This is a genomic window from Aeromonas sp. FDAARGOS 1403 (assembly GCF_019047325.1).
Lineage (GTDB): Bacteria > Pseudomonadota > Gammaproteobacteria > Enterobacterales > Aeromonadaceae > Aeromonas > Aeromonas dhakensis.
Window position 1 is genome coordinate 805,001 of record NZ_CP077249.1, and the last position, 56,852, is coordinate 861,852.

Annotated in this window: 48 protein-coding genes, 4 tRNA genes and 1 riboswitch (1 of these 53 cut by a window edge); of the genes, 30 read left to right on the top strand and 22 right to left on the bottom strand. The window is 63.2% G+C overall.

The window, feature by feature from the left end; all coding sequences use genetic code 11:
• Nucleotides 1-4: 4 nt before the first annotated feature.
• Nucleotides 5-1,882, bottom strand: coding sequence for a TonB-dependent receptor (locus I6L33_RS03900; RefSeq protein ID WP_216973592.1), 1,878 nt, complete (start codon nt 1,880-1,882; stop codon nt 5-7).
• Between the two features lie 51 nt (nt 1,883-1,933).
• Nucleotides 1,934-2,112: riboswitch (cobalamin riboswitch) on the bottom strand.
• 35 nt (nt 2,113-2,147) lie between these two features.
• On the bottom strand, nt 2,148-3,050 hold the full coding sequence (locus I6L33_RS03905; protein ID WP_010635666.1) for a LysR family transcriptional regulator: 903 nt from the start codon (nt 3,048-3,050) through the stop codon (nt 2,148-2,150).
• A 111-nt stretch (nt 3,051-3,161) separates the two neighbouring features.
• Here I6L33_RS03905 and I6L33_RS03910 point away from each other — a divergent pair, with 111 nt between their 5' ends.
• The 4 genes from I6L33_RS03910 (at nt 3,162) to I6L33_RS03925 (ending at nt 6,088) form a co-directional block, all read left to right on the top strand.
• Entirely contained in the window at nt 3,162-4,088 is a 927-nt protein-coding gene (locus I6L33_RS03910) for a sodium-dependent bicarbonate transport family permease (protein ID WP_216973593.1), read from the top strand.
• 4 nt (nt 4,089-4,092) lie between these two features.
• Nucleotides 4,093-4,395 (top strand): hypothetical protein, encoded by a 303-nt coding sequence (locus tag I6L33_RS03915; RefSeq protein ID WP_005306985.1) that lies wholly within the window; start codon nt 4,093-4,095, stop codon nt 4,393-4,395.
• A 62-nt stretch (nt 4,396-4,457) separates the two neighbouring features.
• Nucleotides 4,458-4,967: a 5-(carboxyamino)imidazole ribonucleotide mutase gene (gene purE, locus I6L33_RS03920; protein ID WP_005306988.1), complete on the top strand. Its 510-nt coding sequence runs from the start codon at nt 4,458-4,460 to the stop codon at nt 4,965-4,967.
• Nucleotides 4,964-6,088, top strand: coding sequence for a 5-(carboxyamino)imidazole ribonucleotide synthase (locus tag I6L33_RS03925; RefSeq protein WP_216973594.1), 1,125 nt, complete (start codon nt 4,964-4,966; stop codon nt 6,086-6,088). The genes purE and I6L33_RS03925 overlap by 4 nt, the downstream gene beginning before the upstream one ends.
• A 74-nt stretch (nt 6,089-6,162) precedes the next feature.
• Here I6L33_RS03925 and I6L33_RS03930 read toward each other — a convergent pair whose 3' ends face one another.
• The 4 genes from I6L33_RS03930 to leuE all read right to left on the bottom strand — a co-directional run bounded on the left by I6L33_RS03930 (nt 6,163) and on the right by leuE (nt 10,674).
• Entirely contained in the window at nt 6,163-7,353 is a 1,191-nt protein-coding gene (locus tag I6L33_RS03930) for an MFS transporter (protein WP_005306992.1), read from the bottom strand.
• Nucleotides 7,354-7,462: 109 nt separating this feature from the next.
• Nucleotides 7,463-8,194 (bottom strand): LytTR family DNA-binding domain-containing protein, encoded by a 732-nt coding sequence (locus I6L33_RS03935; RefSeq protein WP_017785110.1) that lies wholly within the window; start codon nt 8,192-8,194, stop codon nt 7,463-7,465.
• Nucleotides 8,188-9,861, bottom strand: a complete 1,674-nt coding sequence (locus I6L33_RS03940; protein ID WP_010635661.1) for a sensor histidine kinase — start codon at nt 9,859-9,861, stop codon at nt 8,188-8,190. Before I6L33_RS03940 ends, I6L33_RS03935 begins: the two co-directional genes overlap by 7 nt.
• 174 nt (nt 9,862-10,035) lie before the next feature.
• Entirely contained in the window at nt 10,036-10,674 is a 639-nt protein-coding gene (leuE, locus tag I6L33_RS03945) for a leucine efflux protein LeuE (RefSeq protein WP_010635653.1), read from the bottom strand.
• A gap of 275 nt (nt 10,675-10,949) precedes the next feature.
• On the opposite strand from leuE, the gene I6L33_RS03950 reads away from it, so the two are divergent.
• Nucleotides 10,950-12,170 carry an MFS transporter gene (locus I6L33_RS03950; RefSeq protein WP_216973595.1) on the top strand — a complete coding sequence of 407 codons (1,221 nt, stop codon included), beginning with the start codon at nt 10,950-10,952 and terminating at the stop codon, nt 12,168-12,170.
• A gap of 187 nt (nt 12,171-12,357) precedes the next feature.
• Here I6L33_RS03950 and I6L33_RS03955 read toward each other — a convergent pair whose 3' ends face one another.
• Complete coding sequence (locus tag I6L33_RS03955) at nt 12,358-13,542, bottom strand: NAD(P)/FAD-dependent oxidoreductase (protein WP_025202473.1); 1,185 nt, start codon at nt 13,540-13,542, stop codon at nt 12,358-12,360.
• Nucleotides 13,543-13,705: 163 nt separating this feature from the next.
• Entirely contained in the window at nt 13,706-14,230 is a 525-nt protein-coding gene (gene ftnA, locus I6L33_RS03960; RefSeq protein ID WP_025202472.1) for a non-heme ferritin, read from the bottom strand.
• A 209-nt stretch (nt 14,231-14,439) separates the two neighbouring features.
• Between ftnA and I6L33_RS03965 the strand changes: the two genes are divergently transcribed.
• Entirely contained in the window at nt 14,440-16,230 is a 1,791-nt protein-coding gene (locus tag I6L33_RS03965; RefSeq protein ID WP_216974096.1) for a GGDEF domain-containing protein, read from the top strand.
• A gap of 18 nt (nt 16,231-16,248) precedes the next feature.
• Here the strand turns inward: I6L33_RS03965 and fabV are convergent, their stop codons facing one another.
• The gene (fabV, locus tag I6L33_RS03970) at nt 16,249-17,436 is read right to left on the bottom strand and encodes an enoyl-ACP reductase FabV (RefSeq protein ID WP_216973596.1); all 1,188 of its coding nucleotides are present in this window, start codon (nt 17,434-17,436) and stop codon (nt 16,249-16,251) included.
• 436 nt (nt 17,437-17,872) lie between these two features.
• On the opposite strand from fabV, the gene I6L33_RS03975 reads away from it, so the two are divergent.
• Nucleotides 17,873-18,307 (top strand): universal stress protein, encoded by a 435-nt coding sequence (locus I6L33_RS03975; protein WP_010635648.1) that lies wholly within the window; start codon nt 17,873-17,875, stop codon nt 18,305-18,307.
• Nucleotides 18,308-18,498: 191 nt separating this feature from the next.
• Nucleotides 18,499-19,512: a tryptophan--tRNA ligase gene (gene trpS, locus I6L33_RS03980; protein ID WP_216973597.1), complete on the top strand. Its 1,014-nt coding sequence runs from the start codon at nt 18,499-18,501 to the stop codon at nt 19,510-19,512.
• On the opposite strand, the gene I6L33_RS03985 is transcribed toward trpS, so the two are convergent.
• Nucleotides 19,491-20,465, bottom strand: coding sequence for a LysR family transcriptional regulator (locus I6L33_RS03985; RefSeq protein WP_017783507.1), 975 nt, complete (start codon nt 20,463-20,465; stop codon nt 19,491-19,493). The genes trpS and I6L33_RS03985 overlap by 22 nt on opposite strands.
• A 91-nt stretch (nt 20,466-20,556) precedes the next feature.
• On the opposite strand from I6L33_RS03985, the gene I6L33_RS03990 reads away from it, so the two are divergent.
• On the top strand, nt 20,557-21,456 hold the full coding sequence (locus I6L33_RS03990) for a DMT family transporter (protein WP_216973598.1): 900 nt from the start codon (nt 20,557-20,559) through the stop codon (nt 21,454-21,456).
• Nucleotides 21,441-21,602 carry a hypothetical protein gene (locus I6L33_RS03995; RefSeq protein ID WP_005307030.1) on the top strand — a complete coding sequence of 54 codons (162 nt, stop codon included), beginning with the start codon at nt 21,441-21,443 and terminating at the stop codon, nt 21,600-21,602. The genes I6L33_RS03990 and I6L33_RS03995 overlap by 16 nt, the downstream gene beginning before the upstream one ends.
• A gap of 135 nt (nt 21,603-21,737) precedes the next feature.
• Here the strand turns inward: I6L33_RS03995 and I6L33_RS04000 are convergent, their stop codons facing one another.
• Nucleotides 21,738-22,196, bottom strand: a complete 459-nt coding sequence (locus I6L33_RS04000; RefSeq protein WP_017766480.1) for a DUF6314 family protein — start codon at nt 22,194-22,196, stop codon at nt 21,738-21,740.
• Between the two features lie 43 nt (nt 22,197-22,239).
• Between I6L33_RS04000 and I6L33_RS04005 the strand changes: the two genes are divergently transcribed.
• Nucleotides 22,240-23,094 carry a DMT family transporter gene (locus I6L33_RS04005; protein ID WP_025202468.1) on the top strand — a complete coding sequence of 285 codons (855 nt, stop codon included), beginning with the start codon at nt 22,240-22,242 and terminating at the stop codon, nt 23,092-23,094.
• Nucleotides 23,095-23,101: 7 nt separating this feature from the next.
• On the opposite strand, the gene I6L33_RS04010 is transcribed toward I6L33_RS04005, so the two are convergent.
• The gene (locus I6L33_RS04010) at nt 23,102-23,965 is read right to left on the bottom strand and encodes a sensor domain-containing diguanylate cyclase (protein WP_216973599.1); all 864 of its coding nucleotides are present in this window, start codon (nt 23,963-23,965) and stop codon (nt 23,102-23,104) included.
• Between the two features lie 70 nt (nt 23,966-24,035).
• On the bottom strand, nt 24,036-24,749 hold the full coding sequence (locus I6L33_RS04015) for a 3-deoxy-D-manno-octulosonic acid kinase (protein WP_139753506.1): 714 nt from the start codon (nt 24,747-24,749) through the stop codon (nt 24,036-24,038).
• A gap of 155 nt (nt 24,750-24,904) precedes the next feature.
• Between I6L33_RS04015 and I6L33_RS04020 the strand changes: the two genes are divergently transcribed.
• The 8 genes from I6L33_RS04020 to I6L33_RS04055 all read left to right on the top strand — a co-directional run bounded on the left by I6L33_RS04020 (nt 24,905) and on the right by I6L33_RS04055 (nt 32,956).
• A complete protein-coding gene (locus I6L33_RS04020) occupies nt 24,905-25,960 on the top strand; it encodes a glycosyltransferase family 9 protein (RefSeq protein ID WP_216973600.1) in 1,056 nt (351 codons plus the stop codon).
• Nucleotides 25,961-26,264: 304 nt separating this feature from the next.
• Nucleotides 26,265-26,891, top strand: a complete 627-nt coding sequence (gene gmk / locus I6L33_RS04025) for a guanylate kinase (protein WP_017766485.1) — start codon at nt 26,265-26,267, stop codon at nt 26,889-26,891.
• A 79-nt stretch (nt 26,892-26,970) separates the two neighbouring features.
• Nucleotides 26,971-27,246 carry a DNA-directed RNA polymerase subunit omega gene (gene rpoZ / locus I6L33_RS04030; protein WP_005307060.1) on the top strand — a complete coding sequence of 92 codons (276 nt, stop codon included), beginning with the start codon at nt 26,971-26,973 and terminating at the stop codon, nt 27,244-27,246.
• A 137-nt stretch (nt 27,247-27,383) separates the two neighbouring features.
• On the top strand, nt 27,384-29,501 hold the full coding sequence (spoT, locus tag I6L33_RS04035; RefSeq protein WP_005307064.1) for a bifunctional GTP diphosphokinase/guanosine-3',5'-bis pyrophosphate 3'-pyrophosphohydrolase: 2,118 nt from the start codon (nt 27,384-27,386) through the stop codon (nt 29,499-29,501).
• A gap of 118 nt (nt 29,502-29,619) precedes the next feature.
• The gene (trmH, locus tag I6L33_RS04040; protein ID WP_017780340.1) at nt 29,620-30,348 is read left to right on the top strand and encodes a tRNA (guanosine(18)-2'-O)-methyltransferase TrmH; all 729 of its coding nucleotides are present in this window, start codon (nt 29,620-29,622) and stop codon (nt 30,346-30,348) included.
• 2 nt (nt 30,349-30,350) lie between these two features.
• Nucleotides 30,351-31,013 carry a CatB-related O-acetyltransferase gene (locus I6L33_RS04045; protein ID WP_216973601.1) on the top strand — a complete coding sequence of 221 codons (663 nt, stop codon included), beginning with the start codon at nt 30,351-30,353 and terminating at the stop codon, nt 31,011-31,013.
• Nucleotides 31,010-32,050, top strand: a complete 1,041-nt coding sequence (locus I6L33_RS04050) for an alpha/beta fold hydrolase (RefSeq protein WP_216973602.1) — start codon at nt 31,010-31,012, stop codon at nt 32,048-32,050. Before I6L33_RS04045 ends, I6L33_RS04050 begins: the two co-directional genes overlap by 4 nt.
• 93 nt (nt 32,051-32,143) lie before the next feature.
• Nucleotides 32,144-32,956: a Cof-type HAD-IIB family hydrolase gene (locus tag I6L33_RS04055; RefSeq protein ID WP_010635634.1), complete on the top strand. Its 813-nt coding sequence runs from the start codon at nt 32,144-32,146 to the stop codon at nt 32,954-32,956.
• Nucleotides 32,957-33,037: 81 nt separating this feature from the next.
• Here I6L33_RS04055 and I6L33_RS04060 read toward each other — a convergent pair whose 3' ends face one another.
• The 3 genes from I6L33_RS04060 to I6L33_RS04070 are packed head-to-tail and all read right to left on the bottom strand — an operon-like array spanning nt 33,038 to nt 37,990.
• On the bottom strand, nt 33,038-34,315 hold the full coding sequence (locus I6L33_RS04060; protein ID WP_216973603.1) for a sigma-54 dependent transcriptional regulator: 1,278 nt from the start codon (nt 34,313-34,315) through the stop codon (nt 33,038-33,040).
• Nucleotides 34,299-36,734 (bottom strand): ATP-binding protein, encoded by a 2,436-nt coding sequence (locus tag I6L33_RS04065; protein ID WP_216973604.1) that lies wholly within the window; start codon nt 36,732-36,734, stop codon nt 34,299-34,301. The genes I6L33_RS04060 and I6L33_RS04065 overlap by 17 nt, the downstream gene beginning before the upstream one ends.
• On the bottom strand, nt 36,731-37,990 hold the full coding sequence (locus I6L33_RS04070; protein WP_216973605.1) for an ABC transporter substrate-binding protein: 1,260 nt from the start codon (nt 37,988-37,990) through the stop codon (nt 36,731-36,733). The genes I6L33_RS04065 and I6L33_RS04070 overlap by 4 nt, the downstream gene beginning before the upstream one ends.
• Nucleotides 37,991-38,304: 314 nt before the next feature.
• Here I6L33_RS04070 and I6L33_RS04075 point away from each other — a divergent pair, with 314 nt between their 5' ends.
• Complete coding sequence (locus I6L33_RS04075; RefSeq protein WP_005307086.1) at nt 38,305-39,642, top strand: MFS transporter; 1,338 nt, start codon at nt 38,305-38,307, stop codon at nt 39,640-39,642.
• Between the two features lie 71 nt (nt 39,643-39,713).
• Here I6L33_RS04075 and I6L33_RS04080 read toward each other — a convergent pair whose 3' ends face one another.
• The 6 genes from I6L33_RS04080 to I6L33_RS04105 form a co-directional block, all read right to left on the bottom strand.
• Entirely contained in the window at nt 39,714-40,253 is a 540-nt protein-coding gene (locus I6L33_RS04080; RefSeq protein WP_005307089.1) for a lectin, read from the bottom strand.
• Nucleotides 40,253-40,729, bottom strand: a complete 477-nt coding sequence (locus tag I6L33_RS04085) for a ricin-type beta-trefoil lectin domain protein (protein WP_302054591.1) — start codon at nt 40,727-40,729, stop codon at nt 40,253-40,255. Before I6L33_RS04085 ends, I6L33_RS04080 begins: the two co-directional genes overlap by 1 nt.
• A gap of 181 nt (nt 40,730-40,910) precedes the next feature.
• Nucleotides 40,911-40,987, bottom strand: a tRNA-Pro gene (locus tag I6L33_RS04090).
• Between the two features lie 64 nt (nt 40,988-41,051).
• Nucleotides 41,052-41,137, bottom strand: a tRNA-Leu gene (locus I6L33_RS04095).
• A gap of 20 nt (nt 41,138-41,157) precedes the next feature.
• Nucleotides 41,158-41,233 (bottom strand) — tRNA-His (locus I6L33_RS04100).
• Nucleotides 41,234-41,283: 50 nt separating this feature from the next.
• Nucleotides 41,284-41,360: transfer RNA gene (locus I6L33_RS04105), tRNA-Arg, on the bottom strand.
• Nucleotides 41,361-41,620: 260 nt separating this feature from the next.
• On the opposite strand from I6L33_RS04105, the gene I6L33_RS04110 reads away from it, so the two are divergent.
• The 10 genes from I6L33_RS04110 to I6L33_RS04155 all read left to right on the top strand — a co-directional run.
• Nucleotides 41,621-42,184 carry a TetR/AcrR family transcriptional regulator gene (locus I6L33_RS04110; protein WP_019839352.1) on the top strand — a complete coding sequence of 188 codons (564 nt, stop codon included), beginning with the start codon at nt 41,621-41,623 and terminating at the stop codon, nt 42,182-42,184.
• A gap of 32 nt (nt 42,185-42,216) precedes the next feature.
• Nucleotides 42,217-43,323, top strand: a complete 1,107-nt coding sequence (locus tag I6L33_RS04115; RefSeq protein ID WP_042051603.1) for an efflux RND transporter periplasmic adaptor subunit — start codon at nt 42,217-42,219, stop codon at nt 43,321-43,323.
• Between the two features lie 15 nt (nt 43,324-43,338).
• Nucleotides 43,339-46,419: a multidrug efflux RND transporter permease subunit gene (locus tag I6L33_RS04120; protein ID WP_010635626.1), complete on the top strand. Its 3,081-nt coding sequence runs from the start codon at nt 43,339-43,341 to the stop codon at nt 46,417-46,419.
• A gap of 122 nt (nt 46,420-46,541) precedes the next feature.
• Entirely contained in the window at nt 46,542-48,509 is a 1,968-nt protein-coding gene (locus tag I6L33_RS04125) for an ATP-binding protein (protein ID WP_185450505.1), read from the top strand.
• 76 nt (nt 48,510-48,585) lie between these two features.
• Nucleotides 48,586-49,935, top strand: coding sequence for a glutathione-disulfide reductase (gene gorA / locus I6L33_RS04130; RefSeq protein ID WP_042051604.1), 1,350 nt, complete (start codon nt 48,586-48,588; stop codon nt 49,933-49,935).
• Between the two features lie 6 nt (nt 49,936-49,941).
• On the top strand, nt 49,942-50,226 hold the full coding sequence (locus I6L33_RS21995; protein ID WP_231570680.1) for a hypothetical protein: 285 nt from the start codon (nt 49,942-49,944) through the stop codon (nt 50,224-50,226).
• Nucleotides 50,227-50,236: 10 nt separating this feature from the next.
• Nucleotides 50,237-51,931 carry a potassium-transporting ATPase subunit KdpA gene (gene kdpA / locus I6L33_RS04140; protein WP_201971893.1) on the top strand — a complete coding sequence of 565 codons (1,695 nt, stop codon included), beginning with the start codon at nt 50,237-50,239 and terminating at the stop codon, nt 51,929-51,931.
• Between the two features lie 55 nt (nt 51,932-51,986).
• Nucleotides 51,987-54,044: a potassium-transporting ATPase subunit KdpB gene (gene kdpB, locus I6L33_RS04145; protein WP_201971892.1), complete on the top strand. Its 2,058-nt coding sequence runs from the start codon at nt 51,987-51,989 to the stop codon at nt 54,042-54,044.
• 158 nt (nt 54,045-54,202) lie between these two features.
• Complete coding sequence (locus tag I6L33_RS04150) at nt 54,203-54,730, top strand: potassium-transporting ATPase subunit C (protein WP_005307109.1); 528 nt, start codon at nt 54,203-54,205, stop codon at nt 54,728-54,730.
• Nucleotides 54,731-54,832: 102 nt separating this feature from the next.
• A protein-coding gene (locus I6L33_RS04155) for a sensor histidine kinase KdpD (protein ID WP_201971891.1) crosses the window boundary here: on the top strand, nt 54,833-56,852 show its 5' portion. Its footprint extends 569 nt past the window's final position; 2,020 of the gene's 2,589 nt are visible here — the first part of the coding sequence; the start codon lies at nt 54,833-54,835; its stop codon lies off the right edge, out of view.

A 56,852-nucleotide genomic window follows, 5' to 3' on the forward strand; every position in this document is an offset into this window, starting at 1 on the left:
GGGATCAGAGTGAGTAGTCGACCGTCACGTAATAGGCACGCTCGTCGGCCGGGTAGCCCACCGCAGTCTGGTACTCCTTGTCCAGCAGGTTGTTGATCTTGCCGGAGACCTTCCAGGAAGGCGCGACCTGATAACCTACTGCCAGGTTCCAGACACTGTAGCCCCCCAGCTGGGTCGTGTTGGCCGCATCGCCATAGCGCTCGCCCTGATAGATCCAGCTCAGGGAGCCATCGAACTGCTGCCACTGTGCCTGGGTCACCCACTTGGCCCCCTTGCGGGAGATCAGCTGCAGCTGTTTGTCGGTCACCTTGTCCTTGGGATCCTTGTACTCGGCAGAGACCCGGTGGCTCAGCCAGCCGGTGCCAAATTCCCCTTCCAGCTCGACACCCTCGATCCGCGCCTTGCCAACGTTCTGAGGACTCCAGAGGCTGTTGGAATCACTCGGATTAGTGGGTGCCCACTGGATCATCTGCTCGAAGTCGTTGCGATAACCGGTTACACGCCACTCGACGCCGGCAGTCTGGCCATCGAGCATCAGCTCGCGGCTCTTCGACTCTTCCGGCTTCAAGTCAGGGTTGCCTGAGCTCGGGTAGTAAAGGTCATTAAAGGAGGGTGCGCGAAAGCCAGTGCCGTAACGGGCACTGAGGCGATAATCCTCCACGAAGCGCCAACCAGCCCCGGTCTGCCAAGTGTTGTGACGCCCAAACTGCTTGTTGTCGTCACTGCGACCGCTCAGCTCGGCCTGCCACGTCTGGTTGTCAAACTGGGCCAGAGCATAGAGCCCGGTGTTGTCGCGCTCGTCGGCATCGCTCGGGAAGGCGGTGCCGGAGGAGCGGGAACTGGCATCCAGCATGTCGCGCTGCCAGTCGGCGCCGCCACCCAGGGTCCAGTTCTCGTCCAGCTTGACGTTGTTGACCCAGTTCAAGGTGTACTGACGGGTATAGAGCCGGTCAGTGGCCTGATCGCGGCCGCTGCTGTCCGGGTAGTCGTAGGCATCCTGTTTGGAGAAGGCACCGCGCAGTTCGCTCAGGTAACGCTCGTCGTGATAACGGGCCCCCAGCTGGTAGCTCTGGTTCTCGGTCCAGGTTTCGTTGCGCTGATGGTAGGCCGGGCCCCAGGCAGAAGCGGCGGACGATCGGTCGTACTGGGCAATGTTGCGGAACCAGCGAGTCGTGCCGAACAGATCCCAGTTGCCGGTCAGCGCATGCTGATAGTCCAGCATAGCGTTATAGCCCCGGTGACCGTGCTTGTCGCCATCGTTCACCCCTGCGATGGGGTGGACGTTGTAGCCGGTCTCGTCATCGAAGCCCCCGGCAACCTTGAGCTGGCCAGCTTCACCGATCTGGCTGGCGCTGCTGAAGGCGGCCTGGCGCTGTTTGTGAGAGCCGGCACCGACATTGAATTTGTGCTTGTTGGTCGCGGGATCGGGACGGGTGATGATGTTGATCACCCCGCCGATGGCATCCGAACCATAGATAGTGGCACGCGCGCCGCGGATATATTCGATGCGCTCCACCTGATTGAGCGGCAGGTTGTTGAGCTCCGTCATCCCGGCGGTCAGGGAGGCGCTACGCACCCCGTCCACCAGCACCAGGGTCTGGGAAGAGGTGCCGCCACGCACCCGCAGCGAGCTCAGCTGGCCACGGCCGCCATTGCTCACCACTTCCACGCCGGGCAGGGTCTTGACCACATCGGTCACGGTCTGGGCTTGCAGACGGTCAATCTCGTCACGGGTCACCACGTTGACGGGAGCCAGCACACTGGAGGCAGGTTGGGCAACACGGGTGGCGGTCACCACCATGGTGGGGTTGACGGGGATGGTCAGTGGCTGGGCTAAGGCCGCCGTTGGCAACAGGGCAGCCGCCAATAATTTCTTGGACATGAGAGATCCTTAAGTTCGCGTAAGCATCTACTTCGTGGCCGGTTTCTCTCGGCCCGAAATACGAACTTTGGCAGGTCTTCGGGCTGGGGGGCTGATGGCCTACGGCGACGGCTTCCCACCCGATGGCAGTGCCCTGATGTCGCTTCGTTCCCCCTTACCGCTGCGCGCCAGCTCCGGATTTTCACCGGATTCCCTATTAAGCATGATGCGCCAAAGCGCAGGGATTATAGGCAGAGCAGAGGTGGATGTATAGCCATCCAGATTTCTATTTCTTGCCACCCAATGCCGCCAATCTCTGCTTCGCCCCTGCCATCACCGCCTGCACACCGGGATGGGAGAGGTGGCGACCGGCCGACACCAGATAGTAGGAAAGCGTCACTTCGGTCAGGGTTGCAATCCGTTCGACACCATAGAGCCGCGCTATCTCCTCGGCCATGGCCAGCGGCGCCGGGAAGATCCCCATCCCCGCCTTGCCAAACGACTTCATCAGAGTCGAATCATCGAACTGGCCGACCAGATGAGGATGAATGCCCTGCTGACGATACCAGGCCAGCAGGCTGTCATGGGTCGCCGACTTCTCCCCCGGAATCAGCAAGGGCAAGCCTTCGAGGGAAGCAGGAAAACCCTGCCGTGCCCGAGCAGCCAGCTCGGGGCTGGCAAACAGCGCCAGCGGGCTGCGTCCCAGCTCGTGGTTGTAGCCGCGCACCCCGCTGTCGGGGGGAAGCGGGCGATCGATCAGCACCATGTCGAGCTTGTGGCTGGCCAGCTCACTGAACAGCTGTTCCGCCCGCTCTTCATGGCACACAAGGCGCAGCGGGGTGGCCAGCGCCATGGCAGGCGCCAGCAGCTCGAACGCCAGGGTGCGGGGGACTGAGTCGGCGATCCCCACCTGCATGGTCAGCTCCTGGCTGGCGTGGCGCAGGGTATGCTCGAGATCGGCGCCGAGCGAGAAGATGGCGCCGGCCTGTTCGAGCGCCTGGCGACCGGCGGCGGTCAGGGCAAGCCGCCGCCCCACCCGGTTGAACAGCGCCACCCCGAGGGAGAGCTCAAGCTCGGCCACCTGACCACTGACGGTCTGCGGCGTGAGGTGCAACTGTTCGGCGGCCCGCGTCACACTACCGCTGCGCGCCACGTGCCAGAAGTAATAGAGCTGTTTATAGTTGAGCATCGGGTCCCTTATCAGTTTCTACCGAACAATCATCAATCAAAATCTGATTTTATCGAAACATCTTGCACTCTAGCATGCAACCACCCTGTGAATTGCCTCCTGCGAACTCCCATGCTGGATGTTGTTGTACTCTTTTTCCTGTTTGGCCTGCTGGCCGGTCTGGTGCGCTCCGAGCTCAAGCTGCCGCCCGCGCTCTACGATACTCTCTCCCTCTTTCTGTTGCTGGCCATCGGCCTCAAGGGCGGCGTCGGTCTGGCGCAGCAATCCCTGCAACCGTTATTACCCCAGCTGGCGCTGGTGATCCTGCTCGGCATGCTGCAGACCCTGGCCGGGTTCGCCGTGCTGCGCCTCAAGATGAGCCGGGTCGATGCCGCCGCCACCGCCGCCCACTATGGCTCGGTCAGCGTGGCGACCTTTGCGGTCGGGGTGAACTGGCTCACCGAGCGCGGCATCAGCTTCGAATCCCAGCTCTCCATCTTCCTGGCGGTGATGGAGATCCCCGCCATCCTGGTCGGCATCGTACTGGCCCAGGGAGTGAGCCGGCAGACCCGCTGGCGCCGGCTGGCCCATGAAACCTTTCTCGGCAAGGGGGTCACCCTGCTGCTGGGCGGCATGGCCATCGGCTATCTCGCCGGTCCCGATGGGATTGCTCCGCTCAAGCCCCTGTTCGTCGACCTGTTCAAGGGAGCGCTGGCGCTGTTTCTGCTGGAAATGGGCCTCATCGTCGCCCGCCAGTGCCAGGACTTGCGCCGTCACGGCCTGTTCTTGCTCGGCTTCGCCCTGCTGATGCCGCTCGCCTCGGCTGGCCTCGGCCTGGTGATTGGCCAGCTGATAGGGCTCTCCCTGGGTGGCCTGACCCTGCTGGCCACCCTGGCAGCCAGCGCCTCCTATATCGCCGTGCCGGCCACCATGCGCATCGCCGTGCCTCAGGCTAATCCGGGCCTGTCGCTCAGCGCCGTACTGGGGGTCACCTTCCCGTTCAACATCATGCTGGGGATCCCGCTTTACCACAGCTGGGCCCACCACTTCACGGAGTAGCCACATGCAGACCGAGATCCGCACCCTGCTCACCGTCATCACGGAAGCGAACCTGGAACCCACCCTGCTGCGCACCCTCACCCGCGAGGGGCTACGCGGCTACACCATCACAGATGCCAGAGGGCGCGGCGACCACGGTGAGCGCAATGCCAGCTGGAGCGAGAGCGGCAACATCCGGCTGGAGGCGATCTGCAGCCGCGAACAGGCGGAACGCCTGCTCGCCCACCTGCAGAGTCGCTACTACCCCGACTATGCCATGGTCGCCTTTTTGCAACCGGTCGAAATCGTGCGACCCGAAAAATTCTGAGCCGGCTTGCCGGCTCTTTTTGCCACCCAGAGACAAACGTTTGACTGCAAGGAGTCATAGCCATGAACACCCCTCCCCTGATCGGCCTGGTAATGGGATCCGACTCCGACTGGCCCGTGATGCAGGCCGCCGCCCGCATCCTCAAGGAGCATGGCGTCCCCTATGAGGCGCGCGTGGTCTCGGCCCACCGCACCCCGGATCTGCTGTTTGAATATGCCGCCAGCGCCCGTGAGCGTGGCCTGCGCGCCATCATCGCCGGGGCTGGCGGCGCCGCCCACCTGCCGGGCATGGTGGCCGCCAAGACCACCCTTCCGGTACTGGGTGTGCCCATCCCGACCCGCCAGCTCAAGGGGATGGACTCCCTGCTCTCCATCGTGCAGATGCCCAAGGGGGTGCCGGTCGCCACCTTCGCCATCGGCGAAGCGGGGGCCGCCAACGCCGGCCTGTTTGCGGTCTCCCTGCTCTCCGTCGCGCAAGACGGCGATGCCCCTCGCTACCAGCAGCAGCTCGACGGTTTTCGCGCCAACGAACGCGACCGGGTGCTGGCCCTCACCCTGGAGGACCCGGCATGATACTGCCACCCGCCACCCTCGGCATGCTGGGGGGCGGCCAGCTCGGCCGCTACTTCGTGATGGCCGCCCACCGCCTCGGCTACAAGGTGGTGGTGCTGGATCCCGACCCTGCCAGCATCGCCGGCGCCGCTGCCGATCACCATATTGTCGCCGCCTATGACGACCCGACGGCGCTGCATGATCTGGCCAGCCGCTGCGCCGCCGTCACCTGCGAGTTCGAGAACGTGCCGGCCACCGCCCTGGCCCTGCTGGAGCAGTACAAGCCGGTACGACCGGCCGCCGGTGCCGTGCGCATCTGTCAGGATCGCCGCGAAGAGAAGGCCTTCCTGAGCAGAGCCGGCATCCCGGTCGCCTCCAACCAGACCCTGCAGCCGGGTGAGCCGCTGCCCGAGCAGCCGGATCACCTCTTCCCCGCCATCCTCAAGACTGCCCGCGAGGGGTACGACGGCAAAGGCCAGTGGACCATTCAGGCCGCCGACCAACTGCCAGCAGCGCTGGCCGCCAGCGGCGTCCCCTGCGTGCTGGAGAAGCGCCTGCCGCTGGAAGGGGAATTTTCCCTGACCCTGGCCCGCAGCCCGAGCGGTGCCATCGGTGCCCTGCCGCTGGTGCAGAACTGGCACAGCGGCGGCATTCTGGATCAGACCCGCTCCCCGGCCAACGTGCCGGCGCTGGAGGCCGATGCCAGACGCATCGCCGAGCAGCTGATCGCCGCCCTCGACTACGTCGGCGTGCTGACGGTGGAGTTCTTCCTGGTGGCAGGCAAACTGCTGGTCAACGAGCTGGCGCCCCGCCCCCACAACTCGGGCCACCCCAGCCTCGACAACGCCGAGTGCAGCCAGTTCGAGCTGCAGGTGCGCGCCCTGTGCGATCTGCCGCTGCCCGCCAGGATCGCCGTGCGTCCCGCCATGCTGCTCAACCTGCTGGGAGATCTCTGGCAAAACGGCACGCCCGACTGGGCCGCCCTGCTGGCACTGCCCGGCGTACATCTGCACCTCTACGGCAAGGGGGAACCCCGCCCCGGCCGCAAGATGGGCCATGTCACCATCACCGCCACCGACTGGCCAACGGTGGAAGAGACCAGCCAGCGGGTGCGCCAGCTGTTGGGGCTGCCGCCACGCTGAGCCCTGAGCCGCGCACAAAAAAAGACCCGGGCCAGGCCCGGGTCTTTTCATTGCTTGCTGCGGTAAGAAGGTGATCAGGCCCGCTCGACCGATACCGGCGCCGGCAGGCGGATGGTGAGGGAGAGCACCAGCGCCACCACCAGCAACACCAGGATCAGGTTGAAGGTCGCCATGAAGCCGCCGAACAGGGAGGCCACGATGGAGCCAATGATGCTGCCCAGGCCAAAGCCCAGATAGATGACGCCGTAGTTCTTGGTCAGGTTGTTGAGACCGAAGAAGTCGCTCACCAGCGAGGGGTAGACGGTGATGGTGCCACCGAAGCTGAACGCCACGCAGGCCACCGCCACGAAGAAGAGGTTGGCGTTGAGCGGCACGAACAGCAGCAGCGCCATGCCCGCCAGGGTAATCAGCTGGGCGATGGTGATGACCCGGATGCGGGACATCTTGTCGGAGAGGATGCCCAGCACCAGCCGGCCACCCAGGTTGGCCATGGCGATGATGGCGACGGCGTTGGCGGCGACCACGGCCGGCAGGCCCACCATGTTCTCGCCGATGTCCTTGGCCACGCCGATGACGTAGAGACCGCTCATGCAGGCGGTGAGGAACATCAGCGCCAGCATCCAGTACTGCGGCTTGCGCATCGCCTCGGCCAGGGTGAAGTCGCGGCTCTCGCTCTGCTGCACGGCGGCGGCCTGCTTGGGCGCATCCTTCATCAGCATGCCGCCCACCAGCACCATGGACATGGCGATCAGCCCCCACAGCTGGAAGGTGGTCTCAAGGCCGTTGCTGGAGAGCAGCAGCAGGTTGATGTACTTGAAACCCAGGCTGCCGAGGCCGTAGGCGCCGATGGAGCAGGCGGAGATCAGCCCCTTGCGCTCCGGGAACCACTTCACGCAGTTGGAGAGGGTCATCAGGTAGCCGGTACCGTCGGCGAAACCGACCAGGATGCCGGCGCAGAGGTAGAGCATCGCCAGGTTGCTGGCGTGGGCGGTGAGGAAGAAACCGATGCCGAGCAGCACGCCGGCACCCAGGGTGACGTTGCGCACCCCGAACCGCTCCTGCAGCTTGCCCGCCAGGGAGGAGGCCACCGCCAGGGAGAGGCTGAGCAGGCCGAAGGCGAAGGCGACCTGGCTGACCGGCTCGTCCAGCTTGTCGGAGAGCTGGGCGTTGAACAGGCTCCAGGTGTAAACGGATCCCAGCGCGAACTGGGTGATGATGGTCCCCAACAGGGTGAGGTAGCGGGTGCGATTCAGATCGATGGTCATGATGCGTCTCGGTCAATGGCCTTAAGGAAACTGGGGCCACTATAGGCAAGACGCCACTCCCGCCGACCGATTAAGGCATGAAATGCAGATCGGCGGGAATGAATGACAATCAGAGCCGCATCAGCTGACGGAACGCCTTGATGTTGCTGCGGCTGACCGGCACCTCGAACGGCAGATCATGGAGCCGGATGAGATAGGTGCTGTTGAACCAGGGCACTATCTCGCGGATCTTGTTGATGTTGACGCAGTAGGAGCGATGGCAGCGGAAGAACCCCTCCGCCGGCAATCGGCTGACGAACTCGCTGAGGGTCATGGTCATCACGTAACGGTCATCGCGGGTGTAGACATAGGTGAGCTTCTCGTCGGCTTCCGCGTAGTAGATCTGCTCGCAGGGGGTGACGATGATGCGCTCCCCCTTCACCAGATTGACGGTGCGATTGTGTGGCGTGCCCGGCTCGCTCCCCTGCCCCGTCTGCGACTTGCCCGCCAGCTCGAGCTTTTGCAGCAGGCTGATGAGGCGCGGCTCGTTGTAAGGTTTGAGGATGTAGTCGAACGCCTCCAGCTCGAACGCCTCCACCGCAAACTCCTTGTAGGCGGTAACGAAGACGATGTGGGGCGGATGGCTCGACTTGTGCAGATTCTTGGCCAGCAGCAGGCCGTCGATGGAGGGGATCTGGATGTCGAGGAAGACCACGTCCACCTCGTGATCCTGCAGGTATTTGAACGCCTCCAGCCCGTCCTCAAAGCTCGCCACTATCTCGATCTGGCTGTGCTGATTCACCAGATAGATGAGCTCCTCGCGGGCCAAGTATTCATCTTCCACTATGATGGCTTTCAGCATGGCATCGACTCCTGATCCGGCAGATAGAAACTCACTTCGGTACCCGGCTCCAGCCGCTTGAGGTGCAGGCCGTCGCCATAGAGCAGCTTTACCCGCTGATGCACGTTCATCAGGCCGATGCTGCGGCTCTCCACCCGCCCGGCGGCGACCCCGTCGATCACCTCCTGGCTGATACCGTAACCGGTATCGCGCACCGCGACCCGAATGCCGCCCGCCAGCTGTTTCACCTCGATGGTGACCCTGCCCGGCGCACTGCGGGGCTGGATGCCGTGCAGGATGGCGTTTTCCACCAGCGGCTGCAACAGCAGGCTCGGCACCTGAATGTGCACGTCATCCACCTCGAACACCACCTCCAGCTTGTCGCCGAAGCGGGCCTGCTCGATGGCCACGTAGTCGCGCACCTGCTGCAACTCCTCCTGGATATCGATGAGGGTGTCCCCCTTGTTGAGGTTGTAGCGCAGGTAGTCCGCCAGATTGGCGATGAGCTGGCGCGCCTGCTGGGGCCGAATGCGGATCAGCGACGAGATGGCATTGAGGGCGTTGAACAGGAAGTGCGGGTTGATCTTGCTCTGCAGCGCGGTGAACTCCGCCTTGCGGGTCATCTCTTTCAGTTGCTCGATGCGCGACACCTCCATCTGGGTGGAGATGAGCTGGGAGAGGCCCACCGCCATCTCCTTGAGGGAACTGGTGATGCTGTGGGTGCGGCGGTAGTAGATCTTGAGGGTGCCGCTGACGGCGCCGTTCTCCCGCAGCGGAATAATGATGACCGAGTGGAAATCGGAGAGGTGGTACTGGCGCAGATCGTTGTTGATGATGATCTGATCCAGCAGCACCGCCCGCTGGGTCATGGCGCTGATGGCGTGGTGCTCGTCCAGCTCGTAGTAATCCTTGCCCACCCCCACATAGGCCAGCACGTCGCGAGTGTCGGTGATGGCCACCGCATCGGCGCTGATCTCGCTGCGAATGATGCCGCACACCTGGCTCAGGGAGTGACGATCGATGTTCTGGAAAAACGGCAGCGTCTTGTTGGCGATGTCCAGCGCCAGCTTGGCCTGCTTGGCGGCGATCAGCTCCTTCTCGTCATCCAGGTCCTGCACCAGCTTGATGATGAGACCGATGCAGAGCGCCCCGGCGATCATCGGATAGGCGATGTGGCTGACGATCTCCACCCCCACTGCATGGGGCTCGGTCAGCTGCCAGATAAGCAGCATGGTCAACCCCTCGCAGGCCATCCCCGCCAAGATGCCGTACAGCCAGAGCCGCGACTTGCGGCAGCGCAGGTGCAGCCAGGTCGCCAGCAGGCCGGCGATGATGCTGGCGATGAGACACGGGATCGAGGTGTGGCCATCCATGTCGATGAGGTAGCGGTGCAGGCCGGAGATAACCCCGGCCGGAATGCCGACCCAGGGGCCGAACAGGATGCCGCCCGAGATGATGGCGATGATCCGCACGTTGATGAGGGCCCCCTCCACCGGAATGCCGGTATAGGTGCTGAACACCGCGAACAGGCAGAAGATGGCGGCCACCAGCACCAGTTCGGCCGGGGTGTGGTCCCGCTTCTGGAACAACCGCTGGAACGGCCGGGTACGGGTCAGGAAGAACAGGGTCATCAGCATCAGCGCCGCCCGTTCGAACACCGCCAACAACATCATCTGATTTTCGAGCATGAGACCATCCGACCGATTGCAACCAGGGAACACAACTGAATTATCTCTCGCCATGACACGTGGAAGGCAAGCATGAGGGACTGATCCCCTCATGATAAAGCGCAGTAGTTTACCCCAGCCGACCGGATAGGGAAGGCCGCGACTCCCCCGGACGGGTGTGGCCCCCTGTCGGGGTCAGGATGACAATGTGGCCAGCCGGGCGGCGAAACCCATGAAGAATAGACCGATGAGGCCGTTGCCGAGTCTGGCGAGGCGTACCTTGCGCGCAAAGAAGCGGGCCATCAGGGTGCCGCCGAAGATCAGCAGGGTCAGATAGACGAAGCTCATGGCCTCCAGCATGCTCGCCAGCACCAGGTAGGAGAGCCAGGTGTGGGCATAGTTGAAGTCGACGAACTGCACGAAGAAGGAGACGTAGAACAGGATCGCCTTGGGGTTGGTGAGGCTTAAAGTAAGCGCCTTGGAGAAGTAGCGCTCGCCGTGCTCGACCACGGACGCCTGCCCTTCCCTCCTGGCGATGAAGTTGGCGTACAAGATCTTCACCCCGAGATAGAGCAGATAGAGGGCGCCGAGATAGCGCACCAGGGTGAACAGTAGCGGGGTAGTGCGAATGAGGGAGGCGATGCCCAGATAGGCGCAAAAGATCAGGATGGCGTCGCCGACGAAGACCCCGAGGGCCGCCTGGTAGCCCGGGCCGACGCCACGGCTCGCCCCGGTGCGCAGCACATAAATCGAGTTGGGTCCCGGCGCTATGATGATGAAGAAGAGCCCGACCAGGTAGGTCCAGACGTTGATAACCCCCAGACTCTCAAACATGGCGCGCCCCTCTGGACTTGGAAAACAGCCCGCTCAGGCAGGTCCAGACGTTGATGACTCCCAGGCTCTCAAACATGATCCCTCCATGGCGGGTAGCGACCCACATAATGCGACGACGAGGTTTCTATACTAATCCTCCGCCCGCCGAGCACAAGCGCCGGGCAATGATCCGTTCATATCTGGGCTTCACATCCCCGCACTCACCACTTTGTGGTGTCCAGACGCGTCGGGATCAGGCATGTTAAGCCATATCCAGATTCACAGAACCCGCCCTCATGGAAAAGAGCCTCAGTACCGATCAACCACTCGCCGCTGCTGCCGCGCACGATGCCCTGAATCGCACCAGCTATCCGGTGATCGCTGCCATCAGCTTCTCGCACCTGTTGAACGACATGATGCAGTCGGTGTTGCTGGCCATCTATCCGCTGCTCAAGCTCGGCCTCAACCTGTCATTCGCCCAGATCGGCCTCATCACCCTCACCTACCAGTTCACAGGTTCGCTGTTGCAGCCGCTGATCGGCCTCTACACCGACCGCCGGCCCATGCCCTATTCATTGCCGTTCGGCATGGGCTTTACGATGATCGGCTTGCTGTCGTTGTCGCAGGCAGCCAGCTTCGGTGCCGTGCTGCTGTCGGCCATGCTGATCGGTATCGGTTCGTCGGTGTTCCACCCGGAATCGTCCCGGGTCGCTCGCATGGCGGCCGGCAGTCAGCCCGGGCTGGCCCAGTCGCTGTTCCAGATCGGCGGCAACCTGGGATCGGCCATAGGCCCGCTGCTCGCCGCGCTGATCATAGTGCCACGGGGCCAGGGCAGCGCGGCCTGGTTCTCGCTGTTCGCCCTGGTCGGCGTCATCGTGCTCAGCCTGGTCGGGCGCTGGTCCAGCCACCACGCCGCCAACTTCCATAAACGGATGAAGGCGCACCTCGGCCACGGTCTGAGCCGCCGTCAGATAGGCTGGTCGCTGACCATCCTCGGCCTGCTGATGTTCTCCAAATTCTTCTACATGGCCAGCCTCAGCAGCTATTACACCTTCTACCTGATGGACAAGTTCAGCCTGTCGCTGGACAGCGCCCAGCTCTATCTGTTCGCCTTCCTGTTTGCGGTCGCGGCGGGTACCGTGCTCGGCGGGCCGATTGGCGATCGCATCGGCCGCAAGCGGGTGATCTGGATCTCCATCCTCGGCGTCGCCCCCTTCACCCTGCTGCTGCCCCATGTCGACCTGTTCTGGACCTCGGTGCTCTCGGTCATCATCGGCCTGATTCTGGCCTCGGCCTTCTCTGCCATCCTGGTCTACGCCCAGGAGCTGGTGCCCGGCAAGGTCGGCACCATCTCCGGCCTGTTCTTCGGTATCGCCTTCGGCATGGGGGGCATAGGGGCGGCTCTGCTCGGCCAGCTGGCGGATGCCACCAGCATCGAAACCGTCTACCAGGTCTGCGCCTATCTGCCGCTCATCGGCCTGCTGACCGTGTTCTTGCCAACCCTTAGAAAGGGATAGCGGGCCACCCCGCGAGGAATGCAACCCATAAAAAACGCGGCCTGAGAGGCCGCGTTTGACGTGGATGAGAGCAAGGGGTGGTCAGCAGTACTGCCCGGCTACCCAGCCGCCGGGGCTACAGCCCCACTGGAAGTTGCCATCGCGAAGGCCGCTATCGCGCTCATCGACGATACAGAAGCAGCCTCTATCAGCAGTACTGGCCGGCTACCCAACCGGAGGACCAGGCCCACTGGAAGTTGTAGCCACCGAGCCAGCCGGTCACGTCCACCACCTCGCCGATGAAGTAGAGGCCGGCCACCTTGCGCGCCTCCATGGTCTTGGAGGAGAGTTCGTTGGTATCCACCCCCCCCAGGGTCACCTCGGCGGTGCGATAGCCCTCGGTGCCGTTCGGCAGGATCTGCCAATCCCCCAGCAGGGTGGCCACCGCCTCCAGCTCCCGCTCGTTGTACTGGCGCATCGGCTTGCTGACCAGCTGGCCCAACTCCACCAGCTTGTCGACGAAGCGCTTGGGCAGCTCGCGCCCCAGCACGGTTTTCAGCTCCTGCGCCGGATGGGCCTGGGCCCACTCCCTGAGGGTGGCGGCGATGTCGAGCTCCGGCAGCAGGTTGATGTGGATCTTCTCCCCCGCCAGCCAGAAGGAGGAGATCTGCAGGATGGCGGGACCGGAGAGGCCGCGATGGGTGAACAACATGGCCTCCTTGAAACAGGTGCCATCCTCGGCGGTCACCGCCACCGGCAGGCTGACCCCGGCCAGATCGGCGAAGGCCTCTTTATCTGCCTGATGCAGGGTGAAGGGCACCAGCCCGGCACGGGTCGGCAGCACCTTGAGGCCGAACTGCTCCGCCAGCTTGAAGCCGTAGGGGGTGGCACCGAGCTTCGGCATGGAGAGGCCGCCGGTGGCCACCACCAGCGAGTGGCAGGTTATCTCACCCTGACTGGTGGTCAGCACGAAAACCTCGTCGTTCTTGCTGACGGTGAGGATCTCGGTCTGGAACTGCAGGGCCACGCCGGCCCAGTCGCACTCGGTCAGCAGGATGTCGACGATCTCCTTGGCACTCTCGTCACAAAAGAGCTGGCCCAGGGTCTTCTCGTGATAGTTCAGGCCGTGCCGGTCCACCAGCTCGATGAAATCCTGCTGGGTGTAGCGCGCCAGCGCCGACTTGCAGAAGTGGGGGTTGGCCGAGAGAAAGGCGTGGGGGCCGGCCTGATGGTTGGTGAAGTTGCAGCGGCCGCCGCCACTGATGAGGATCTTGCGGCCCGGCTTCTTGGCATTGTCGAGCACCAGCACGGAGCGGCCCCGATAACCGGCCTGGGCCGCACACATCAAACCGGCCGCCCCGGCGCCGATCACCACCACATCAAACTGCTTCATCATCACTCACTCATCCAAAGAAAAACGGCCCCTGTTCAAACGAGAGACCGTCATTGTACCCGGCAGACACCAGCCCAGCGGTTGCAGGAGATTTGCAACAGAAAACGGCCCCAGTTAAGAGGGGCCGTCATTGTACTGGCTGAACACTAAGTGTCCACGACTATCAGGCGTTGCCATCCATGATGCTGGCCGGGGCGCCCTTGGCCAGCTCGGCCAGCTCCTTGTCGATGAAGTAGAGGCCCTTGCCGTCCTCGCCCACCAGGCTCAGACGATCGACGATGCTCTTGAACAGCTTCTCCTCTTCGTGCTGCTCGGCCACGTACCACTGCAGGAAGTTGAAGGTGGAGTAGTCCTGGGTGGTGAACGCCACGTGAGCCAGGCCGTTGATGCACTTGGTGATGTGGTATTCATGCTCGAGGGTGGTGCGGAAGATGTCGCCCAGCGACTTGAACTCGTGGGGAGGGGCATCGATGGCGCCCAGCATCGGCATGGCACCGGTCTCGCTCACATAGGTGAACAGGCGCTCCATGTGCTGACGCTCCTCGACGGCGTGCTGGCGCAGGAAGGTGGCCGCCCCCTCGAAGCCCTTGTCCTCGCACCAGGCGCTCATCTGCAGGTAGAGGTTGGAGGAATAGAATTCAAGATTAATCTGCTCGTTCAACTTCTCGATCATGGCTTTGGCCAACATGATGATTCTCCACTGTGATTTGGTCACGATTGTCGCCACAGTTTCGTTATGAAGCAACCAGATACCGCTGCCCGAGCTCTCAGTTGTGACAGCTTTTCGCCTCATCCTATCCCCCATACGGTTATAGAGAAGCAAAGAAACATGGTGTAGGTGGATTCAGCCATTATGATGGCGCCAGTGGTCGGGGAAAGGATTCAATGAGATTCATAATGGCACTGGCGCTGCTCTGGATGACCCAGTTGCAGGCAGCTCCCTCCTTGCTGAAAGAGGCTGAATTGCAGGCGGCGCGCGATCCCGTCGGCTATCTGCAGCGCCTCGACGCCAGTCCCCAGCAGGATATGGAACTGTTCTACGCCAGGTCCCTGGCCCAGGCCGCGCTGGGCCGCTATCCACAGGCCCTGCTCGACAACGCCCGGGCCCGCGGGCTGGCCAGCGCCCAGCAGGAGACCCTGCGCCTGCTCGACTTCCGGTTGCAGCAGATCGCCCTCACCCTGGATACCGAGGCGCCGGATCAGGCGCTCACCCTGCTGGAGCAGCTCAGACCCGCCGTCGCTGGCCATCCGCAACAGACCTCGGAGTGGCACGCCCTGAACGGGCTCGCCCTCTACCGCACCCAGCAACTGAGCCCGGCCATCGCCGAACTCAAGACCGCCTTTCGCCTCAAACAATCGGTACCGGACTCCCCCATCGCCAGCTTGCAGTGTGCCCGCCTGCTGATGACCCTCGGCAACCTCTATGCCGATCTGAACCTGGCGCGGGAAGCCGAAGGCTACTATCTGGAGGCGCTGCAACGCATGGTGCAGCTGGGCGAGCCCAACAGCCAGATCATCATTCGCGCCAACATGGCGCGGCTCTACATCGATACCGATCGACCCACCCAGGCCAGGCGGCTGCTGGACAACCTGCTCAGCAACCCGGCGCTGGCGCCGGATTACCGAGCCATCATCCTCGGCTATCAGGCCATGGCGCTCAACGCCCAGCACGACTGGGCCGGCGCCCTGCGCACCCTGGACGAGGCACAGGCATTGTATCGGCAGCTGGGCTACCCGGAAGCCGGCACGCGCCTGCAGGAGACCCGGGCCCGGGCGCTGCAAGGTAGCGGCGAGAAACAGCTGGCGCTGCAGGTGCTGACCAGCCAAGGGAGTGCGGGGGCCGCCAGCAAGGCGCTGCAGGCCAGTCTGCTGGCGGACCAGGGGCGCTACCCGGAGGCCTACCAGGCACTCAGCGAATACGTGAGCGACTACAAGCAGCACTTCAACCAGACCCTGAGCCAGCATTCCGCCGCCTTCCAGGCCGAGATGGATCTGGCCCGCAGCGAGGCCAGCAACCGGGTGCTGCAGCAGGAGAACGAGAACAAGCGCCAGCAGCTGCTGCATCAGCAGAGTGCCCGCCACTACCAGTTGATGCTGGTCGGCCTGCTGGCAGGAGCCCTGCTGCTGCTCGGGCTCACCACCCATCGGCTGCACCGCAGCTCACGCCACCTCTACAAGCTGGCCACCTTCGATCAGCTGACCGAGCTGCCCAATCGCCGTGCCCTGCTGGAGCGGCTGGCCAGCCGCTGGCAGCAGGAGGGGCCGCTCACCCTGATCATCATCGACATCGATCACTTCAAGCAGATCAACGACCGTCACGGCCATCAGGCGGGGGACAGGGCCATTCAGCGGCTGGCGCGGGAGCTGAGATCCTGGGCGCCCGACCTGCAGCTGGTCGGGCGCTGGGGTGGCGAGGAGTTTCTGGTAGCGGTGCCGCTGCCGGCGGCAGATTGCTGGTATCTGGCAGAGCAACTGCGCCAGCGCATCGGCCAGATCGAACAGCCGCGCATGACCATCAGCATCGGGGTGGCTGGCCGCTCGGCCGCCGATGACGGGCTGGGCCAGCTCATCCACCGGGCCGACATGGCCATGTATCAGGCCAAACGCCAGGGCCGCAATCAGACCATACTGGCCGCGGAGCCTGGCAGCCCCGAAGAACCGGAGGCACTGGCCAGCAGCGTGGCCTGAGCCGCAGCCTCCCCTGACTCAGGGCAGCAGTTCGGTGAGGGAGGCGACATCCACCGGCTCGCCATAGTCCACCCCCGCCAGCTCGAAGCCGTTGAGCTGCATGAAGTCCTGCCGCAGCCCGGCAAAATCCCCCAGCGCATGGAAGTTGTCCGGCGTCACCTTGGACCAGAGCGCCGAGACGGCGGCCTGCACGGCCGGGTCGAGCTCGTGGTCATCCATCCGGATCAGCCGGTTGCCGTCAGCCACCACCCCTTGCGGGCCGTACATTTTGCTGGCGAACAACCGCTGCATCTGCTCGATGCAGCCCTCGTGTACCCCGCGCTCCTTCATCACCCCCATCAACAAGCCCAGATAGACAGGCAGCACCGGAATATAGGCGCTCGCCTTGGTCACCAGCGCCTTGCAGACCGACACCCAGGCGTGGCCGCCGATCTCCGCCAGCTGCAGGTTGATGGTCTCGGCGGTGGCGTGCAGGTGCTCCTTGGCATAGCCGATGGTGCCGTCCCGATAGAGGGGGTAGGTCGATTCGGGGCCGATATAGGAGTAGGCCACGGTTTGCGCGCCGGGCGCCAGGCAATCCGCCTGCTGCAGCGCCTGCAGCCAGAGCTGCCAATCCTCGCCCCCCATCACGCTGACGGTGTCGCGGATCTCCTCCGGGGTGGCCGGATCCAGCGACTGCTGCACCAGGGTGTCCTGTTCCAGATCCAGCCCCCAGCCGCGAAAGGGCTGCCCGGTGGTCTTGAGCACGGAGCGCACCTGAGTACCGTCAGGCAGTACCCGGATGCCGCTCGCCAACGAGTAGATCACCAGATCCACCTGCCCGAGCTGCTGGCGGATGACGTCGATGGCCTGCTGACGCATCTGGTCTGAGAAAGCGTCGCCGATCAGGTTGATGGCCACGCGTCCAGCCTGTTCCGCCTCCGTGCGAAACCAGATGTTGTTGTACCAACCGGCGCTACCCAGCCCCTTGTCGGAAGGGCCGCGTTCGAACGACACGCCAATGGTGTCGGCACCGGCCCCGAAGGCCAGGGCGATGCGCGACGCCAGCCCGAAGCCGGACGAAGCGCCCAGCACCAGCACCCGTTTCGGCCCGTTGAACGGGCCCGCCGCCCGGATCCGCGCGATCTGCTGCAGCACGGCGGCGCGGCAGCCGATGGGGTGACAGTTGCGGGCGACGCAGCCCTGGATTTGTGGATGAATGATCATCAAGGAGTCTCCGGGAAAGGAACACGACAGCAGGAACGGCCGTGGAACGCAGCGGCGCGCCACGGTTTGCCAAGGGAACTGGCTACAGCATAACCAAGCGGGGCGGGATTACCTTGATGTCGGGCGGAATATCGGCGGGAAGAGGGCAGAAAAACAAAAGGGAGCGCGAGGCTCCCCAAAGCGGTATTCAGATGCTTTTTGTTGTTTTGTGTTCATTGCGAAACACGGGCACATCCTATGCCTGTCACCGGCTACGGGCAAGCCGGCGGGTGTGACCTGCTTCAAACTCCTGTTCGATTTATCGCCAGTTTATTGCCCATCATCGACAGCAAGCTCCATAGGAAACTCTTTTAAATCCCAAAACTGTGCCGGGGACACCATTTTAGTTTCAGCAGACATTGGTATAGTGGACTCAGGATCAGTGAGGAGAACTCCCATGAATGGAACCTATTACAAACACATACTGGCCGCGATCGACCTGTCGGAAGACAACCGCAAGGTGATCGAGAAGGCGGTCGACCGGGCCCGCTCCAACGGCGCCAAGCTGTCGGTGATCCATGTCGATGTGGACCTCAAGGATCTCTACACCGAGATGATCGATATCGACATCGACAACGTGCAGGACCAGGTGATCGCCGAAGCGAAAGAGAAGCTGGAAGCCTTCCTGGCCTCGGTGGACTACCCCATCGAGAAGAAGCTGGTGATCTGCGGCGATTTGAGCGAGCGGGTCAACCAGGCAGTCAGGGATTATCAGATCGACCTGCTGGTGTGCGGCCACCGCCAGAGCTTCTGGAGCCTGCTCACCTCAAGTGCGCGCCAGCTGATGAATACAGTGCCCTGCGATCTGCTGGTCGTCCCCTTGCAGAAGTAACCGAACAGGCGTAGTTTGATTTGCCATGAATATGACCTCGTTCAATCACAACTACTGGTGGTGCTGCTCTTAAACAGGCGGCACTGCTTTTCTATGTAAAATTTCCCAAAGAAAACACCGTGACCGCCGAGAGGCGGTCATTGTTTTCATCCCTTTGTCGCCTCCCGGCTCACCCAACTGGAGAGAGTGACATGCACAACCCCGTTATCCTGACCGGCGACCGCCCCACCGGCAAACTGCACATCGGCCACTACGTCGGCTCGCTGCGCCAGCGCGTGGCCGCCCAGCACAATTACCGCCAGTTCGTGATGATCGCCGATCTGCAGGCGCTGACCGACAACGGCCACAACCCTGCCAAGGTGACCGATCACGTACTGGAGGTGATGGCCGACTACCTGGCCGCCGGCCTCGACCCGGCCAAAACCACCTTCTGCCTGCAGAGCGCCCTGCCCGCCCTCGCCGAGCTGACGACCTATTACCTCAACCTGGTCAGCGTCGCCCGGCTGGAGCGCAACCCCACCGTCAAGGCGGAGATCCAGCAGAAAGGGTTCGAGCGCAGCCTGCCGGCCGGCTTCCTGATCTATCCGGTCAGCCAGGCCGCCGACATCACCGCCTTTCGCGCCACCCATGTGCCGGTGGGCGAGGATCAGCTGCCGATGCTGGAGCAAACCAACGAGATAGTGCGCCGCTTCAACTCTCTGGTTGGCAAGGAGGTGCTGACCGAGTGCCAGCCCATTCTGAGCGACACCGGCCGCCTGCCCGGCATCGACGGCAAGGCCAAGATGTCCAAGTCCCTCGGCAACACCATAGAGCTCGGCATGTCGAGCGACGAGATCAAGCAGGCGGTGTTCGCCATGTATACAGACCCCAATCACCTCAAGGTGAGCGATCCGGGTCAGGTGGAGGGCAATACGGTGTTCGCCTATCTGGATGCCTTCCACCCCGACAAGGCGCTGGTGGCCGAGATGAAGGCCCACTACCAGCGCGGCGGGCTGGGGGACATGCGCTGCAAGCAGGTGCTCAACGACTGCCTGCAGACCCTGCTCGCCCCGATGCGGGAACGGCGCGAGGCGGCCATCGCCGACAAGCGCCAGCTGCTGCGCCTGTTGCAGCAGGGCACCGAGCAGGCGCGCGCCCTGACCGACGAGGTGCTGGCCGAGGTGAAGGGGGCGATGGGGCTCGACTACTTCGCCGGACTGAACTGATCCGCCCCGCGCTGCGCCGGGCTGCCGAGCGCATCCGCCCCGTAGCGCTCGAACGCCAGCCGGTGCAACAGCCCCTTGAACCAGCCGATCGCCTCGTCATGGGCGGTGAGCGGGTGGCCCGCCATCAGATAGACGATGGGGATGGCGGGGTCCAGCTGGTGCAGGCGCAGCGGGTAGTAACGACAGAAGTGGCGCCCGATCATCTCGGGCACCACCACCAGATAGCGGCCGGTGGCCATCAGCGGCGGCACCGCCATAAAGCTCGGCAGGCGGACACCCAATTCCCGCTCCACCCCGAAGCGGGCCAGCCAGAGATCCACCATGGCCTGGCTGTGACCCCAGCTGGAGGTGTGGATGTGGGGCCGGCTGACCAGATCGTCCGGCCCCAGCACGTCCGGCAGCTCGCTGCCAAGGGGCGACAGACAGACCAGCGGGTTGTTGAACCAGGGTTCGCGCCACAGCCGGGGCGAGAGGTGGTTGGCATCGGCGAAACCGATCACCAGATCCAGCTCCCCCTTCTCCAGCTCCCGCTCGTAGTCGCTGTCCGCCAGCTCGCACACCTCCAGCCGGCAGTGCGGGGCATGCCGGTGTAACCGCTCCACCAGCGCCGGCACCAGGCCGTGTTCCACCGAGCCCGGGGTGGCGATGCGAAAGATCCGCCGCGCACTGGCGGGGTCGAACCCCTTGGCCTGCCGCAACCCCTGCTCCAGCATGGCCAGCGCCTGGCGCACCGGGCCGGCCAGCGCCTTGGCGCGCTCGGTCGGCATCATCTCGCGCCGGCTCATCACGAACAGGGGGTCGTCAAGCGCCGTTCGCAGCCGCCCCAGCGCATGACTGACGGTGGACTGGGAGAGGTGCAGCCGCTCGGCGGCACGGGTGACGTTGCGCTCCTGCATCAGCATGTCGAACACGGTGAGCAGGTTGAGGTCGAGGCGGGAAAGGGGCAGTTCCATCGATATTGGCCATGGTTGGATGACGACAATTCATTTTTGGCATAGTAGCAGATTGCATAGAATGCGCAGGCGAATTACATCGGAGATTAAAATGCGTAGCTATCTGTTGTTGCTGGCGATTGGCCTGTTGTGGGGCTCCCAGTTCATTTTCATGCATCAGGCCGTCACCGAATTGCCCCCCATCATGGTGGCAGCGGGTCGCGCCTTGTGTGGCAGCCTGACCCTGGGTCTGCTCTGCCTGTTCATGCGTCTCAAGAGCGAGCACACCCCGTGGCGTACCTATATGCTGATCGCCCTGCTGGATGCCACCCTGCCCTTCATCATGGTGGCCTGGGGTCAACAGTATGTGGATAGCGCCATCGCCGCCGTGGTAATGGGTTGTATCCCGTTTGTCACCATCCTGATGGCACCCTTGTTGGTTTCCGGTGAAAAAATCACCAAGGGTGGTCTCGTCTCCGTGGTCATCGGCTTCGTCGGCGTACTGGTGCTGTTCTGGCCGAAACTGGCCAGCGGCATGAATGCCGGCCTGCTCGGCGCCATGGCCATCCTGTTCGGTGCCAGCTGCTTCGCCATCGGCCTGCTGATGATCAAGCGCTTCGCCAAGGACCATCCGGTGGTCGTGGCACGCAACATCCTGATCTCCTCGGCCATCCAGCTGCTGCTGGCCGCACCGTTCGTCACCGATCTGAGCGCGCTCACCCTGCCGAGCCAGCAGGCCATCGGCGCCGTCGCGGTGCTGGGGGTGTTCTGTACCGGTCTGGTCTACTTCCTCTACATGGCGCTGATCCAGAAGGCGGGCCCGACCTTCGCCTCCTTCAGCAACTACCTGGTGCCGCTGTTCGGCGTCATGCTGGGTGCCCTGTTCCTCGGCGAGCAGATCCAGTCCACCACCGGCGTGGCACTGGCTCTGATCCTGGGCTCGGTGGCCCTCAACCAGTGGGCCCAGCAGCGCCGCGTCCAGCGGCAGGCTGCCCTATGTCAGGCATCCTGACTACGCTCTGCGGCGGCCTGGTGGTGATCGCCGGCTGGCAGTATCGCCAGCGGCTGGTAGGTCTGCTCGGGCTGTTGATGGTGCTGCTGCCCTGGTTCTTCGACAGCAAGCTGCAAGCCATGCTGAGCTATGCGTTGAGCGCCTGACCTCTGTTTCTGAATGTGTGACGAGAGTGTATCTCTCCTGTTTTTGGGACCGTTTTAAAAAAACCTCCGATTTGTCCCCTCTACCGGCGCTCTGCGCCGGTTTTTTTATGCCCGCCTGGCGGCCTTGCCGTCCCATCACGCCAGATAGCGATAACTGAGCCGCTCGTTCTTGCGCGGACCTGTGATCTGCCAGCCGAGCAGAAAACCGCCCTCGGTCGGCGTCAGCTCGGCGCTGTAGTGATCCTGGCCACACAGATGGGGTTCGGCGGTGAGCCAGCGACCATCGGCCTGGGGCAACAGCTCGAACAGCACCACCGGCTGTTCATAGCGCAGATGGGAGAGCCGGATCCCCTGCTCGCCGCGCTGCCACCAGAAACGATTGTGCATGGTCAGCACCCGGCCATGGGGCGTGGTATAGCGACCCGTCTCGACAAACAACCAGCCGCCCTGGTGATCGGTCACCACCACCTCCCCCTCTCCGCTGCCACTCCAGTCGGTGGCGGATCCTGCCCCGTTGCTCGCGCTAAAGGCAAATGCTCCGATCTGTGGCAACTGGCGCCATAAACGCTGGATCACGGCTTCCTTCTCGGCCATCATAGCCCCCTTCAAAATTGACAACTGACGACAAATCAACCACATGAACTACTTGATAGGGGTTACCCTGCTCTGGTCATTCTCCTTCAGCCTGATCGGGGTCTATCTCGCCGGCCAGGTGGATGCCTACTTCTCGGTGCTGACCCGCATCGTGCTCGCCAGCTTGGTGTTCCTGCCCTTCCTGCGCCGCCGCTGGCTGCGGCCCGACCTGGTGGCCAAGCTGATGGCCCTCGGCGCCACCCAGCTCGGCATCATGTATCTGTTCTATTACCACTCTTTCCTGCTGCTGACGGTGCCGGAAGTTCTGGTGTTCACCATCTTCACCCCCATCTACGTCACCCTGATCCACGATCTGCTGGAGCGGCGCTTCAAGCCGGTCTATCTGTGGGGAGCACTGCTGGCGGTGCTGGGGGCGGCCGTCATCCGCTTCGACGGGCTGACCGAAAGCTACGTGCTGGGCTTCCTGGTGGTGCAGGGTGCCAACGTCTGCTTCGCCCTGGGTCAGGTGGGCTACAAGGTACTGCTGGCGCGGGAGGAACAGCAACCGCCGCAACTGGCGGTGTTCGGCTGCTTCTATCTGGGCGCCCTGGCCGTGGCCCTGCCCGCCTGGTGGCTGCTCGGCACGCCGCAATACCCCACCAGCGCCCTGCAGTGGGGCATATTGCTGTGGCTGGGGATCGGTGCCTCGGGCCTTGGTTACTTCCTGTGGAACAAGGGGGCGACCCAGGTCAGCAGCGGGGTGCTGGCGATCATGAACAACGCCCTGATCCCGGCGGGTCTGCTGGTCAACCTAGTGCTGTGGGGCAAGGATACCGACCTGCTCAGGCTCAGCCTGGGCGGCCTGCTGATGCTGGCCTCCCTCTGGGTGTGCCAGCGTCATGGGGTAAGTGAGCGCTGACTAAAAATCAGCCAACGACTGTGTTGTGCTCCCGTCTGGCCTGACCGTGACAGGTGGCCAGTCGGGCCAGCAGGTGATCGATCTGCTCGCCGGCCTGACTCTGCACCAGCCCGATGCTGACGGTCACCGGCCGTTGCGGCAACAGGCTGGCATCGGCGATCTCCATCCGCAGTCGCTCGGCAATCTCGAGGCCGCTCAGTCGGTCGGTCTGGGAGAGCATCAGGATGAAGCCGTCTTCGTCCCAGCGGGCGAAGGGGTCTTCCCGCCGCAGTTCATGGCGCACGATGCGGGCCAGCTTGGCCAGCATGGCGTCGCAGGCTGCCTCGCCAAACAACTGCTGGATCTTGGCTCTGTGATCAACGCTGAATTGCAGCAGGCTGAAGCTGCCGCTGGCGCTGGCCAGGCGCTCATCGAGCAGCTGTTCGAAGCGGCTGCGACTCTCCAGCCCGGTGAGGGGATCGGTACCGTGCCGCTCCTCCACCTGCACCGCCTGCGGTTCGAGCAGACGCACCACCCCCAGCACCTGGCCGTGGACATCGCGCCTGGCCCGCTCTTCCAGCCGGACATAGTGGCCATCGTGATGCAGGATGCGGTATTCGAGCCGGATCTGGGCCACCCGCCCGCTCTGGCAGGCCAGTTGCGCCTCCTGCAGGCTCCCCAGGTCGTCGGGGTGCACCCGCTCCAGCCAGCCGAGGTCGTCCAGACCGGCTTCGTTCAATCCCAGCAACCGCAGACAGGAGAGATCCCGCTGCACGCCCTGCTGCGGACTCCAGCTCCAGAGCCCTGCCTCCAGCAAGGCGATGGCATCCGCCATCAGCGCCAGATCAAACCGGGTAATTGCCTCCCTGAGGGGAGCCTTGAGCATGTCCATCGAGCGCCTCGACACCGAATCTGAAGACCTTCTCAATAAGTAACATTGGCTCTCGCGCCGAGCAACAGGGTCAGCTCGCTTTTCCTTGATAGCCGTTCATCAGGGCCTGCCAGTTCTCCGGCACGAAGTAAAAACTGGTATGCAGCTGGGACTCCTTGTTGAAGGAGCGCAGCAAGCGTTCCAGGTTGGCCTGCTGCCAGTTGCCGGGCGAGCGGATGGCCCCCTTGTCGAAGTCAATCACCCATACCTTGCCCTCCTTGTCGAGCAACAGGTTGTGGCTGTTGAGATCGGCGTGATAGACCCCGGCGTCGTGCAACCGGCGCACCGTCTGGCCCACCTTGTGCCACACCTCGCCGGCGATCGGCCCCTGCTTGAGCAGGGCGACCAGATCCTTGGCGCCGCGGATGCGCTCGATCAGGATGTCGGCCCGGTAGAAGGGGCCCTGTTTGGCCATGCGGGCGGCAAACGGGCGCGGCACCGGCAACCCCTGGGCGCTCAACTTGGCCAGCAGGCTGTATTCGGCCATGGCCCGGCTAGACTCCACTCCCTCGAACCAGAAGCGATCCCGCACCACCTTGCCCACCATGCCGCCGCGATAGTAGTGACGCAGCACCAGGTGGCGGGATTCATCCTTCACGAACCAGGTCACACCGCGGCCGATGGAGGTACCCACCACCTGCCGGTTGTTCTGCCACCAGGCCGGATCAAACAGCTCGGGAGAAGGGTCGCGAAACGCCCCTTCGGCATACCAGCAGATCTGGTTGTGTTCGGTCTGAATTTGCATCTTGGTCATTCCGGTCGGTCATCGCTACGGGTTGGCGCTCAGGGCCAGGGCAACAGGGGCCCGGTGGGGCCGGCTGCCAGTCGTGCGCAATTTTACAATCCACAGGGGAGTTTGCATAATGCCATCCATCCATTTTGCCATCGTTGCGCCACATCATGCCGCTGTTCCAAACGCCGCCCTCCTCCATCTGCATCCTGCGGCTCTCCGCCATCGGCGACTGCTGCCACGCGCTGGCGCTGGTGCGCGTCATCCAGCGGGCCTGGCCCCAGACCCGCATCACCTGGATCACCGGCAAGATTGAGGCGACCCTGTTTGCCGATCTGCCCGGGGTCGAGGTCATCCCCTTCGACAAGAGCAAGGGCTGGCGCGGCTATCGCGAGCTCTGGCAGGCACTCAAGGGGCGCAGGTTCGATGCCCTGTTGCACCTGCAGGCGGCCATGCGGGCCAGCATCGCCGCCCTCGGCATCAAGGCCAAGGTCAAGCTCGGGTTTGATCGGGAACGGGCCAGCGACGGCCAGTGGTTGTTCACCAATCACAAGGTGCCATCCCCCACCTCGCCTCACGTGCTGGACGGTTTCCTCGCCTTCGCCAAAGAGCTTGGCATCCAGGATCTGACCCCTGACTGGCAACTGCCCATCAGCGCCGAGCACCAGGCCTGGGCGAAGGAGAAGATCGGCGGCAAGCCGACCCTTCTCATCTGTGCCGCCGCCAGCAAGGCCTTCAAGAACTGGACTGCCGCCGGCTATGCCGCACTGGCGGATCACGCCGCCAGCAAGGGGTTTCAGGTCTATCTGTGTGGCGGGCCGGCCAAGCTGGAACAGGATCTGGCCGCCAATATTCAGCGCTTAAGCCACAGCAAGCCGGTGGATCTGGTGGGGCAGACCAACCTCAAGCAACTGCTGGCGCTGATCAAGGAGGCCAGCCTGGTGCTGGCTCCCGATACCGGCCCGGCTCACATGGCCACCCTGGTGGGTACGCCGGTTCTCGGCCTCTATGCCCATCACAACCCGGATCGTACCGGCCCCTATCTGTGCCGCGACTACGCGGTCAGCGTCTATCAGGAGCTGATTGAGCAGGAGACCGGCAAGCCGCTGGCCGAGCTCGGCTGGCGCACCCGCCTCAAGGATCCGGACGCCATGGGCAAAATCACCAGCGAACGGGTCATCGCCGCCTTCGACCGGCTCTGCGCCGAGCGCCAACTGCCACGCTGATGATGCGCGCAACTCGGAAATCCCGAAGCCAGCGGCAGGGATAATCTGCTGGCCCGACCCCGCAACGGCAGGCAGAATGAGGGCTGATGTGGGTTACGCTCCCGCAGCAAGCTACGAATACTTTGATCGGCTGGAATATGATTCCGGCCGTTTTTTTATCCGCTGCCTTCTGTTAAAATTCGCCGCCTTTACATCCCTCTTCTTCAAGAATTTTCCGCGTTTCGGATTTGGCTGTCTCCCTTTCGGGCACAAGACGGCGGCCTCTGCTACAACCAAAACACGGGTTTAGATTAAAGGTACAGACATGGCGCAACAAGGCACTCTCTATATCATCTCCTCCCCGAGCGGAGCGGGTAAATCCAGCCTGCTCAATGCCTTGCTGACCCAGCACAACAGCGCAGGCAAGATGCAGCTGTCGGTCTCCCACACCACCCGCGCCACCCGTCCCGGTGAAGAGCACGGGGTGCACTACCACTTCGTCAAGGTGGAAGAGTTCAAGGCGCTGATCGAGCGTGGCGACTTTCTGGAGTGGGCCGAGGTGTTCGGCAACTACTACGGCACCTCCCGCGCCGCCATCGAAGCCTGCCTGGCGCAGGGCATCGACGTCTTCCTCGACATCGACTGGCAGGGAGCCCGCCAGATCCGCGAGCAGATGCCGACCAAATCCATCTTCATCCTGCCCCCCAGCCGCGAAGAGCTGGAGCGTCGCCTGATCGGCCGCGGCCAGGACAGTGCAGAGGTGATCAAGGGCCGGATGGATAAAGCCATTGCCGAAATGGTGCACTACGACGAGTATGACTATGTCATCATCAACGAAGACTTTGAGCAGGCGCTGTTCCAGCTCAGGGCCATCATCGAGTGCCAACGGCTGGAATTGCGCCAGCAGCAGCAGGCCCAACAAAACTTGCTGCAACAGCTACTGGCAGAATAGGCCAAAAACAAGTAAACTTTTGCGTCATTTTTAAACACCGCTTTTTTAAACCGAGAAAGCCCAAACACTGGAGTCCTGCATGGCACGCGTTACTGTAGAAGATGCTGTAAAACAGGTAGGTAACCGTTTTGACCTGGTGCTGGTCGCCGCACGCCGCGCCCGTCAAATCGCGGTTCAAGGCAAAGATCCCCTGGTTGACGAAGAGAACGACAAGCCGACCGTGATCGCCCTGCGTGAGATCGAACTGGGTCTGGTGAACAACCAAGTGATGGACACCCAGGACCGTTACGAGCAGCAAGAGCAGGAAGCCGCCGAGCTGGCTGCCGTTGCTGCCATCGCCGAAGGCCGCGGTTAAGTCAGCTGTTTCCTATAGTCGGCGCCCGCCCGGGTGCCGACTGTTCTCCCCCATTTACAACCGCTCGAAAACCTCGCAAACTCAGGACTATACCCTCTATATCCACGGATTGCCGTTTCACCGCTGCGGGGACTGTCTTGTATTTATTTGAAAATCTTAAAGAAATAGCCAGTTCCTACCTGCCGCCCGAGCAGGTGGAGAAGCTCAGGCAAGCCTATGTGGTGGCCCGTGATGCTCACCAGGGACAGATGCGTTCCAGCGGCGAGCCCTACATCACCCACCCGGTTGCCGTTGCCCGCATTCTTGGCGACATGCGCCTCGATCATGAAACCCTGATGGCCGCCGTGCTGCACGACGTCATCGAAGATACTCCTGTCACCAAGGCCGACCTGGCCGAACTGTTTGGCGATGCCGTTGCCGAGCTGGTATCAGGCGTCTCCAAGCTCGACAAGTTGAAGTTTCGCGATCGCAAGGAGGCCCAGGCCGAGAACTTCCGCAAGATGGTGATGGCCATGACCCAGGATATCCGGGTCATTCTGATCAAGCTGGCCGACCGCACCCACAACATGCGCACCCTGGGCTCGCTACGGCCAGACAAGCGCCGCCGCATCGCCCGGGAAACCCTCGAAATCTTCGCCCCCATCGCCAACCGCCTCGGTATTCACACCATGAAGAACGAGCTGGAAGAGCTGGGCTTCGAGGCGCTCTACCCCATGCGCTCGCGGGTGTTGCGCGAATCGGTGCGCCGCGCCCGCGGCAATCGCCGCGAAATCATCGACTCCATCCAGAGCGAGATTGAAGGCCGGCTGCGGGAGGCTGGCATCGAATCCCAGGTCAGCGGCCGCGAGAAGAACCTGTTCTCCATCTACAACAAGATGGAGAAAAAAGAGCTGCAATTTCATGAGGTAATGGATATCTACGCCTTTCGCGTGAGGGTGAAGGACATAGATACCTGTTACCGGGTGCTGGGCCAGATGCACAGCCTCTACAAGCCCCGCCCCGGCCGCTTCAAGGATTACATCGCCATCCCCAAGACCAACGGCTATCAGTCGCTGCACACCTCGCTGGTGGGGCCGCACGGGGTGCCGGTGGAAGTGCAGATCCGCACCGAATTCATGGACCAGATGGCCGACAAGGGCGTCGCCGCCCACTGGGCCTACAAGCAGGATGGCGACAGCTCGGGCACCACGGCCCAGATCCGCGCCCAGCGCTGGATGCAGAGCCTGCTCGAGCTGCAGCAGAGCGCCGGCAGCTCCTTTGAATTCATCGAGGGGGTCAAGACCGACCTCTTCCCCGACGAGATCTACGTGTTCACGCCGGAAGGGCGCATCATGGAGCTGCCCGCCGGGGCCACTCCGGTGGACTTCGCCTACACGGTACACACCGACATCGGCCACGCCTGCGTCGGCTCGCGGGTCGACCGCCACCCCTATCCGCTGAGCAGTCCGCTGCACTCGGGCCAGACGGTGGAGATCATCACGGCGCCGGGGGCCCGTCCGAACGCGGCCTGGCTCAACTTCGTGGTGACCACCAAGGCCCGCTCCAAGATCCGCCAGTTCCTCAAGAACCTGCGCACCGAAGAGTCGGTAGTGCTGGGTCGCCGCCTGCTCAACCATGCGCTCGGCGCCAAGAACATCGAAGACATCCCCGAGCCTCGCATCAAGCAGGTGCTGGCCGACACCAAGCACGAGAACCTGCAGGGCCTGCTGGCCGACGTGGGCCTTGGCAACGCCATGAGCGTGATGGTGGCGCGCCGCATGCTGGGGGATGAACTGCCGCCGGAAGAGCAGCCCAAGTCCAGCAGCAAGAAGATGCCGATCAAGGGTGCCGACGGCATGCTGGTCACCTTTGCCAACTGCTGCCGCCCCATCCCGGGGGACGCCATCATCGCCCACATCAGCCCGGGCAAGGGGCTGGTGATCCACCAGGAAGCCTGCCGCAACATCAAGGGCTACAGCAAGGAGCCGGACAAGTACCTGCCGGTGCAGTGGGAAGTGGACAAGGAGCAGGAACAGGAGTTCCGTACCGGCATCAGCATCGAGATCGTCAACCACCAGGGCGCCCTGGCGGAGCTGGCCAACGTGATTGCCGCCACCGGCGCCAACATTCACGCCATCAGCACCGAAGAGAAAGATGGCCGGGTCTATCTGGTCACCCTGCTCATCACCACCAAGAGCCGGATCCACCTCGCCAACATCATGCGCAAGATCCGGGTGATGCCGAACGTGCTCAAGGTGAGCCGGCAGAAAAACTGAACACAGGCGGCGCAAGCCGCCTGCTGCTTTTCAAGAGACATGCTGGCCCGGCGCCGGCCCGATTTGACCCTGTGCATGCAAGCGATGCGCGCACCAGCCTCACCCGATAGTAACTGACATGACACCTGAACGCTTCAAACGAATTTCCGACATGCTGGCCCAGCGCCAGCTCGATCTGACCGTCTGCATGGAAGAGGTCCACAAGCCACACAACCTGGCCGCCATCGTGCGCACCGCCGATGCCATCGGCATCCACCGGGTACACGCGGTCTGGCCCAAGAGCTGGATCCACAAGCGCAAGGGTACCGCTCGCGGCAGCCAGAACTGGGTGGACGTGAAGCTGCACCCGGACATCGGCAGCGCGGTGGCCGAGCTGAAAGCCTCCGGCATGCAGATCCTGGCAACCCATCTCTCCGACAGCTCGGTGGATTTTCGCGCCATCGACTACACCAAGCCCACCGCCATCCTGGTGGGCCAGGAGAAGCACGGTATCGGCGAAGAGGCGCTGGCCCTGGCCGATCACCATATCGTCATCCCCATGGTGGGCATGGTGCAGTCCCTCAACGTCTCGGTGGCCGCCGCCGCCATCCTCTACGAGGCCCAGCGCCAACGCGAGCTGGCCGGCTGTTATCAACGCGGCTGCCCCTTAAGCCTGGAAGAGCAGAACAGCATACTGTTCGAGGGGGGCTACCCCATCTATGCCCAGCTCTGCAAGGAGAAGGAGATGCCCTATCCCCAGCTCGGCCCGGCCGGTGAGATCCTGGCTGACGAGCAGTGGTGGCAGCAGATGCAGCTGACCCGCAAAGGCTGGGCTGCACAGCAAGATGAGCAATTACAGGAGCAATAATAATGAATAATCCCTTTGGCAGCTGGCTGGAGTCCCAGGTAATACGGGAGCATCTCAGCAACCCCAATATCGAGGCGGGCGACTACAGCTACTACTCCGGCTACTACCATGGCAAGACGTTCGAGGATCACTGCGTACGCTATCTGCTGGGTGACGGCTCGACCCGGGAGACCTGGGAGAGCGGCATCTGGGGCGAGGTGGATCGCCTGCTCATCGGCAAGTTCTGCTCCATCGGCTCGGGTGCCACCTTCCTGCTGGCCGGCAATCAGGGCCATCGCATGGAGTGGGTATCCACCTTCCCGTTCGATCCGGCCACCTTTGGCGACGGGGTGCAGAGCGGCTTTCAGCGCAAGGGGGATACCCGGGTCGGCAATGATGTCTGGATCGGCTCGGAAGCCATGATCATGCCCGGCATCACCATAGGCGATGGCGCCGTTATCGCCACCCGCGCCGTGGTCACCCGGGATGTGGAGCCCTACACCATAGTCGGCGGCAACCCGGCCAAGCCGATCCGTCGCCGCTTCGGCGATGAGCAGATTGCCCTGCTGCAAGAGATGCGGTGGTGGGACTGGCCGCTGCCGCGCCTGCAGGCGGCCATGCCGCTGCTCTGCTCGGGCGACATCGAGGGGCTTTACCAGCACTGGCAGCAAGAGTCGGCATCATGAAGCTGATATCGCCCGCCCTGCTGGCCCTGACCCTGTTTTCTGCCGGAGCCCTCGCCGTGAACAATCCCTACCAGCTGACGCCGGAAGCCGACGTCGCCACCCTCCATCAGCAGACGCTGCCCGACTTCTGGCGCCAGCACGCCGTCGAAAGCGCCTTCAAGGGCAAGGATGGCATCACCATCCGCTATGCCGCCCTGCGCCAGGCCAAGGTCGATCGCGCCATCCTCATCGTCAACGGCCGGGTCGAAAGCTACCTCAAGTATCAGGAGCTGGCCTGGGATCTGTGGCGTCAGGGCTACAGCCTCTACCTCATCGACCACCGCGGCCAGGGCTTGTCCGATCGGCTGCTGGCCGACCAGGAGAAGGGATATGTCGACCAGTTCGACGATTATGTGCTCGATCTCAAGCAGTTTCATGACGAGGTGATCGCCCCGGACCAACCCGCCAAGCTGTTCCTGCTGGCCCACTCCATGGGCGGCGCCATCTCGGCCCGCTATCTGGAGCGCTGGCCCGGTGACATCGAGGCGGCCGTGCTCTCCTCCCCCATGATGGGCATCAACTTGGGCGGCCTGCCCAAGTGGCTGGCCAAGGGGCTGACGGCCACCATAGGCACGGTCGGCGGCTGGCTGGGCGAGCCTCCCTACGGCCCGGGTCAGGGCCCGTACGAGAGCCACGCCTTTGCTGACAACGGTCTGAGCCACAGCGAAGCCCGCTATCAGGCCTTCCGCGAGCTCTATGAGCAGCGCCCGCAGATCAAGCTGGGGGGCGCCACCGCCCACTGGATCTATCAGGGGCTGACGGGGGCGGACGCCGCCGTGGCCGGGGCCGGCGCCATCAAGACGCCGCTGCTGCTGCTGCAGGCTGGTGACGACAGCGTGGTGGACAACGCCGCGCAGGACGCCTTCTGCGCGCACGCTCGCTGCGAAGGGGGCAAGCCGCTGCGTATCGAAGGGGCCTGGCACGAGCTGTTCATGGAGGCCGATCCCCAGCGCCAGGCCGCGCTCAACGCCACCCTGGCCTTCTTCGCGCGCTACTGACGTCTGGTTATTTTTTGTATCCCTAAATAAATGGGGTCGCGGGAGCGGTTGCTGTACACTGCTCCCGCTTTCATTCGTAACCCCGAGGTGATGATGTATAAGGTCGTTGTATCTGATCTCGATGGCACCCTGCTCAACGGGCAGCACCAGATCTCCCCCCGCACCCGCGATACCCTGCACCGACTGGTGGATCAGGGAGTCAAGTTCGTGGTGGCCACCGGCCGTCACCATGTGGATGTGCGCAGCATCCGCGACACGCTCGGGCTCGACATCTATCTCATCACCTCCAACGGCGCCGTGGTGCACGACAAGCAGGATCAGCTGATCTTCAACCAGGCCCTGCCGGACAGCGTGGCGGCCGAGCTGATCGCGCTGGAGCGCGACCCCTCCATCCACATCAACCTCTACTACGGCGACGAGTGGCTGGTAGAAGAGGAGATGCCCTGGCTGCTGCAGTTCCATCATGAATCCGGCTTCAGCTACCGCCTGACCGATCTCGCCAGCCACCCGCTGGACAAGGTCAACAAGGTGTTTTACATCGGCGAGCACGAGAAGCTGCTGCAGATCGAGGCTGAGCTGAACCAGCGTTATGGTGATCGGCTCAACGTCACCTTCTCCCTGCCGGACTGCCTCGAGGTGATGCACGCCGGGGTGCACAAGGGCAATGCGGTGCGCGCCGTGCTGGAGCAGCACGGGCTGGAGATGTCCCAGGCGGTGGCCTTCGGCGACGGCATGAACGACTTCGAGATGCTGAGCATGGTCGGCCGCGGCGTGGTGATGGGCAATGCCCACGACCGGCTCAAGCTGGCGCTGGCCAGCCACGAGCAGACCCTGAGCTCCGACGAGGACGGCGTTGCCGTCTATCTGGAGCAGCTGTTCGCCCTGCAGGGCGTTGACGTCGCCTGAGACAAGGCGCCATGAGCCACGCTGCGGCTCATGGCGTGCTCCCACCCGGATAACCCTCCGAACGAGCAGGCCGGCAACCCCTCAGGTGGCCGGCTTGAACTGCTCCTTGTCGAGCTGGTGCTTCTTCATGCGCAGGTAAAGCTTCTTGCGCGGGATGCCGAGGTACTGGGCGGCGTCGGTCACCCGGCCGGAGAAGAGGAACAGGGTATCCTCGATCACCCGCCGCTCGAACTCCTCCACCAGATCGTCCAGCGGCTCCTTGCCGCTCGCTAGTGGCATGGCCCGCTCCGCACCGGCCAGCTTGACGATCCCCACCGCATAGAGCTCGGCCACGTTGCGCAATTCACGCAGATTGCCGGGCCACTTATGCCGCTTGAGCGTCTCCAGATAGGCGCGATCCACCGCCGGCACCGGCCGGCCGATGCGCTTGCAGCCCTGTCGCAGAAAGGCCCGGAACAGGGGAATGATGTCGCAGCTGCGCTCCACCAGCCGCGGCAGCCTGAGCCGCACCTGGGAGAGGAAGTAGTAGAGCTCCGGCATCAGCTGCTGGCGCTCCACCAGCGCCTCCGGCGACTCCTCGAACAGCGCTATGGTGCGCAGCGACTTGCCTCCCTTGCGCTCCTGATCCAGCAGGTGGTTGCCGAGCCAGCGCTGGCAGCCGGCACTCAGGCGGGCCGGGGATTGCAGCACCAGCGTGCCCTGATCGGCCTGCGCCAGGCTGGCCTGCACCTCGGCCAGGCTGGGTGCCGACCCGCAGTCGTGCAGCTGGAAGGCCTGCTCCCGCCGGGCGCTGATCCTGTGCAGCAGCCGGGCCAGGGTGTGGCGGCCAGAGCCGGCCGGCCCCTCCAGCAGCAGATCCTTGTCGGTCTGCGCCAGCTGGTTGAGCTGGCCACGGATCGCCACTATCTGCGGGCTGGTGCCGATCAGTTCGTCATCCACCGTCGCCTGGATCTCGCTGCGGCGCGCCAGCACGGCGCTGCGCTGCTGGCAGGCCCGCTCCAGCAGGCCCAGCAAATCCTGGGGATGAAGCGGTTTCTCCAGAAAGTCGAACGCCCCCTGTTTCACCGCCTTCACCGCCAGCGGGATGTCGCCATGGCCGGTGATCATGATGACCGGGATCTCGGCATCTATCTCGTGCACCCGAGTCAGCAGCTCCATGCCGTTCATGGCGGGCATGTAGATGTCAGAGACCAGCACCCCGGGCCACTGGCCGGCCAGCAGTTCCAGCGCCTCGTGGGGGGAGGTGGTCGCCCTCGGCTGGTAGCCGGAGAGCCGCAACAGGTGGCAATAGGATTCCAGCACGTCCTCGTCATCGTCCACCAGCAGCACGTTGGCGGGACGGTTAGCGGGCAACAGCATAGATGGCACTCTCCTCGTTCTGATGGGCGTTCGACCCGGCAGGGTCGACCGCCGCCAATTCCACTATCACCATGGCGCCGCCAGTCAGCGCTGAGCCCAGCATGATCTCGCCGCCGCAGCGGGCCAGCAGGGAGCGGCAGATGGTCAGCCCCAGTCCCAGCCCGACCTCCTTGGAGGTGGTGAAGGGGGTGAACAGCCTGGGCAGGATCGCCTCGCCGAAGCCGGCGCCGCTGTCGACCACCGCCAGCCGCAGCCGGGCCTCACTTCGTTCCAGCAACTGCAGCCGGATCTCCCGCCGCGCCAGCCCGGCCACCGCGTCCAGTCCGTTTACCAGCAGGTTGACCAGCACCTGCTCCAGCAGCACTGGGTCGGTCTCGAGCCAGAGCCCCTCCGGCAGTTCGTTGTGGAAGATGCAGCCATCGCGCTTCGTCCGCGTCTCCAGCAGCAACATGGCCTGTTCGGCCAGCGCCCCCAGCTCGAGCCGGACCCGCACCTCCTCGGCCGGCGACTTGCGGGCGAAATGGCGCAGCGCATTGATGATGCGACTCATGCGCCGCCCCAGCTTGTCGAGCTTGCCCAGATCCTGGTCCAGCGCCTGCAGCTGGCCGGCGGCGAGGGCCGCCCGGCTGGTGTAGAGGTAGGTCATCATCGCCGACAGCGGCTGGTTCAGCTCGTGGGCCAGGCTGGTCATCGCCTGCCCCACCACCGCCATCTTGGCCGCCTGGATCAGCTCATCCTGGGTCTGCAGCAGGGTGCGCTCCGCCTGCTGGCGCTGCACCACCTCTTCCGCCAGCAGCCGGTTGTTCTCGGTCAGCTCGCGGGTACGCTCCGCCACCCGCAGGCTGAGCTCCCTAGCCGTCAGCTCCTGGCGAGTGACATCCGTGATGGTGATGATGAATCTGTACCCGCGCCCCTGTTCGAAGCGGCGCAGGTTGAGATGCAGGAAACGGGGCGTCTCGTCCTGATCGCAGGCCAGGGTGCACTCGCTGTGGCCGAGCCGGTGCAGCGGCTGGTCCGCCCCGAACTGCTCCGCCAGCATCGCCCTCGCCGCTGCCGGAAAGGCCTGCCACAACGGCCGGCCCGGCTCGACGCCGGTCTGCCGGAACAGGGTGAGCGCGCTCGGGTTGACCGACTCTATGGTGCCATCAGGATGGCAGGTGATAAGGCAGGCCTGGGTGTTGTTGATAAGGTTGAGGGCATTGGCCCGCTCCATCTGCTGCAACTGCTGGCTGAAGTGGCGCAAACTGTCGCCCAGTCGGCCGATCTCGTCCCGGCCGCAGGTGCTGACCGGCACGTCCAGCCGGCCTGCCGCGACCCTGTCCAGCTCCTGCCCCAGCAGGTCGAGCCGCTTGATCAGCCGGCGGCCGATCAGCACCACCAGCACGAAGATGCTGAGCAGCAGGGTGAGCGCCAGCACCACCAGGATCACCAGCTTGCCGGTCGCCACCTGCTGGCTGCTGTCCTCCCCCAGTGCGCTGAGAGAGCGGTTGGCGTCGCTCACCATCAGACTGACCTTCTGGTGATAGCGCGACACGGCGTCGTCCAGCCGGGGGCGCAGGGCCGTCAGCTGCTGATGGGTCTGCACATCCGCCAGCAGCAGCCGGTGCAGCGGGCCATCCGGCTTCACCAGGGTGATGATGTCCTGCAGGATCTGGCGGTAGCTCACGGTCGAGGGGTACTCCGCCAGCCGCGAGGTCAGCTCGTCTATCTCGTCAATCTTGTAGCCGATGAACAGGAAGGCGCTCTCCAGATCCTGCTGATAACGCTGGGCGATCACCTCGCCGACCAGGGACTGCAGCTCGTTCTCCTTGAAGGTGAGATCCTGCAGGGCGGAGAACTCCTTGATGACGTTGCCAAACTCGCTCATGTCGTCCGGGCTGGCCACCATGCCGGTCAGGTGCCACTCCACCTCCTGCAGCAGAGGGGCGGCATCATCCACCAGATCCTGATGCAGCCAGTTGCTGCGCTTTTGCAGTTGCTGCAGGGTTTCGGCGTGCTCGATCTGCTGCTTGAGGTAGCGCCCGTGATCCGCCACCAGCGCGCTCAGCTCCTCGAACGCCTGGCGTTGCGAGGGTGTCTCCTGATCCCCCGGGGTGCCCAGCCGGTAGGCGCGCTGGATGTCCCGCAGTGTGGTCGACACCGAGTGGGAGAGGCGCTGGTACTGCACCGGATCCCGGGTATCGCGCAACTGGGCCAGCAGCAGCAACAGGCGGGAACTGGCCCGCTCCAGCTGATAGGCGTTGTCGATGGCGGGCAGGCTCTCCTCCACGATGAGGTGGATCTGCCGGCCCAGCCGATCCCACATCACATAGGCGGCCATGCCCATGGCGCCGGTCAGGGTGGTGATGGCCACGAAGGCGAGGATGAGCCGCCGCCCCAGGCTGCGCGGCATGGCCAGCAGGTGCCCCAGCCGGCTCATGGCCTGGCCGCCTGTTCGACCAGCCGCTGCGCCTCGTTCAGGCGCGCCTCGGTCGCCTGGCGCCACTGGTGCATCACCCGCTCCGCCTGTGGATTGCCCTGCTCCCGGTCATAGAGGCCGTCAAACAGCGCCAGCAGGGCCGGATCCTGCGCCTCCTGCTCGCTCAGCGGCGGCATGCTCGCCTTGGCGACAGCCTGCTCCAGCAGTGCAACCCGCCAGGGCTCGCCATGGGTATTCAACCCGTTGATCCCCTGCCAGGTCATCTTCAGCCTAGGCAGCTGCTGGGTGATGGTCTGCTCGAACAGGGCCTTGAGCAGGCCTGCCCGTCGATAGAGCAGCGCCTTGTCGGTGACGTAGCGGGTCTGTCTGGCCAGCCCGGGCTGGCTCAGGGTGGCCTTGGCCATGCCGGGAGTGGCGAGGATCCCCTGTCCCTTGTCGGAAAGCAGGTACTGGATGAAGAGGGCGCCACTGTGCGGATGGTCCGAGCGACGGGGTACCCCCAGGTAGGTCGGCAGGATCACCGAATCCGGCATGATGTTGAAGCCGACGTGATCGAAGCGGGCCTGGCTGGTGAGGGCGTAGCTGTCGATCACCGGGCCGGCCCCCGCCAGACCGCGACTGATGCCGTCGCTCACCCCGAAGCTGCGCGCCGTGATGGCCGACAGGTTGCCGCCCAGGCGCATCAGCAGGGCCCAGCCCTGCTGCCAGCCATATTGCTGCAGCACGCTCTCCACCATCATGTGGGTGGTGCCGGACTGGGAGGGTGAGCTCATCATCACGTGCCCCATGAAGAGTGGGGACGCCAGTTGCTGCCAGCTGGTGGGCTGCGGCAGCTGATATTTGGCCAGATAATGGCGGTTATACATGATGCCACTGCTGGAATAACCGACCACGGCCACTTTATTGCCCAGCCCCAGGGTATGGGGAGCGAGCCATTTGGGCGGCGTAGTTTCATTTGGCAAAGCCGCCAACAAACCTGCTTTGTCCAGCGTGTTAAAAAAAGTCGGCGAAGAGGACATGATAATATCGACTTGCGGTGCATCGGCCTCCGTTAATAAGCGCAGGGAGGGAATGGTGCGCCGATAAATAACTTCGACCCGGATCCCGGGATATTGTTCTGCAAAGCCCTCGATCACCGCCTTGACCGGCGCCTCCGAAAACGAGGTGAGCACCGTCAGTGAAGCGGCCTGCAGGGTGCTAAATGGCAACAAAACGCTGCCCATGAACAGGGCCAGCCGGCGGCAAAAGAGGTGCATGACTATCGGTCGACTCGCGCGTTAATTCAGGAATATGTGCAGTACATCTAATATTCGGCACATGCCGTAATTTTTATTTTCACGAGGATGAGCCAGTTCTGACTCATTATGCCTCGGCACGCGGCTATTGTTATTCATCGAATATCAATAGGACAGTTCAAATATGTCATTTTTGACTCATGGTTTTCCCATGATTGAGTCAGAGTTGACCCATATCCGGCTTTTTGCCGGCTGAATTTCTCCCTTCATATGATGGCAGCCGCTATCAGAGCTCCCTCTGAAACCATGCTGCCAAAATAGAAACGGAGAACCCCATGTTCAACTTCTTCAAGACGCGAGCCGACCTGCCGGTCATGGATGCCTCGCCCGATAAAATCCGCTCGATTTACCGCAAGTACCAGTGGCAGGTCTTCCTGGGGCTGGTACTGGGCTATGCCATGTTCTATGTCGTGCGCATGAGCCTCAACGTGGTCAAGAAACCCATGCTCGACTCCGGCGTGGTGACCTTGGAGGAGCTGGGGGTGATCGGCTCCGCCTTCCTGTTCACCTACGCCGTCGGCAAGTTCTCCAACGGCTTCCTCTCCGACTACGCCAACATAGGCCGCTTCATGTCGGTCTCGCTGGGGCTCTCGTCCATCTGCACCATCCTGATGGGCATGAACACCGCCACCTTCTTCCTGGTGCTGATGTGGGGACTGAACGGCTGGTTCCAGTCCGTCGGCTCCGCCCCCTCCTGCGTCTCCATCTTCCAGTGGTTCTCCCCCAAGCAACGGGGCTCGGTCTACTCGGTCTGGGGTGGCTCGCGCAACATAGGGGAAGGCATCTCCTGGATCCTGACCGCCACCATCGTCAGCTACTTCGGCTGGAAGGCCGGCTTCATCGGCGCCGGCATCGCCTCCCTGATCGCCGCCCTGTGCATGTATCTGGTGCTGAAAGATCGGCCGCAGACCTATGCCCTGCCGGAACCGGCCGTCGCCTTTGGTGAAGCCCCCGAGATCGCCAAGAAGGTGGATCCGGCCGAAATCCGCCGCGCCCAGCTGTTCGTGCTCAAGCAGCCCGTCGTCTGGCTCATCGCCGCCGCCTGCGCCTGCATGTACATGTCCCGCTACGCCATGAGCTCCTGGGCCGTGCTCTACCTGCAGGAGCAGAAGGGCTACAGCCTGATCGACGCCGGTTTCGCCATGTCGGCCTACCCCATCGCCGGCTTCCTCGGCGCCATCCTAGCCGGGATCATCTCCGACAAGGTATTCAACGCCAACCGCCACATCCCTACCCTGCTGTACGGATTGGCCAACGTGGCCGGCATGTGTCTGATGTTCTGGGGCCCGCAGAGCCGCATGATGGATGCCGTCGCGCTGGCCCTGATTGGCTACGCCATCGGTGGTCTGGTGGTGTTCCTGGCCGGCCTGACCGCCTGCGACCTGATGCCCAAGACAGCGGTCGGGGCCGTGAAAGGCTTCATCGGCCTCTGCTCCTACATCGCCGCCTCCATCCAGGAGCTGGTCTCCGCCGCTCTGATCAAGACCAGCGAGATCGATGGCGTGACCCACTATGACTTCAGCAGTGCCCAGTACTTCTGGCTCGGTGCCTCCGTGGTTTCCATGCTGCTCGCCATGACGGTGTGGAACGCCAAAAAAGTCGTCAACTACTGATCCCCGTTCACCGGGACACGCCAAAAAACAATGCCAGTCAGTTGATGCTGACTGGCATTGGCAATCCGGGGTTACTTTCTTCGAAAGCGCTGATTGTCGCCCCCATGGCACTGCCAGAGGATCAGGGGAGTACCATTGGCACTGCCATCCTTGGATACATCCAGACAGAGGTGGCTGCTGCGACTGACCAGCCGATCCCGCTCCCAACGCCACTGCTGATTGCTGCCGCCATGACAATCCCAGGCGATCACCCTGGCCCCGGTGTCGCGATCGCCACCGGCCACATCCAGGCACTTGCCGCCGACCTTCACCGCCTTGCCATCCAGACGAAAGCGCTGGTTCTCTCCGCCGTTGCAGTCCCAAAGCTGCAACTGGTTGCCATTGCGCACGCCGCCGGCAATGTCGAGGCATTTGCCATTGGCTGCCAGCAACTGGCCCCCCGACTCTTCTCGCTTGCGGGCTTCCTTCTTCTCCTGCTTGTGGTCGTAGTAGGCGGCAGCGCCTATGGCACCGATCACCACGGCCCCCAGCAGAAAATCCGAAGAGTCCAGACTCTGGCACCCTCCCAGCGAAAGCGAGAGACAGGCGGCAATCAAAGGAGATGGACGCATCACTCAATCCCCCCGACCAGGAAGCTCTGATTGGCACCACCATAGCACTCGGCCAAACGCAAGGGCGTATTCGGGGTGTGACGCCGCCCCGCGACATCCAGACAACGGGAGGCCTTGTTGTTGAACAGCTTGTCCTCCCGCCACACCCACTGGGCATGACCATCGCAGGGAGCCAGGATCAGTTCATTGCCGCTTCTGGCCTGCAGGCATGTCTCCTGCATCTTCAGCTCTCCCAGCGCCCACTCAAACGACCTGGTGTCTTTGCGACCGCACTCCTGGGTGACGGCCTGCTGCCCGGCAACACCGATACAGAAGCCGTTGTAGGTCAGCAAGAGGGAGGCGGCAGACTCGCTCTGCGATTGGGAGACCATGGAGTTCATCACCTCATCCATCGGCGGCTTGAGGGTACAACCGCCCAGCAGCACGGCGGCCATGACTGCGGGTCTGCAGGAGAAAATCGAGATTTTGTTATGCATAAAAAAGCCTGAAAGAGGTCTGTGACATCCGGTCACCAAGGACTCCAGCTGGCAGGATAACTGAAGGGGGGACAAGACTGCCCGGATAGAGTGTAAACAAACGTTACAGCGGCGCGGCAAGCCGGGATGATAGGCAAGGCAGAAAGCAAAAAACCCCGCCGAAGCGAGGTTTTTCAGAATGTGGTCGGTGATAAAGGATTCGAACCTTTGACCCTCTGGTCCCAAACCAGATGCGCTACCGGGCTGCGCTAATCACCGAGAATATTTTGATTCTACAAAAAACAAAGACGACCATGCGGTCATCCTCGTTATACAGCAAGTATGGTGCGAAGAGAGGGACTCGAACCCTCACACCCGGGGGGCACTAACACCTGAAGCTAGCGCGTCTACCAATTCCGCCACCTTCGCGTACCTGACAAGCTGTAAAATGGGGTGGCTGATGGGGCTCGAACCCACGACAACCGGAATCACAATCCGGGACTCTACCAACTGAGCTACAGCCACCACAGCTGTTTTCGTTCTTCAACTCGCCCGTTTAACCGGCGCACTTTTGATGGTGCGCCCGACAGGATTCGAACCTGTGACCTCTGCCTCCGGAGGGCAGCGCTCTATCCAGCTGAGCTACGGGCGCTACGCTGTCGAACGGGGCGCAATATTAATGATGAGGACCTACCTTGTCTACCCTTTTTTTATCAAGCCGAATCAACCGCTTGTTTTTCCATCGTTTCTGGCTTTTTTTAAGCGATTTTATGTTATTCAAGCCGGTTCCGGCCCCTCCCCGCTACTTTTCCCCCCACCCCATCTTGCTGACAGCGATGGGCAAAACTTGACTTGCCTCAAAGCCTCCCTAGAATGAATGAACGTTCATTCAGTCGTTGTGATCATCCAATCATGAACAAGAAAGAACGCATTTTCGATGCGGCTCATGAAGTACTCGGCGAACAGGGTTTCCACGGCCTCTCCATTGCCGTGGTGGCCAAGAAAGCCAGGGTGGCGGCAGGCACCATCTATCGCTATTTCAGCGACAAGGATGACCTGATCCGTCAACTCTATCGGCACACCATCCTCCAGTGTCATCCCCTGGTCATGGAAGGCGTGCAGACAGAGGAGGTATCGTTCGAACAATTTCGGCGGCTGTGGCTCAACATCCACGCCATCTTTGTCGACGAACCGAACGCGCTCAAATGCAAATTGCAGTATGAAACATCCCCGCTGGGAGCTGAGCTGGAGCAGGACCCGGTCATCCAGGCCGCCTGGGCCCCGCTGGATCGCTTCTACGAACGGGGGATAGAACAGGGCCTGTTTATCGACCTGCCCGTTCGGGTACTGCAGGTGCTGAGCCTGGACTGTGTGGCAAATCTGGCGTTGCAAAGCCAGGTGCACCAATTCGAACTGACGCAAGAGCAGCTGGAAGCCGTGATCCGGGCCAGCTGGCGAGCCATTTTGACCCCTTAAACATTGCACTCATATCTCAGGAGCGAGAGTTCATGAAAAAGTGGATGAGCATCATGTTGCTCATCGCGCTGGCCCTGTTCGGCAGCGTGATTGGCTTCAACCTGTTCAAGCAAAAGATGATAGCCAACTACATGGCCAACATGCCGGAGCCCGAGTTCCCGGTCACCACCCACAAGGTGGAGACCCGTGACTGGGTACCGACCATCGAGGCGATCGGCTTCATCGAACCCAATCAGGGGGTGACCCTGTCAACCGAGCAGTCCGGTACCATCGACAGCATCTCCTTCGAATCCGGCGCCACCGTCAAGCTGGACCAGCTGCTGCTGAGCCTGGACGCCAGCGTCGAGAAGGCCAACCTGCGCGCCTCCATGGCCAAGCTGCCGGCGGCCAAGGCCAAGTACGAACGCTACCAGAACCTGTTTACCAAGGGTTCCATCTCCCGCGACCAGCTGGATGATGCCGAGGCGACCTATCGCTCCCTCGAGGCCGATATCGAGAGCCTGAAATCGACCATCGCCCGCCGCGAAGTGCGCGCACCGTTTGCCGGCGTGGTCGGCCTGCGCAACGTCTTCCTCGGCCAGTACCTGCAGCCGGGCACCGACATAGTGCGGCTGGAAGACACCAGCGTGATGCGCCTGCGCTTCACCGTGCCGCAGACCGACATCTCCCGCATCAGCCTGAATCAGGAGATCCGGATCAACGTGGATGCCTACCCGAACCGCCAGTTCAAGGGTCACATCAGCGCCATCGAGCCGGCCGTCAACTACCAGAGCGGCCTGATCCAGGTGCAGGCGAACATCCCCAACAACGACGGCCTGCTGCGCTCCGGCATGTTTGCCCGCGCCAGCATCCTGCTGCCGGCCCAGAAGGACCAGATAGTGCTGCCGCAGACCGCCATCACCTTCACCCTGTACGGCGAGAACGTCTACCTGGTCAAGGAGCAGGACGGCGTGAAACGCGTCGAGCAGGTGGTGGTCAAGGTGAGCGAGCGCAAGGGCAACGATGCCCACGTGGTCTCCGGCATCAAGGCGGGTGACGAAGTGGTCATGTCCGGCCAGGTACGCCTGAGCAACGGCGCCAAGGTAAAAATCGTGCAGGACCAGGGTCTGAAGGTTCCTGACCAGACTCCCATGCTGTAAAACGCGGAGAGACAGATGCGCTTTACCGACATATTCATCAAACGGCCCATCCTGGCCATCTCGATCAGCTTCCTGATCGCGTTGCTGGGTTTGCAGGCCGTGTTCAAGATGCAGGTGCGGGAATACCCCGAGATGACCAACACGGTCGTCACGGTCAGCACCAGCTATTACGGCGCGAGTGCCGACCTGATCCAGGGCTTCATCACCCAGCCGCTGGAACAGGCTATCGCCCAGGCGGACAACATCGACTTCATGACGTCGTCCACCCAGCTCGGCAGCTCCACCATCACCGCTTACATGAAGCTCAACACCGATCCCAACGCCGCCCTGTCCGACATTCTGGCCAAGGTCAACTCGGTGCGATCCCAGCTGCCCAAGGAGTCGGAAGACCCCTCGGTCACCATGTCCACCGGCTCCACCACGGCGGTGCTCTACATCGGCTTCACCAGCCCAGAGCTCAACGCCAGCCAGATCACCGACTACCTGGAGCGGGTCATCAAACCCCAGCTCTTCACCGTCGGCGGCGTCTCCAAGGTCGACATGTACGGCGGTACCAAGTACGCCCTGCGGGTATGGCTGGATCCGGCCAAGATGGCGGCGTTCAACCTGACCGCCGCGGACGTGATGAACGTGCTCAACAGCAACAACTATCAGTCCGCCACCGGCCAGGCTACCGGCTACTTCACCCTCTACAACGGCAACGCCGAGACCCAGGTCAACACCACTGAGGAGCTCGAGCGCCTGGTGGTCTCCACCCGTGACGGCAAGGTGATCCGCCTGGCCGACATCGCCAAGGTGACCCTGGAGAAGAGCCACGACACTTATCGCGCCACCGCCAACGGCCGCGAGGCCGTGGTACTGGCCATCAACGCGGCGCCGACCGCCAACCCGATCAACATCGCCCACGACGTGCTGGCGATGCTGCCGAGCCTGAAGAGCAACATGCCGAGCACCATGGAGGCCAACGTCCTCTATGACTCCACCGTGGCCATCAACGAATCGATCCATGAGGTGATCAAGACCATCGCCGAGGCAGCCGCCATCGTGCTGGTGGTGATCACCCTGTTCCTCGGCTCGTTCCGCGCGGTCATCATCCCGATTATCACCATCCCGCTCAGTCTGATCGGCGTGGTGATGGTGATGCAGATGTTCGGCTTCTCCATCAACCTGATGACCCTGCTGGCCATGGTGCTGGCCATCGGCCTGGTGGTGGATGACGCCATCGTGGTGCTGGAGAACGTGGATCGTCACGTCAAGGAGGGGGAAGATCCGTTCCGTGCCGCCATCATAGGCACCCGCGAGATCGCCGTGCCGGTCATCGCCATGACGGTCACCCTGGCCGCCGTGTACGCGCCGATCGCCCTGATGGGGGGCATCACCGGCTCCCTGTTCAAGGAGTTCGCGCTGACCCTGGCGGGCGCCGTGTTCGTCTCCGGCATAATAGCCCTGACTCTGTCGCCCATGATGTGTGCAAAGATGCTCAAGGCCAACGAGGAGCCGGGCAAGTTCGAAAGCACGGTACACCACCTGCTGGAGCGCATGACGGTGCGCTACGACGCCATGCTGCACGCCGTGATGCAAAAGCGCATCGTGGTGGTGCTGTTCGCCGTTATCGTGTTCGCCAGCCTGCCGATGCTGTTCAAGTTCATCCCGAGCGAGCTCGCGCCGAACGAGGACAAGGGCGTCATGGCCGTGCTGGGGACCGCCCCCTCCAACGTCAACCTGGACTATATCCAGGGGACCATGGAGCAGGTGAACAAGGTGCTGGACTCCCAGCCGGAAGTGGCCTTCTCCCAGGTCTTCTCCGGGGTGTTCAACGCCAACCAGGCGTTCGGTATCGCCTCCATGGTGCCGTGGAGCCAGCGTGAAGCGAGCCAGAAAGAGGTGCTGGACCGGGTGGCCGGGCTGGTGAAAGACGTGCCCGGCATGTCCATCACCACCTTCCAGTTTCCGGAGCTGCCGGGCGCCTCGAGCGGCCTGCCGGTGCAGTTCGTCATCACCACGCCGAACAACTTCGAGAGCCTCTATCAGGTGGCCAGCGAGATCCTGACCGCAGCCCAGGGGAGCGGACGCTTCGTCTACTCCGAGCTGGACCTGCAGTACGACTCCGCCACCATGAAGATCAAGATCGACAAGGACAAGGCGGGTGCCTACGGCATCACCATGCAGGACATCGGCATCACCCTGGGCACCATGATGTCGGACGGTTACGTCAACCGTATCGACCTGGATGGCCGCTCCTACGAGGTGATCCCGCAAGTCGAGCGCAAATACCGCCTCAACCCCGAGTCGATCAAGGGCTACTACGTACGGGCGGCCGACGGCAAATCCATCCCGCTCGGCAGCCTGATCAGCATCGAGGTGATCGGTGAACCGCGCTCCCTGCCCCACTTCAACCAGCTCAACTCCGCCACCATAGGTGCCGTACTGATGCCTGGCACCACCATGGGTGACGCCATCAACTGGCTCAACACCACGGCGGACGAGAAGCTGCCACAGGGCTACCGTTACGACTTCATGGGCGAGGCCCGCCAGTTCGTGACCGAGGGCAGCGCCCTGTACGCCACCTTCGGTCTGGCGCTGGCCATCATCTTCCTGGTGCTGGCGATCCAGTTCGAATCTGCTCGTGACCCGCTGGTGATCATGGTCTCCGTGCCGCTGGCCATCAGCGGGGCGCTGATCGCCCTGGCCTGGGGTGCCGCCACCATGAACATCTACTCCCAGGTCGGTCTGATCACCCTGGTCGGCCTGATTACCAAGCACGGCATCCTGATCTGTGAAGTGGCGAAGGAGGAGCAGCTGCTGCACGGCCGCAACCGGATAGAAGCCGTCATGACCGCTGCCAAGGTGCGTCTGCGACCCATCCTGATGACCACGGCCGCCATGATCGCCGGTCTCATCCCGCTGCTCTATGCCACGGGGGCCGGGGCTGCCCAGCGCTTCAGCATCGGCATCGTGATCGTGGCCGGTCTAGCCATAGGTACCGTGTTCACCCTGTTCGTACTGCCGGTGATCTACACCTACCTGGCCTCCGAACACAAACCGCTGCCGGTATTTGATGAATCCATTCCGCCCAAGGCGAAAGGGAGTCATTAAAAACCTTTTTGAATCAACAAGGCCCCGTTTCGGGGCCTTGTTTTTATCACGCGAACGAAACACGACATAAGTGCATGAAGCAGTTAAACTAAATGGCAATATATCCAGACCGCAAGGACGCCATGTCAGGACTCTTCTCCAAGACCGCTAGGGCCGTCGGCCGTAACGGACTCTCATACCGCCTGCTCTCCTACATTCTGGTGTGCAGTACCGTATTGGCGATGATCATTACGGTGTTGCAGCTTGCCTGGGATTACCGCAAGGACGTGGCCGTCATCGAGGACAGCATCGGCCAGATCGAGGCCTCCTTCCTGCAGCCCATCGCCGCCAGCCTGTGGAACCTGGATGAAGAGCAGGTGAAGGTGCAGATCGAGGGCATCATGAACCTGCCCAACATGCAGTTCGTGATGGTGAAGGAGATGCTCGGCAACTCGGAAGTGCCGCTGCTGACCCAGGGGGTGGAACGGGAAAGCTACGACATCTCCCGCGAGTTCAACCTCACCTATCAGGGCGAGGTGGTGGGCAAGCTGTTCGTCGCCGCTTCGCTGGAGCAGATCTACCAGCGCCTCATCGAAAAATCCGTGCTCATCATGGTCAGCCAGACCATCAAGACCCTGGTGGTCTCGTTTTGCATCCTGATCATCATTTATTACCTGGTGGTGCGTCACCTCAACCGCATCGCCCACTACGCCCAGAAGTTGAATCTGGACCGGCTCACCAACGAGCTGACCCTGGAGGGGCGCCAGCTGCCCCGCAAGAAACCCGACGAGCTCGACACCCTGGTCGCCACCCTCAACCAGATGCGCACCCGGCTGCTCGACGAATTTGCGGCGCGCCATCAGGCCGCCGAACAGCTGCAGCAGGAGCGGGACTTCTCCGCCACCCTGATCAACTCAGCCAACATGGTCATCTGCTGCATGGAGCCGGACCTCAACATCGCCAGCATCAACCCGGCGGCCATACTGCTGACCGGCTACCACCAGCAGGAGATACTGCAGCACAACTGGCTGGATCTGTTCGTCAGCAAGGAGCAGCGCGACCAGCTGGCGGCCACCCTGGCCGATCACGGCTCCATCGAAGACAAAGAAGTCATGATGCATGACCAGCAGGGCCACGAGCTGGTGCTGCAGTGGACCTTCGCCCCCTTCTATGAAGGGCCCAACCTCAAATACCTGATCGGCTTCGGCTACGACATCACCCGCCTCAAGAAGGTGGAGCGGGAGATCATCCAGCTCAACGAACAGCTGGAGGGCAAGGTGGTGGAGCGTACCCGCAGCCTGAGCGATGCCAACGACCAGCTGGGCAAGGCCTACGACGATCTGAAACAAGCCCAGCAGACCCTGGTGGAGTCGGAGAAGATGGCTTCCCTCGGTTCCCTGGTGGCCGGCGTGGCCCACGAGATCAACACCCCCATCGGCATCAGCGTGACCGCCTCCTCCTACCTGCAGGAGCGGGTGGCTGACTTCAAGCAGCACATCGAATCCAAGCAGCTGTCGCGCTCCTATCTCACCGAATTCACCGTCAATCTGGATGAATCCATGCAGCTGCTGCAGGGCAACCTGCGCCGCGCCTCCGAGCTCATCGCCAGCTTCAAGCAGGTGGCGGTGGACCAGTCGTCCGAGGCACGCTACAACTTCAGCCTCGCCGACAACCTGCATCAGGTGGTGGTCTCCCTCGGTCACAAGCTGAAGAAGGCCCAGTGCGAAGTGGATATCCAGTGCGATCCCAAGCTGTCGATCTTCTCCTTCCCCGGCAGCTTCACCCAGATCTATTCGAACCTGATCCTCAACTCCATCAACCACGGTTTCGACAACTGGGACAAACCCAAGAAGATCACCATCAAGGTAGAGCAACAGGGTGAAGAGCTGCTGATCGACTACAGCGACAACGGCCGCGGCATCCCGCCCGAGATACTGCCGCGCATCTTCGATCCCTTCGTCACCTCCAAGCGGGGCCAGGGCGGCAGCGGGCTCGGCACCCACATCATCTACAACCTGGTGGTGCAGCTGCTGCGCGGCCGCATCAACTGCATCAGCGAACCGGAGCAAGGCGCCCAGTTCCATATTCGCCTGCCGATCCAACATAACTGAGTGCTGGCTCTTGTGAGCCAGCCGCTTTATCCCCATCATGCTGTGATTGCATTCTTAATGAGCGGAGAACCTCGCAATGGCACAGCATTTTGACTATATCGCCATCGGCGGCGGCAGCGGCGGCATCGCCTCGGCCAACCGGGCTGCCATGTACGGTAAGAAAGTTGCCCTGATTGAAGCCAAAGAGTTGGGTGGAACCTGCGTCAACGTCGGCTGCGTGCCGAAGAAGGCCATGTGGTATGCCGGCCAGATCGCCGATGCCCTGAAATATGGCGCCGACTACGGCTTCGACACCACTCTCAACCACTTCAGCTGGGCCAAGCTGGTCGAGTCCCGCCAGGCCTATATCGGCCGCATTCATCAGTCCTACCAGAACGTGCTGGGCAAGAACCAGATCACTGTCATCAAGGGCTTCGCCCGCTTCGTCAGCAGCAACACCATCGAGGTGAACGGCGAGCAGTACTGCGCCGATCACATACTGATCGCCACCGGCGGCCGCCCCGAAGTGCCAGCCATCCCGGGTGCCGAGCTGGGCATCGACTCCGACGGCTTCTTCGAGTTGCAAGAACAACCCAAACGGGTTGCCGTGGTGGGTGCCGGTTATATCGCGGTGGAGATCGCCGGCGTGATGCAGGCGCTCGGCTCCGAGACCCACCTGGTGGTGCGCAAGCACGCACCGCTGCGCAACTTCGACCCCATGATCCACGAGACCCTGGTGGAGATCATGGCGCAGGAAGGACCCAAGCTGCACACCCACGCCATTCCGAAAGCCGTGGTCAAGAACGCCGACGAGAGCCTGACCCTGCAGCTGGAAGATGGTCGCCACCTCACCGTCGACTGCCTGATCTGGGCCATCGGCCGTGTCCCGGCCACCGACAACCTCAACCTGGCCGCCACCGGTATCACGCTCGACGAGAAGGGCTTTATCCCGACCGACAAGTTCCAGAATACTGCCATCGCCAACCTCTATGCCGTCGGTGACAACACCGGCCGCATCCAGCTCACCCCGGTGGCCGTTGCGGCGGGCCGTCGTCTCTCCGAGCGGCTGTTCAACAACAAGCCGAACGAGCACCTCAACTACGATCTGGTGCCGACCGTGGTGTTCAGCCACCCACCCATCGGCACCATAGGGCTGACCGAGCCGGAAGCCGTCGCCGAATATGGTGAAGATCAGGTCAAGGTCTACCGCAGCCAGTTCACCGCCATGTACTCGGCGCTGACCCAGCATCGCCAGCCTACCCGGATGAAGCTGGTCTGCGTCGGGCCGGAAGAGAAGGTGGTCGGCCTGCACGGCATCGGTTTTGCCATGGACGAGATCCTGCAGGGATTCGGCGTCGCCATGAAGATGGGCGCCACCAAGGCGGACTTCGACAACTGCGTTGCCATTCATCCCACCAGCGCGGAAGAGTTTGTGACCATGCGATAAGCATGTTTGAAGCTGGCCTGTCACTATCAGGTCAGCCTCAGCCACTTGCTACCAAACCCGGCTCAGGCCGGGTTTTTCGATCTTTCCCCTCCCCCAAATAGCGCCCACACCTGCTTTTTTACGCCGATTTTACGCCTGCCAAATCCGGCTTTATGGCGCCTTTACGCCGGTTATTCCTACCATTTGGTCGTCAATTACACCAATGGAGTCGATATGAATTGGCTATATCTGCTGCTGGTCCTCGCCCTCGCGGGCTATCTGCTGCGCGCCCTTGCGCGCACCCATGAGTGAGGAACCGGAAATGTGGCAAGAGATTATCTATCCCGTCGCGTTCGTACTGCTGGTGCTGCTGCCGGCGCCTCTGCTTGGCAACTACCTCTATCGGGTATTTGAGGGCAAGAGTCGCTGGCTGGCTCCCGTCGAGCGCGCCACCCTGGCCTGCTGCGGCACGGACGGGCGCGAGCAGGACTGGAAGTCCTACGCCCTCAGCCTGCTGGCCTTCAACGGCGCCGGCTTTGGCCTGCTGTTCCTGATCCTGCTGGCGCAGGGGCTGCTGCCCCTCAACCCGCAACAGCTGCCCGGGCTGAACTGGCAACTCGCCTTCAACACCGCGGTCAGCTTCATGACCAACACCAACTGGCAGGCCTACTCCGGCGAGGCCAGCCTCTCCTACTTCAGCCAGATGGTGGGGCTCACCACCCAGAACTTCGTCTCCGCCGCCACCGGCGCCGCCGTTGCCATCGCCCTGTTCCGCGGCATCGCCCGCCAGCAGACCACCCACCTTGGCAACTTCTGGCAGGATCTGGTGCGCTTCTGCCTCTACGTGCTGCTGCCGATGGCACTGATCCTGGCGCTGCTGCTGGTCTGGCAGGGAGTACCCCAGAGCCTGTCGGCCTACCTGCCGTTCCACGCGCTGGAAGGCCAGGAGCAGCTGTTGCCGCTCGGCCCGGCGGCCTCCCAGATCGCCATCAAGCAGCTCGGCTCCAACGGCGGCGGCTTCTTCGGTGTCAACTCGGCCCATCCGTTCGAGAACCCGACCGCCCTCTCCAACTGGCTGGAGATGGTCGCCCTGCTGACGCTGGCCGCCGCCATGGTCTGCACCCTGGGTCGCTACGTGAAGGATCTGGCCCACAGCCGCGCCATCCTTGTCGCCATGACCCTGATGATGGTGATCGGGCTCTTCGTCTCCATCACCCAGGAGCTGAAACCGGACCCTGCCCTCGCCCAGCTCACCACTGACGCCAGCAACATGGCCGGCAACTGGGAAGGCAAAGAGAGCCGCTTCGGCCCCCTGCTCTCCAGCATCTGGGAAGTGGCGACCACCAGCGCCTCCAACGGCTCGGTCAACGCCATGCACGACAGCTTCACACCTCTCGGCGGCATGGTCGGCATGATCAACATGCTGCTCGGCGAGGTCATCTTCGGCGGGGTCGGCTCCGGCATCTACGGCATGATGCTGTTCGTGCTGCTGACCGTGTTCCTGTGCGGCCTGATGGTGGGGCGGACCCCGACCTATCTGGGCAAACGGCTCGGCATCACCGAGATGAAATGGGTGGTCGCCAGCATGCTGGTGATGCCGGTCGGAGTATTGGTGATCGGCGGTATCACCCTGCTGATGCCGGACTCCGCCACCGTCATCGGTCACGACGGCCCCCACGGCCTGTCCCGGCTGATCTATGCCTATGCCTCGGCCGCCGGCAACAATGGCTCCGCCTTCGCCGGCCTGGCCGCCGCCGACAGCTGGCAGTGCATCGCCATCGGGCTGGCCATGCTGCTCGGTCGCTTCGGCTACATCATTCCGGTGCTGGCCATCGCCGGCCAGCTGGCCCGCGCCCCGCGCCAGGAGCGAAGCGAGGGGGACTTCCCCGTCAGCGGCCCGCTCTTCATCACCCTGCTGATCGTCACCGTGCTGCTGATGGGGGGTCTCTCCTTCCTGCCGGTGCTGGCGCTGGGTCCGGTGGCGGAACACCTGAGCCTGCTGGGAGGTGCCTTCTGATGCTGCACACCTCACTGATCGCCGTGGTCAACTATTCGATGCTGGGAGCTTTCCAATGAGCAAGTCCGCTTCAATGAGCACCGACACCCTCAAGGTGAAGGGAAAAAAACAGAAATCACAGATCATGCAGGCCATGGTGGAAGCCCTCTATCGCTTCAACCCCAGGGCGCTGCTCGGTAGCCCCATCCTGTTCACCCTCTGGCTGGCGGCCGTGATGGCGACCCTGGAGTCGCTGCTGGGGCTGCCGCTCTCCGGCGTTGCCCCTTCGCTGGCCTGGCAGCTGACTGCCTGGCTCTGGCTCACCCTCTGGTTTGCCAACTTCGCCGAGACCCTGGCCGAGGGGCGCGGCAAGGCGCGGGCCGACAGCCTGAAGGCGGGCATGAGCCAGCTCAGGGCGCGCCGGGTCACCCATCCGCAGGATGACAAGGGGGAGTGGGTGCCGGCCACCAGCCTGCGCAAGGGCGATCTGGTGCTGGTGCGCAGCGGCGAGATGATCCCCGCCGACGGCGAAGTGGTCGCCGGCATCGCCTCGGTCAACGAGGCCGCCATCACGGGTGAATCCGCTCCCGTCATCCGCGAGTCGGGCACCGATCGCAGCGGCGTGACCGGCAACACCACCGTCGTCTCCGACGAGATCTGGGTGCGCATCAGCAACAATCCGGGTGAAAGCACCCTGGATCGGATGATTGCGCTGGTGGAAGGGGCCAAGCGCCAGAAGACCCCCAACGAGATGGCGCTGGATGCCCTGCTGGTGGGACTGACCCTGATCTTCCTGCTGGTGGTGGCCACCCTGCCCTGGTTCCTCGACTACAACGGCACCCAGGTGCCCCGGCTCTACCTGCTGGCGCTGTTCATCACCCTGATCCCGACCACCATCGGTGGTCTGCTCTCCGCCATCGGCATCGCCGGCATGGACCGGCTGGTGAAGCTCAACGTGATCGCCAAGTCCGGCCGGGCGGTGGAGGCCGCCGGCGACGTGCGCACCCTGCTACTGGACAAGACCGGCACCATCACCTTCGGCAACCGGATGGCGGATGAACTGATCCCGGCCCCCGGTATCGATCCGGCCCTGCTGGCCCAGGCCGCCATGCTGGCCTCGCTCGGTGACAACACGCCGGAGGGTAAATCCATCCTGACCCTGGCGGGCAAGAGCCACACCAGACCGAGCCAGCTGGAGAGCGACATCATCATCCCCTTCAGCGCCGAGACCCGGCTGAGCGGGCTGGATCGCAACGGTCATCACTATCGCAAGGGGGCGGTGGATGCCGTGCTGCGCTACCTCTCCCTCGATCGCAAGGCTGTGCCCGAGCCCATCCTCAAGTCGGTGGACAGCATAGCTCGCCAGGGCGGCACCCCGCTGCTGGTCTGCACCCACGAGAAGCTGCTGGGGGTGGTGTTCCTCAAGGACATCATCAAGCCGGGCATCAAGGCCCGCTTCCAGATCCTGCGCCACATGGGGATCCGCACCGTGATGATCACCGGCGACAACCCGCTGACCGCCGCCGCCATCGCCGCCGAGGCCGGGGTGGACGACTTCATCGCCGAGGCGACACCGGAGAAGAAGCTGGCCTACATCCGCCAGGAGCAGGCCGACGGCCGGCTGGTGGCCATGTGCGGGGACGGCGCCAACGACGCACCGGCACTGGCTCAGGCCGACGTGGGGCTGGCCATGAACGAGGGCACCCAGGCCGCCAAGGAGGCGGGCAACCTGGTGGATCTCGACTCCAACCCCACCAAGCTGCTGGACGTGGTGCTGGTAGGCAAGCAGCTGCTGGTGACCCGTGGCGCCCTGACCACCTTCTCCATCGCCAACGACGTGGCCAAGTACTTCGCCATCCTGCCGGCCCTGTTCATCGCCGCCTATCCACAGCTGGGGGCGCTGAACCTGATGCAGCTGGGCAGCCCCGAGAGTGCCATCCTGTCGGCCATCATCTTCAACGCCCTGATCATCGTCGCGCTGGTGCCGCTGGCCCTGCGCGGGGTCAGCCTGCAGGGCACGGCGGCCAGCCTGCTGCGCCGCAACCTGCTGCTCTACGGTGTCGGTGGTCTGATCGTGCCCTTTATCGGAATCAAGTTGATCGACCTGGTCATCACCGGCCTGGGGCTGGTGTGATGAAAACGCAGCGCGATGGTATCCACGGCCAGATCGTGCACCCATGCATCGGCATCAAGCTGATCGACCTGGTCATCACCGGCCTGGGGCTGGTGTAACGGCATCACCGGATGCGGGGCAGACCCGCATCCACTCAACGCATTTGGAGCAAGAAAATCATGATAGCAATCAGAACCCTGCTGACCCTGACCCTGCTGCTGGGGGTGGCTTATCCGCTGGCCGTCACCGGGCTGGCCCAGCTTATTTTCCCCTGGCAGGCCAACGGCAGCCTGCTCACCAATGACAAGCAGCAGGTGGTCGGCAGCGCCCTGCTGGCCCAGAAGTTCGAGCGGGCCGACTACTTCCACTCTCGCCCCTCCGCCAGCGACTTTGCCACCATAGGTGGCGGCGCCAGCAACCTGGGGATGAGCTCGCCCCTGCGGGCCGAGTTTGCCGCAGCGGTGGCCAGGGCGCAGCCGGAAGCCAGGGTCCCCGCCCTGCTGACCCGCTCCGCCTCCGGCCTCGATCCCCATCTGCCGCTCGATGCGGTGCTGGCTCAGGTGGAGCGGGTTGCCGGGCAACGGGGGCTGGATCCCGTTCGGCTGACGGAGCAGGTCAAGTCGGCGGCACAAGCTGGTATCCTTGGCCCGCAGGTGGTCAACATTCTCCAGTTGAACCTGCAACTCGATCATCAAAAGGGCGCCTGAGGGCGCTCCTTGCCGTTCGGGGAGGCTCTCGTTCGACAACGGGGACAAGCATGAGCAATGAGGTCACGGCCGCGGTTCGGCCGATGCAACGGGAGCGCGGGGATGCGTGATGAAGTGAGGGCGGACGCCCTGCTGGCGAGCCTGGAACAGGAGCACAGGGGCAAGCTGAAGGTGTTTCTCGGTGCCGCCCCCGGCGTCGGCAAGACCTACGCCATGCTGCAGGCGGTGCGAGAGCAGGCCAGAGAGGGAGTCGACATCCTGATCGGGGTGGTGGAGACCCACGGCCGCCAGGAGACCCTGGCCCTGCTCGACAAGCTCGCCATCCAGCCGCGCAAGCTGCACCTGCACCGCCAGCAGCGGCTGGAGGAGATGGATCTGGACGGCCTGCTGACCCGCAAACCCGCCATCGCCGTGGTGGACGAGCTGGCCCACAGCAACGCCCCCGGCAGCCGCCACGAGAAGCGCTGGCAGGATGTGGAGGAGCTGCTCGGGGCCGGCATCGACGTCTACACCACCCTCAACGTGCAACACCTGGAGAGCCTCAACGATCTGGTGTGGCAGCTGACCGGGGTCAGGGTCAAGGAGACCCTGCCCGACCAGGTGCTGCTGGAGGCCGACAGCCTGGTGCTGATCGACCTGCCCCCCAAGGAGCTGCTCGGCCGTCTCAAGGAGGGGAAGGTCTATGTGCCCCACCAGGCCAAGGCCGCCCTGCAGTCCTTCTTCTCCCTCAACAACCTGACCGCCCTGCGCGAACTGGCGATGCAGACCGCCGCCAGCCACGTGGAGGGGGATCTGCAACTGCAGTGGCAGGCGGCCGGCAAGACCACGCTGCCTCTGCGGGGCAAGCTGATGGTCTGCCTCGGCGACGAGCACGGCGCCGCCCTGGTGCGCTACGGCCACCGCTTCGCCCAGCGCCGTCAGCTGCCCTGGCTGGTGGTGCACGTCGACAGCAAGGGGCAGCGTTCCGCCGAGCAGGAGCAGGCGCTGGCGCTCGCCTCCCAGCTGGGAGCCAAGGTGCTGACCCTCTCCAGCCCGGCGGTGGCCGACGCCCTGCTGGAGACGGCCGAACAGCAGCAGGTGTCGCAACTGCTGCTGGGCAAGCCCCACAAGGCACCGTGGCGCCGCTCCCTGGTGCAGCATCTGCTCAGGCAGGCACAGGGGCTCGAGATCACCCTGGTGGACACAGAGAAGCGCAAACCCGGCCTGAACTGGCAGCCGCTTCACCCCAAGGACATTCGCCAGAGCCTGCTGGCGGTGGCCATCATGGGGACCACCTCGGCCGCCGTTTGGGGGCTATCCCACTGGCTGCCGCCCGCCTCCCTGCCCATGCTGTTCGTGCTGGGGGTACTGGCCACCGCGCTCACCACCAGCCTGGTGCCCGCCATCCTGGCCGCCGTGCTGGGCTTCGTCGGCCACAACCTGTTGTTCACCGTCCCCTACTTCTCCCTCAGCGTCGCCAGCCACAGCGACCTGCTCACCCTGTTCGTGCTGCTGATCGTCGGCATCACGGCCGGGCGGCTCGCCTCCCGTCAGCGCCAGCAGCTGGTCGGCCTGCGCGAGACCCAGCAGCTGGGCAACGCCCTGCTCTCCCTGAGCCAGGGGCTGGCCACCGCCAGCAGCCCGGTCGAGGTGCTCAGGCAAGGGAGCCAGGCCATCTCGCTGGCACTGGGCCAGCCGGTGTTTGCCCTCGATCGGCACTACCAGTACTGGGCCGGCTCGACCGAGCACAAGCCGGGGCAGACCGACAAGGCGGCCATCGACTGGTGTCTGGCCCAGAAGCAGAGCGCTGGCGCCCACACCGCCACCCTCAACGCGGCCGAGGCCCAGTACCATCACCTCAGCGATGACCTGGTGCTGGGCATACTGCTGGCCAATCCGCTCGCCTCCTCGGCCGAGCATCAGCTGCAGGCGCTGCTCACCGATATCCGCGCCGCCCTGGCACGGATCGACCTCAACGAGCGGCTGGCCGACAGCCAGCTGCAGGCAGAGACCGACCGGATGCGCGCCGCCCTGCTCTCTTCTGTCTCCCACGATTTGAAGACGCCGCTCGCCACCATCATGGGGGCCGGCAGCACCCTGCTGGAATATGGTGACCGGATCAGCAGCGAAGACCGCAGCGAGC

What these genes read in the sequence shown, in the direction of transcription:
- I6L33_RS04055 (WP_010635634.1), top strand. Translation starts at nt 32,144, where the DNA reads ATGTATAAGGTCGTTGTATCTGATCTCGATGGCACCCTGCTCAACGGG.
- gorA (WP_042051604.1), top strand. Translation starts at nt 48,586, where the DNA reads ATGGCACAGCATTTTGACTATATCGCCATCGGCGGCGGCAGCGGCGGC.
- I6L33_RS04000 (WP_017766480.1), bottom strand. Translation starts at nt 22,196, where the DNA reads ATGGCCGAGAAGGAAGCCGTGATCCAGCGTTTATGGCGCCAGTTGCCA.
- I6L33_RS03965 (WP_216974096.1), top strand. Translation starts at nt 14,440, where the DNA reads ATGGCACTGGCGCTGCTCTGGATGACCCAGTTGCAGGCAGCTCCCTCC.
- I6L33_RS04085 (WP_302054591.1), bottom strand. Translation starts at nt 40,729, where the DNA reads ATGCATAACAAAATCTCGATTTTCTCCTGCAGACCCGCAGTCATGGCC.
- I6L33_RS03930 (WP_005306992.1), bottom strand. Translation starts at nt 7,353, where the DNA reads ATGACCATCGATCTGAATCGCACCCGCTACCTCACCCTGTTGGGGACC.
- I6L33_RS04045 (WP_216973601.1), top strand. Translation starts at nt 30,351, where the DNA reads ATGAATAATCCCTTTGGCAGCTGGCTGGAGTCCCAGGTAATACGGGAG.
- I6L33_RS03975 (WP_010635648.1), top strand. Translation starts at nt 17,873, where the DNA reads ATGAATGGAACCTATTACAAACACATACTGGCCGCGATCGACCTGTCG.
- leuE (WP_010635653.1), bottom strand. Translation starts at nt 10,674, where the DNA reads ATGTTTGAGAGTCTGGGGGTTATCAACGTCTGGACCTACCTGGTCGGG.
- I6L33_RS03990 (WP_216973598.1), top strand. Translation starts at nt 20,557, where the DNA reads ATGCGTAGCTATCTGTTGTTGCTGGCGATTGGCCTGTTGTGGGGCTCC.
- I6L33_RS04065 (WP_216973604.1), bottom strand. Translation starts at nt 36,734, where the DNA reads ATGAGCCGGCTGGGGCACCTGCTGGCCATGCCGCGCAGCCTGGGGCGG.
- rpoZ (WP_005307060.1), top strand. Translation starts at nt 26,971, where the DNA reads ATGGCACGCGTTACTGTAGAAGATGCTGTAAAACAGGTAGGTAACCGT.
- gmk (WP_017766485.1), top strand. Translation starts at nt 26,265, where the DNA reads ATGGCGCAACAAGGCACTCTCTATATCATCTCCTCCCCGAGCGGAGCG.
- kdpB (WP_201971892.1), top strand. Translation starts at nt 51,987, where the DNA reads ATGAGCAAGTCCGCTTCAATGAGCACCGACACCCTCAAGGTGAAGGGA.
- I6L33_RS04005 (WP_025202468.1), top strand. Translation starts at nt 22,240, where the DNA reads ATGAACTACTTGATAGGGGTTACCCTGCTCTGGTCATTCTCCTTCAGC.
- ftnA (WP_025202472.1), bottom strand. Translation starts at nt 14,230, where the DNA reads ATGTTGGCCAAAGCCATGATCGAGAAGTTGAACGAGCAGATTAATCTT.
- I6L33_RS04010 (WP_216973599.1), bottom strand. Translation starts at nt 23,965, where the DNA reads ATGGACATGCTCAAGGCTCCCCTCAGGGAGGCAATTACCCGGTTTGAT.
- trmH (WP_017780340.1), top strand. Translation starts at nt 29,620, where the DNA reads ATGACACCTGAACGCTTCAAACGAATTTCCGACATGCTGGCCCAGCGC.
- I6L33_RS04020 (WP_216973600.1), top strand. Translation starts at nt 24,905, where the DNA reads ATGCCGCTGTTCCAAACGCCGCCCTCCTCCATCTGCATCCTGCGGCTC.
- I6L33_RS03950 (WP_216973595.1), top strand. Translation starts at nt 10,950, where the DNA reads ATGGAAAAGAGCCTCAGTACCGATCAACCACTCGCCGCTGCTGCCGCG.
- purE (WP_005306988.1), top strand. Translation starts at nt 4,458, where the DNA reads ATGAACACCCCTCCCCTGATCGGCCTGGTAATGGGATCCGACTCCGAC.
- I6L33_RS03995 (WP_005307030.1), top strand. Translation starts at nt 21,441, where the DNA reads ATGTCAGGCATCCTGACTACGCTCTGCGGCGGCCTGGTGGTGATCGCC.
- I6L33_RS03905 (WP_010635666.1), bottom strand. Translation starts at nt 3,050, where the DNA reads ATGCTCAACTATAAACAGCTCTATTACTTCTGGCACGTGGCGCGCAGC.
- I6L33_RS03900 (WP_216973592.1), bottom strand. Translation starts at nt 1,882, where the DNA reads ATGTCCAAGAAATTATTGGCGGCTGCCCTGTTGCCAACGGCGGCCTTA.
- I6L33_RS04150 (WP_005307109.1), top strand. Translation starts at nt 54,203, where the DNA reads ATGATAGCAATCAGAACCCTGCTGACCCTGACCCTGCTGCTGGGGGTG.
- I6L33_RS04110 (WP_019839352.1), top strand. Translation starts at nt 41,621, where the DNA reads ATGAACAAGAAAGAACGCATTTTCGATGCGGCTCATGAAGTACTCGGC.
- I6L33_RS04080 (WP_005307089.1), bottom strand. Translation starts at nt 40,253, where the DNA reads ATGCGTCCATCTCCTTTGATTGCCGCCTGTCTCTCGCTTTCGCTGGGA.
- fabV (WP_216973596.1), bottom strand. Translation starts at nt 17,436, where the DNA reads ATGATCATTCATCCACAAATCCAGGGCTGCGTCGCCCGCAACTGTCAC.
- I6L33_RS03910 (WP_216973593.1), top strand. Translation starts at nt 3,162, where the DNA reads ATGCTGGATGTTGTTGTACTCTTTTTCCTGTTTGGCCTGCTGGCCGGT.
- I6L33_RS04120 (WP_010635626.1), top strand. Translation starts at nt 43,339, where the DNA reads ATGCGCTTTACCGACATATTCATCAAACGGCCCATCCTGGCCATCTCG.
- I6L33_RS04050 (WP_216973602.1), top strand. Translation starts at nt 31,010, where the DNA reads ATGAAGCTGATATCGCCCGCCCTGCTGGCCCTGACCCTGTTTTCTGCC.
- I6L33_RS03935 (WP_017785110.1), bottom strand. Translation starts at nt 8,194, where the DNA reads ATGCTGAAAGCCATCATAGTGGAAGATGAATACTTGGCCCGCGAGGAG.
- I6L33_RS03915 (WP_005306985.1), top strand. Translation starts at nt 4,093, where the DNA reads ATGCAGACCGAGATCCGCACCCTGCTCACCGTCATCACGGAAGCGAAC.
- kdpA (WP_201971893.1), top strand. Translation starts at nt 50,237, where the DNA reads ATGTGGCAAGAGATTATCTATCCCGTCGCGTTCGTACTGCTGGTGCTG.
- I6L33_RS03925 (WP_216973594.1), top strand. Translation starts at nt 4,964, where the DNA reads ATGATACTGCCACCCGCCACCCTCGGCATGCTGGGGGGCGGCCAGCTC.
- I6L33_RS03955 (WP_025202473.1), bottom strand. Translation starts at nt 13,542, where the DNA reads ATGAAGCAGTTTGATGTGGTGGTGATCGGCGCCGGGGCGGCCGGTTTG.
- I6L33_RS04125 (WP_185450505.1), top strand. Translation starts at nt 46,542, where the DNA reads ATGTCAGGACTCTTCTCCAAGACCGCTAGGGCCGTCGGCCGTAACGGA.
- I6L33_RS04115 (WP_042051603.1), top strand. Translation starts at nt 42,217, where the DNA reads ATGAAAAAGTGGATGAGCATCATGTTGCTCATCGCGCTGGCCCTGTTC.
- I6L33_RS03940 (WP_010635661.1), bottom strand. Translation starts at nt 9,861, where the DNA reads ATGCTCGAAAATCAGATGATGTTGTTGGCGGTGTTCGAACGGGCGGCG.
- I6L33_RS04060 (WP_216973603.1), bottom strand. Translation starts at nt 34,315, where the DNA reads ATGCTGTTGCCCGCTAACCGTCCCGCCAACGTGCTGCTGGTGGACGAT.
- trpS (WP_216973597.1), top strand. Translation starts at nt 18,499, where the DNA reads ATGCACAACCCCGTTATCCTGACCGGCGACCGCCCCACCGGCAAACTG.
- I6L33_RS04015 (WP_139753506.1), bottom strand. Translation starts at nt 24,749, where the DNA reads ATGCAAATTCAGACCGAACACAACCAGATCTGCTGGTATGCCGAAGGG.
- I6L33_RS03985 (WP_017783507.1), bottom strand. Translation starts at nt 20,465, where the DNA reads ATGGAACTGCCCCTTTCCCGCCTCGACCTCAACCTGCTCACCGTGTTC.
- I6L33_RS04070 (WP_216973605.1), bottom strand. Translation starts at nt 37,990, where the DNA reads ATGCACCTCTTTTGCCGCCGGCTGGCCCTGTTCATGGGCAGCGTTTTG.
- I6L33_RS04075 (WP_005307086.1), top strand. Translation starts at nt 38,305, where the DNA reads ATGTTCAACTTCTTCAAGACGCGAGCCGACCTGCCGGTCATGGATGCC.